General features: G+C 57.9%; 54 protein-coding genes and 1 pseudogene (2 of these 55 running past the window's edge). 26 read left to right on the top strand and 29 right to left on the bottom strand.

Going from position 1 to position 56,619, the window contains the following annotated elements:
• Positions 1-889 carry the 3' portion of a hypothetical protein gene (locus HAP40_RS34430; protein WP_166812904.1) on the top strand. It extends 209 nt beyond the left edge of the window, so the window shows 889 of its 1,098 coding nt (coding positions 210-1,098); its start codon lies beyond the left edge, outside the window; its stop codon occupies positions 887-889.
• Positions 886-2,382 carry a sugar ABC transporter ATP-binding protein gene (locus HAP40_RS34435; protein WP_166812902.1) on the top strand — a complete coding sequence of 499 codons (1,497 nt, stop codon included), beginning with the start codon at positions 886-888 and terminating at the stop codon, positions 2,380-2,382. The genes HAP40_RS34430 and HAP40_RS34435 overlap by 4 nt, the downstream gene beginning before the upstream one ends.
• Before the next feature lie 150 nt (positions 2,383-2,532).
• Here the strand turns inward: HAP40_RS34435 and HAP40_RS34440 are convergent, their stop codons facing one another.
• Positions 2,533-5,586, bottom strand: a complete 3,054-nt coding sequence (locus HAP40_RS34440) for an ATP-binding protein (RefSeq protein ID WP_166812900.1) — start codon at positions 5,584-5,586, stop codon at positions 2,533-2,535.
• Between the two features lie 290 nt (positions 5,587-5,876).
• Here HAP40_RS34440 and HAP40_RS34445 point away from each other — a divergent pair, with 290 nt between their 5' ends.
• A complete protein-coding gene (locus tag HAP40_RS34445) occupies positions 5,877-6,368 on the top strand; it encodes a hypothetical protein (protein WP_166812898.1) in 492 nt (163 codons plus the stop codon).
• A 299-nt stretch (positions 6,369-6,667) separates the two neighbouring features.
• Positions 6,668-7,705, top strand: coding sequence for a thermonuclease family protein (locus tag HAP40_RS34450; protein ID WP_166812896.1), 1,038 nt, complete (start codon positions 6,668-6,670; stop codon positions 7,703-7,705).
• A gap of 88 nt (positions 7,706-7,793) precedes the next feature.
• Here the strand turns inward: HAP40_RS34450 and HAP40_RS34455 are convergent, their stop codons facing one another.
• Complete coding sequence (locus HAP40_RS34455) at positions 7,794-8,546, bottom strand: SDR family NAD(P)-dependent oxidoreductase (RefSeq protein ID WP_166812894.1); 753 nt, start codon at positions 8,544-8,546, stop codon at positions 7,794-7,796.
• A 94-nt stretch (positions 8,547-8,640) separates the two neighbouring features.
• Between HAP40_RS34455 and HAP40_RS34460 the strand changes: the two genes are divergently transcribed.
• Positions 8,641-8,952 carry an ArsR/SmtB family transcription factor gene (locus HAP40_RS34460; RefSeq protein ID WP_057746303.1) on the top strand — a complete coding sequence of 104 codons (312 nt, stop codon included), beginning with the start codon at positions 8,641-8,643 and terminating at the stop codon, positions 8,950-8,952.
• Positions 8,953-9,177: 225 nt separating this feature from the next.
• On the opposite strand, the gene HAP40_RS34465 is transcribed toward HAP40_RS34460, so the two are convergent.
• Entirely contained in the window at positions 9,178-9,792 is a 615-nt protein-coding gene (locus HAP40_RS34465; RefSeq protein WP_166812892.1) for a hypothetical protein, read from the bottom strand.
• A gap of 514 nt (positions 9,793-10,306) precedes the next feature.
• On the opposite strand from HAP40_RS34465, the gene HAP40_RS34470 reads away from it, so the two are divergent.
• The 6 genes and pseudogenes from HAP40_RS34470 (at position 10,307) to HAP40_RS34490 (ending at position 13,643) form a co-directional block, all read left to right on the top strand.
• Entirely contained in the window at positions 10,307-11,545 is a 1,239-nt protein-coding gene (locus tag HAP40_RS34470; protein ID WP_166812890.1) for a tyrosine-type recombinase/integrase, read from the top strand.
• 48 nt (positions 11,546-11,593) lie between these two features.
• Complete coding sequence (locus HAP40_RS34475) at positions 11,594-12,283, top strand: hypothetical protein (protein ID WP_166812888.1); 690 nt, start codon at positions 11,594-11,596, stop codon at positions 12,281-12,283.
• A 101-nt stretch (positions 12,284-12,384) separates the two neighbouring features.
• On the top strand, positions 12,385-12,609 hold the full coding sequence (locus HAP40_RS34480) for a helix-turn-helix transcriptional regulator (RefSeq protein ID WP_166812886.1): 225 nt from the start codon (positions 12,385-12,387) through the stop codon (positions 12,607-12,609).
• 41 nt (positions 12,610-12,650) lie between these two features.
• Positions 12,651-12,788 (top strand): annotated as a pseudogene (locus tag HAP40_RS37430) (hypothetical protein); the annotation flags it as partial.
• 3 nt (positions 12,789-12,791) lie between these two features.
• On the top strand, positions 12,792-13,265 hold the full coding sequence (locus HAP40_RS34485) for a hypothetical protein (protein ID WP_246741223.1): 474 nt from the start codon (positions 12,792-12,794) through the stop codon (positions 13,263-13,265).
• 3 nt (positions 13,266-13,268) lie between these two features.
• The gene (locus HAP40_RS34490) at positions 13,269-13,643 is read left to right on the top strand and encodes a hypothetical protein (RefSeq protein ID WP_166812882.1); all 375 of its coding nucleotides are present in this window, start codon (positions 13,269-13,271) and stop codon (positions 13,641-13,643) included.
• A 335-nt stretch (positions 13,644-13,978) separates the two neighbouring features.
• On the opposite strand, the gene HAP40_RS34495 is transcribed toward HAP40_RS34490, so the two are convergent.
• Genes HAP40_RS34495 through HAP40_RS34505 form a run of 3 tightly spaced genes read right to left on the bottom strand, consistent with a single transcriptional unit; the run spans position 13,979 to position 17,261 of the window.
• Positions 13,979-14,890 (bottom strand): plasmid partitioning protein RepB C-terminal domain-containing protein, encoded by a 912-nt coding sequence (locus tag HAP40_RS34495; RefSeq protein WP_166812880.1) that lies wholly within the window; start codon positions 14,888-14,890, stop codon positions 13,979-13,981.
• On the bottom strand, positions 14,890-15,771 hold the full coding sequence (locus HAP40_RS34500) for a plasmid partitioning protein RepB C-terminal domain-containing protein (protein ID WP_166812878.1): 882 nt from the start codon (positions 15,769-15,771) through the stop codon (positions 14,890-14,892). The genes HAP40_RS34495 and HAP40_RS34500 overlap by 1 nt, the downstream gene beginning before the upstream one ends.
• Positions 15,768-17,261, bottom strand: coding sequence for a recombinase family protein (locus HAP40_RS34505; protein WP_166812876.1), 1,494 nt, complete (start codon positions 17,259-17,261; stop codon positions 15,768-15,770). Before HAP40_RS34505 ends, HAP40_RS34500 begins: the two co-directional genes overlap by 4 nt.
• A 151-nt stretch (positions 17,262-17,412) precedes the next feature.
• Here HAP40_RS34505 and HAP40_RS34510 point away from each other — a divergent pair, with 151 nt between their 5' ends.
• Complete coding sequence (locus tag HAP40_RS34510; protein ID WP_036044824.1) at positions 17,413-17,793, top strand: hypothetical protein; 381 nt, start codon at positions 17,413-17,415, stop codon at positions 17,791-17,793.
• Between the two features lie 205 nt (positions 17,794-17,998).
• On the opposite strand, the gene HAP40_RS34515 is transcribed toward HAP40_RS34510, so the two are convergent.
• The 3 genes from HAP40_RS34515 to HAP40_RS34525 all read right to left on the bottom strand — a co-directional run bounded on the left by HAP40_RS34515 (position 17,999) and on the right by HAP40_RS34525 (position 21,707).
• Positions 17,999-19,408: a DUF2130 domain-containing protein gene (locus tag HAP40_RS34515; protein WP_166812874.1), complete on the bottom strand. Its 1,410-nt coding sequence runs from the start codon at positions 19,406-19,408 to the stop codon at positions 17,999-18,001.
• Positions 19,409-20,096: 688 nt separating this feature from the next.
• The gene (locus HAP40_RS34520) at positions 20,097-21,284 is read right to left on the bottom strand and encodes an alpha/beta hydrolase family esterase (protein ID WP_166812872.1); all 1,188 of its coding nucleotides are present in this window, start codon (positions 21,282-21,284) and stop codon (positions 20,097-20,099) included.
• A gap of 3 nt (positions 21,285-21,287) precedes the next feature.
• Positions 21,288-21,707 carry a CopG family transcriptional regulator gene (locus tag HAP40_RS34525; RefSeq protein WP_166812870.1) on the bottom strand — a complete coding sequence of 140 codons (420 nt, stop codon included), beginning with the start codon at positions 21,705-21,707 and terminating at the stop codon, positions 21,288-21,290.
• A 492-nt stretch (positions 21,708-22,199) separates the two neighbouring features.
• Between HAP40_RS34525 and HAP40_RS37435 the strand changes: the two genes are divergently transcribed.
• The gene (locus HAP40_RS37435) at positions 22,200-22,331 is read left to right on the top strand and encodes a hypothetical protein (protein ID WP_370129168.1); all 132 of its coding nucleotides are present in this window, start codon (positions 22,200-22,202) and stop codon (positions 22,329-22,331) included.
• 220 nt (positions 22,332-22,551) lie between these two features.
• Entirely contained in the window at positions 22,552-22,842 is a 291-nt protein-coding gene (locus tag HAP40_RS34535; RefSeq protein WP_166812868.1) for a hypothetical protein, read from the top strand.
• Positions 22,843-23,177: 335 nt separating this feature from the next.
• On the opposite strand, the gene HAP40_RS34540 is transcribed toward HAP40_RS34535, so the two are convergent.
• Complete coding sequence (locus HAP40_RS34540; RefSeq protein WP_166812866.1) at positions 23,178-23,414, bottom strand: DUF6894 family protein; 237 nt, start codon at positions 23,412-23,414, stop codon at positions 23,178-23,180.
• Between the two features lie 191 nt (positions 23,415-23,605).
• A complete protein-coding gene (locus tag HAP40_RS34545) occupies positions 23,606-24,466 on the bottom strand; it encodes a transglutaminase family protein (protein WP_038959715.1) in 861 nt (286 codons plus the stop codon).
• A gap of 417 nt (positions 24,467-24,883) precedes the next feature.
• Between HAP40_RS34545 and HAP40_RS34550 the strand changes: the two genes are divergently transcribed.
• Positions 24,884-25,111 (top strand): hypothetical protein, encoded by a 228-nt coding sequence (locus HAP40_RS34550; RefSeq protein ID WP_080584243.1) that lies wholly within the window; start codon positions 24,884-24,886, stop codon positions 25,109-25,111.
• A gap of 595 nt (positions 25,112-25,706) precedes the next feature.
• Here HAP40_RS34550 and HAP40_RS34555 read toward each other — a convergent pair.
• The 4 genes from HAP40_RS34555 to HAP40_RS34570 all read right to left on the bottom strand — a co-directional run bounded on the left by HAP40_RS34555 (position 25,707) and on the right by HAP40_RS34570 (position 28,634).
• A complete protein-coding gene (locus HAP40_RS34555) occupies positions 25,707-25,907 on the bottom strand; it encodes a hypothetical protein (protein WP_157785247.1) in 201 nt (66 codons plus the stop codon).
• Positions 25,908-26,628: 721 nt separating this feature from the next.
• Complete coding sequence (locus HAP40_RS34560) at positions 26,629-26,814, bottom strand: hypothetical protein (protein WP_166812836.1); 186 nt, start codon at positions 26,812-26,814, stop codon at positions 26,629-26,631.
• A 485-nt stretch (positions 26,815-27,299) separates the two neighbouring features.
• The gene (locus HAP40_RS34565) at positions 27,300-27,491 is read right to left on the bottom strand and encodes a hypothetical protein (RefSeq protein WP_166812864.1); all 192 of its coding nucleotides are present in this window, start codon (positions 27,489-27,491) and stop codon (positions 27,300-27,302) included.
• 942 nt (positions 27,492-28,433) lie between these two features.
• On the bottom strand, positions 28,434-28,634 hold the full coding sequence (locus HAP40_RS34570; RefSeq protein WP_166812862.1) for a hypothetical protein: 201 nt from the start codon (positions 28,632-28,634) through the stop codon (positions 28,434-28,436).
• Positions 28,635-29,590: 956 nt separating this feature from the next.
• On the opposite strand from HAP40_RS34570, the gene HAP40_RS34575 reads away from it, so the two are divergent.
• The 5 genes from HAP40_RS34575 to HAP40_RS34595 all read left to right on the top strand — a co-directional run bounded on the left by HAP40_RS34575 (position 29,591) and on the right by HAP40_RS34595 (position 33,900).
• Entirely contained in the window at positions 29,591-29,800 is a 210-nt protein-coding gene (locus HAP40_RS34575) for a DUF1488 family protein (RefSeq protein ID WP_246741390.1), read from the top strand.
• A gap of 103 nt (positions 29,801-29,903) precedes the next feature.
• On the top strand, positions 29,904-30,221 hold the full coding sequence (locus tag HAP40_RS34580) for a co-chaperone GroES (RefSeq protein ID WP_166812858.1): 318 nt from the start codon (positions 29,904-29,906) through the stop codon (positions 30,219-30,221).
• Positions 30,222-30,361: 140 nt separating this feature from the next.
• Positions 30,362-32,011, top strand: coding sequence for a chaperonin GroEL (gene groL / locus HAP40_RS34585; protein ID WP_166812856.1), 1,650 nt, complete (start codon positions 30,362-30,364; stop codon positions 32,009-32,011).
• 501 nt (positions 32,012-32,512) lie between these two features.
• Positions 32,513-32,896, top strand: coding sequence for a hypothetical protein (locus HAP40_RS34590; RefSeq protein ID WP_166812854.1), 384 nt, complete (start codon positions 32,513-32,515; stop codon positions 32,894-32,896).
• Between the two features lie 326 nt (positions 32,897-33,222).
• Entirely contained in the window at positions 33,223-33,900 is a 678-nt protein-coding gene (locus HAP40_RS34595; protein WP_166812852.1) for a Crp/Fnr family transcriptional regulator, read from the top strand.
• A gap of 75 nt (positions 33,901-33,975) precedes the next feature.
• On the opposite strand, the gene HAP40_RS34600 is transcribed toward HAP40_RS34595, so the two are convergent.
• Together HAP40_RS34600 and HAP40_RS34605 are read right to left on the bottom strand one after the other, a co-directional pair.
• Positions 33,976-34,221 (bottom strand): DUF2061 domain-containing protein, encoded by a 246-nt coding sequence (locus HAP40_RS34600; protein ID WP_166812850.1) that lies wholly within the window; start codon positions 34,219-34,221, stop codon positions 33,976-33,978.
• 181 nt (positions 34,222-34,402) lie between these two features.
• On the bottom strand, positions 34,403-34,774 hold the full coding sequence (locus HAP40_RS34605; protein ID WP_166812848.1) for a signal transduction histidine kinase: 372 nt from the start codon (positions 34,772-34,774) through the stop codon (positions 34,403-34,405).
• An 852-nt stretch (positions 34,775-35,626) separates the two neighbouring features.
• Between HAP40_RS34605 and HAP40_RS34610 the strand changes: the two genes are divergently transcribed.
• On the top strand, positions 35,627-35,902 hold the full coding sequence (locus tag HAP40_RS34610; RefSeq protein WP_414645357.1) for a trehalose-6-phosphate synthase: 276 nt from the start codon (positions 35,627-35,629) through the stop codon (positions 35,900-35,902).
• 15 nt (positions 35,903-35,917) lie between these two features.
• On the opposite strand, the gene HAP40_RS34615 is transcribed toward HAP40_RS34610, so the two are convergent.
• Positions 35,918-36,265, bottom strand: coding sequence for a hypothetical protein (locus HAP40_RS34615; RefSeq protein ID WP_166812846.1), 348 nt, complete (start codon positions 36,263-36,265; stop codon positions 35,918-35,920).
• Positions 36,266-36,870: 605 nt separating this feature from the next.
• Between HAP40_RS34615 and HAP40_RS34620 the strand changes: the two genes are divergently transcribed.
• The 3 genes from HAP40_RS34620 to HAP40_RS34630 all read left to right on the top strand — a co-directional run bounded on the left by HAP40_RS34620 (position 36,871) and on the right by HAP40_RS34630 (position 37,898).
• Positions 36,871-37,038, top strand: coding sequence for a hypothetical protein (locus HAP40_RS34620; protein ID WP_246741222.1), 168 nt, complete (start codon positions 36,871-36,873; stop codon positions 37,036-37,038).
• Between the two features lie 459 nt (positions 37,039-37,497).
• On the top strand, positions 37,498-37,716 hold the full coding sequence (locus tag HAP40_RS34625) for a DUF1488 family protein (protein WP_166812842.1): 219 nt from the start codon (positions 37,498-37,500) through the stop codon (positions 37,714-37,716).
• 56 nt (positions 37,717-37,772) lie between these two features.
• Positions 37,773-37,898 (top strand): hypothetical protein, encoded by a 126-nt coding sequence (locus tag HAP40_RS34630; protein WP_256380454.1) that lies wholly within the window; start codon positions 37,773-37,775, stop codon positions 37,896-37,898.
• A gap of 1,014 nt (positions 37,899-38,912) precedes the next feature.
• Here HAP40_RS34630 and HAP40_RS34635 read toward each other — a convergent pair.
• From HAP40_RS34635 to HAP40_RS34655, 5 genes are all read right to left on the bottom strand, one after another.
• Entirely contained in the window at positions 38,913-39,092 is a 180-nt protein-coding gene (locus HAP40_RS34635; protein ID WP_166812840.1) for a hypothetical protein, read from the bottom strand.
• Between the two features lie 207 nt (positions 39,093-39,299).
• Complete coding sequence (locus HAP40_RS34640) at positions 39,300-39,479, bottom strand: hypothetical protein (RefSeq protein WP_166812838.1); 180 nt, start codon at positions 39,477-39,479, stop codon at positions 39,300-39,302.
• A gap of 1,368 nt (positions 39,480-40,847) precedes the next feature.
• Complete coding sequence (locus HAP40_RS34645) at positions 40,848-41,033, bottom strand: hypothetical protein (RefSeq protein ID WP_166812836.1); 186 nt, start codon at positions 41,031-41,033, stop codon at positions 40,848-40,850.
• A 1,097-nt stretch (positions 41,034-42,130) separates the two neighbouring features.
• Positions 42,131-42,451, bottom strand: coding sequence for a hypothetical protein (locus HAP40_RS34650; protein ID WP_157785244.1), 321 nt, complete (start codon positions 42,449-42,451; stop codon positions 42,131-42,133).
• A gap of 486 nt (positions 42,452-42,937) precedes the next feature.
• The gene (locus HAP40_RS34655; protein WP_208024853.1) at positions 42,938-43,687 is read right to left on the bottom strand and encodes a hypothetical protein; all 750 of its coding nucleotides are present in this window, start codon (positions 43,685-43,687) and stop codon (positions 42,938-42,940) included.
• 807 nt (positions 43,688-44,494) lie between these two features.
• Here HAP40_RS34655 and HAP40_RS34660 point away from each other — a divergent pair.
• Together HAP40_RS34660 and HAP40_RS34665 are read left to right on the top strand one after the other, a co-directional pair.
• Entirely contained in the window at positions 44,495-46,093 is a 1,599-nt protein-coding gene (locus HAP40_RS34660; RefSeq protein WP_166812834.1) for an OpgC domain-containing protein, read from the top strand.
• 441 nt (positions 46,094-46,534) lie between these two features.
• The gene (locus tag HAP40_RS34665) at positions 46,535-47,542 is read left to right on the top strand and encodes a DUF262 domain-containing protein (RefSeq protein WP_166812832.1); all 1,008 of its coding nucleotides are present in this window, start codon (positions 46,535-46,537) and stop codon (positions 47,540-47,542) included.
• Positions 47,543-47,672: 130 nt separating this feature from the next.
• Here HAP40_RS34665 and HAP40_RS34670 read toward each other — a convergent pair whose 3' ends face one another.
• The 6 genes from HAP40_RS34670 to HAP40_RS34695 all read right to left on the bottom strand — a co-directional run.
• On the bottom strand, positions 47,673-48,236 hold the full coding sequence (locus HAP40_RS34670) for a hypothetical protein (protein WP_166812830.1): 564 nt from the start codon (positions 48,234-48,236) through the stop codon (positions 47,673-47,675).
• 1,325 nt (positions 48,237-49,561) lie between these two features.
• Entirely contained in the window at positions 49,562-49,954 is a 393-nt protein-coding gene (locus HAP40_RS34675; protein WP_166812828.1) for a hypothetical protein, read from the bottom strand.
• 292 nt (positions 49,955-50,246) lie between these two features.
• Complete coding sequence (locus HAP40_RS34680; RefSeq protein WP_166812826.1) at positions 50,247-50,933, bottom strand: M48 family metallopeptidase; 687 nt, start codon at positions 50,931-50,933, stop codon at positions 50,247-50,249.
• Positions 50,930-54,061 carry a type I restriction endonuclease subunit R gene (locus HAP40_RS34685; protein WP_166812824.1) on the bottom strand — a complete coding sequence of 1,044 codons (3,132 nt, stop codon included), beginning with the start codon at positions 54,059-54,061 and terminating at the stop codon, positions 50,930-50,932. The genes HAP40_RS34680 and HAP40_RS34685 overlap by 4 nt, the downstream gene beginning before the upstream one ends.
• Positions 54,054-55,364: a restriction endonuclease subunit S gene (locus HAP40_RS34690; RefSeq protein ID WP_166812822.1), complete on the bottom strand. Its 1,311-nt coding sequence runs from the start codon at positions 55,362-55,364 to the stop codon at positions 54,054-54,056. The genes HAP40_RS34685 and HAP40_RS34690 overlap by 8 nt, the downstream gene beginning before the upstream one ends.
• Positions 55,357-56,619, bottom strand: the end of a protein-coding gene (locus tag HAP40_RS34695) for a type I restriction-modification system subunit M (RefSeq protein WP_166812820.1). It continues 1,407 nt past the right edge of the window; the window shows 1,263 of its 2,670 coding nt (coding positions 1,408-2,670); the start codon falls outside the window, past its right edge — the gene reads right to left on this strand; the stop codon is at positions 55,357-55,359. The genes HAP40_RS34690 and HAP40_RS34695 overlap by 8 nt, the downstream gene beginning before the upstream one ends.

Genomic DNA, 56,619 nt, shown 5'->3' on the forward strand with positions numbered 1-56,619 from the left:
CAACACGGCGTCGGAAGTCCGCAGCTTCGCGCAGCCGATCTCGGCGCTGTGTGCCCTCCCCGGCGGCGGCCTTGCCGTGGCGCTCGGAGGACGCGAGGTGCGTCTTTACGCAAACCCGTCTGCCGAACAGTCCAGCGTGACATTCGCGGATGCTGCCTTCAATGCAGTCAACGCACTGGCGCTCGCGAGTGACAACACGCTCATCGCGACGGACGGCTCTGCAACATGCGGCGTCGACGACTGGGCGCGTGACCTGATGGAGCTCAACCGGAGCGGCCGTGTGTTCAGGCTCGATCCCGCCAGCAAGAGTGTGACAGTTCTGGCCCAGGGATTCGGCCATGCCTTCGGTGCCTACGCACATGGCAATGGCGTGCTGGTCAGCGAGAGCTGGCGCCATCGTCTCACGCTGGTGGCGCCGGGCACGTCGCCGCGGACCGTGCTTGCTCACCTGCCGGTCTATCCGTCACGGCTGTCGAAGGCTTCCGGCGGCGGCTACTGGCTCACCGCCTTCACCGCGCGCACCCAGCTGATCGAATTCGTGCTGCGCGAGCCGGCTTACCGCCGCCGCATGATGGCCGAGATCGATCCCGCCTACTGGGTCGCACCGCGCCTGCGGTCGGGCTTCTCGTTCAAGGAACCGATGCAGGGCGCGCACATCAAGACCATGGGCGTGATCAAGCCGTGGGCGCCGCCGCGCTCTTACGGCCTCGTCATTCGCCTGAGCGCCGAAGGCCAGCCGCTGTATTCGCTGCATAGCCGGGTCGACGGCGTCAATCACGGCGTCGTTGCGGCGATTGAGATGGGCCGCGATCTCATTCTGATCGCGAAAGGACCTGGCCGCGTATTGCGACTGCCACTCGATGGCCTTGCCGAGGAGTTTTGCTCATGAGCGACGTCATGCTCTCGCTGCGCAAGGCGACAAAGCTCTACGCCGGTGTGCCCGCCATCGACGGGGTGGACTTCGACCTCCGCCGCGGTGAAATCCACGCGCTGGTCGGCGAGAACGGTGCGGGCAAGTCCACCCTGACCAAGGTGATGGCCGGCGTGGTGACGCTGACCTCGGGTACCATGACGATCGACGGCGCCGCCGTCGCACCAAGAACGCCGCTGGAGGCGCGCAACCTCGGCATCGCCATGGTGTTCCAGGAGAACAGCCTGGTGCCGACCATGACGGTGGCGCAGAATCTGTTTCTCGGGCAGGAAAAGTTCTACAACCGCCTGCGCGGCATCTACATCGCCGCGCAGCAGTTTTTGCAATCGCTCAATTTCGACGTCACGCCGACCGCCACCGTGAGCGGCCTCGGCGCGGCCAAGAAGCAGATGGTCGAGATCGCGCGCGCGGTCCTGCACCGCGCCAAGGTGATCATCTTCGACGAGCCGACCGCATCGCTGACGCCGGAGGAGAAGAAATACTTCTTCGACCTGGTCCGCGATCTCAGGAAGCGCGGCGTCTCGATCGTCTTCATCTCGCACGCCCTGGAAGAGGCCCTGCTGCTGGCCGACCGCATCACGGTGCTGCGCGACGGCAAGCACGTCGTGACGGACGACGCGGCCAAATTCGACCGTGCCGCCATCGTGCAGGCCATGGTCGGGCGCGACCTCTCCAACACGCTCTACGGCGCGCGGAAGAGCACCGTGCGGCCGGCCGGCGCGCGCGTACTCACGGTCCAAAATCTGAAGATGGCACCGATGGTGAAGAACAATTCGCTGTCGGTATTCGCCGGACAGATCACCGGCGTCTTCGGCCTCGTCGGCGCTGGCCGCACCGAGACGTTCAAGATTGTCTCCGGCGTGCTCAAGCGTGACTTCTTCCACGGCGGCGAGATCCTGCTGCACGACAAGCCTGTACGCTACCGGGTGCCGGCGCCGGCGGTGAAGGCCGGCATCGCCTACGTCACCGAGGACCGCAAGGTCGAGGGTTTCTTCGAGACGTCCTCGATCGCGCGCAACATCTATCTCGGCCTGCTGTCGAAGTTTCCGAGGGGACGTATGCTACTGTCGCGCCGGGAGACCGATACGGTGGGAAAGAGCTGGATCGAGAAACTCAGGGTTCGCGCCATCGGCGACCAGGCCAAGGTGGTCGAGCTTTCCGGCGGCAACCAGCAGAAGGTCGTGATCGCAAAGTCGCTGGTGCAAGAGCCGGACCTGATCATCTTCGACGAGCCGACCCGCGGCGTCGACGTCGGTGCCATCGTTGAAATCCACGAGCTGATCAACCAACTCGCCGACGAGGGCAAGGCGGTCGTGGTCATCTCGTCCTACTTGCCGGAGATCATGGCGCTCTCCGACCGCATCCTGGTCTCGCGTCAGGGCAAGGTCGTGGAGGAATTCTCTGCACTCGACGCGACGGAGGAGAGGATCATGTATGCCGCGATTCATTAGCTCGGCGGCGGCCCGCCCTATCAAAAATGGCAAAAACAACCCCATGCACAGTAGAGGCAGTCTCGTAAATCCCTGATCTGCCTACGAAATCCAAAAGTCGCGTCGGGCAACGGCCCGGCCGGAACGATCGCAGGACCATGAGGGACGCGGTCAGGTGAGCTCGCCGCCTTTCGCCAGCATCTCGTTCAGCATCGCCTCGGCCTTGTGCCGGAGCGGCCGGGCGCCGCTCTCGGAGGCGATCGCGATGACGGCACGCAAGGACGCGAATATGGCCGTCTTGCTTACGGCATCGGAGGGCGGTGTCACCACGGCTTCGCCGAACAGGGCCTCGGCCTCGAGGCCCGAAAACCCCTGCTGCCGCGCCGTATTGCGGGCCTCGCGCAGCATGTTCTGCGCGGCCCTGACGTCGCCGAGCCGGTGGGCGGCCAGCGCCAGGTAGATCGCGCTGCGCAACACCGCCGAGGTATAGCCGACCGCCCTGGCCTCCTCGCGCGCTTCCGTCAGCATGCCCCGCGCCCGGTCGAACAGGCCCTGCTCCAGGTAGGCTATGCCGAGATGGCAGGCGAGCACGGGTACGAACAGCCGGATGCCGTGCTTCTGCGCGAGGACGAACCCGTCCTCAAGCATGGAAGCGGCGGCCGCCGCATCGTTCTGCCCCAGCTTCAGCCACCCGCCGCTATAAGCGGCCGCGACGCGATCGTAGGGACGGCCCGTCTCCTCCGCAATCGCAGCGGCCTCGCGCTGGAGCTGCTCGGCGACATCGAGCTCGCCCATGACCGTGTGGGTGAAGCTTTTCATCATGCAGCAGAGCAGAAGCAGATATCTGGGCGTCGTCCCGATCGGAGCGCTGGCTGCCGGACCCGCCAACTGGGCGCGGGCCAGTGCCAGAGTCTGTTCGGCTTCCCGGTAGCGGCCGGCGAGGAAATAGGCCTGTCCGAGACCATATCGGGCGAGATTGAGCCAACCCGGATTGCCCCATTCTTGCGCGAGGCGGACCACCTCTTCCGAGACCGCGACGGCCTCGACCGGTGCTCCGTAGAAGTTCTGTGCACCGGCCCTGACCGTCATCGCGGCGACCTTTCGCCCGATGTCGTTGATCGCCTCCGCCCGCCGCTCGGCATCCTTTCCAAGATCCAGCCAATCGGAGACCTGGCCGGATGCGATGAAGGCCGCGCGTGCTTCCATCCGCAGATCGATGGCGTCGGCCTCCCGCAAAGGCGTCATCGGCGTCTTGTCGAGCGAGCCCATCGCGATCTCGAAATAGCTGGCCGCGTCCGAAAATGCCGACCGGCTCAAGCATTTTCGTCCCGCGCTCTTGCCGTAGCTGAACGCCTTGTACCAATCGCGGGCACGCACCGCGTGATAGCACAGCGTATCGGGCTCATCCGCGCCCACTCCGTCGCGGTCGAGCCGCGCAAGAATGCGCGCGTGAATGTCTTCGCGCACCTTCTCGACCATCGAATCATAGGTCACCTGGCGGACCATCTCGTGCCGAAACTCGAGCGCGTCGTCCAATTCGCTGTCGATCCTCACCAGAAGCTCGGCACGATCGAGCACCGCAAGGCAATCCTGAAGGGCGCTCTCGGGCAGCTCGACGAGATTTCGCAGCATGGCGATGCTCGATCGCGGACCAAGCGCTGCCGCGATCTGCAAGACGGAACGCTCCTGACGCGACACACGATCGAGGCGCGCCGCAATCACACCCTGGATGCTGGAGGGAATGCCAAGCTCGTCGATCGGACGCATCAGCGCCAGATCTCCCCACTGGCCGTGCAGCGTTCCGCTATCCCTCAAGCCCCGGCACACCTCCTCGATGAACAGAGGGACGTTTGCCGTGTGCGAAATGATCCGATTCTTCAGGTCGTCGTTGGCCGCGGAGGGGCCAAGCATGTCGGCCAGCATGGCCAGCCCCGAATCATCGTCGAGCGGCTGCATCGCGACGACCTCGGCGTGGCAGCGCGCAATCCAGACCGGCATGCCGTTGGGCCTGGAAGTGAGGAGGACGAGGAGACCCGGCGCCTGAAGCGAAGCAATCGCAGCCATCACCGCATCGCTCGCCCGGTCGATCCAATGCAGGTCCTCGAGCAGAAGGATGGTTCGTTGACGACGCGCGATGTCCTCGATGACGGCGCTGCTTGCATCGGAGATCGCGCGTCCTCGGGCGTGGGGCTCGAGCTGTGCCCAGTCAGGATTCGATGTCGGCAGATCGAGCACTGCGTCGAGGGCGCATTGCGCAATCTCCCCGAGATCCTTCCGCGGATCCGACGGGCTGTCGGGATCCTTTGCGGCGACCTCCAGGGCCGATAGCAGAACGCGCTTGAGCGTGCTGAACGGGGCCCCCTGGAGGTTCGGGCTGCACTCGGCATCGATCAGGCGCCAACCATGGGATCTGAGCGCCTGGACAAATTCGTGCGCGAGCCGCGATTTGCCGATGCCCGCGTCGCCGAGCAGCAGGACCGTCCGCCGGCTCGTTCTGGCGCTCTCGACGGCACGGGCCAGCAACGCCCGCTCGGTCGTACGATCGACGAATCGCGAGACGCTGCGCGCCCGCCGCACCCGCCAGCTGGACAGGTCGCTCGCCCCCACGATCCGGTAGACCGGCACGGACTGGTTGAAGCCCCGCAACGGCTTGCCGCCGAGATACTCGAATCGGACATGCCCTTCGGCAAGCTCCTGGCAGGCCTTCGAGACGTAGATCTGATTCGCCTCGGCCGCAGATTCCAGGCGGGCGGCCAGATGCTGGGCGGCACCGCCGATCTCGTAGACCTTGGAAAACTCGCTGGAGACCATGTAGGCGACGACATGGCCCGAGTGCAAACCAACCCGGACCTGAAGCCCGGGATCACCCAGGCCGACGACGCGCCGGACCAATTCGATCGCCGCATGACAGGCCAGCGGAGCATGATTGTCGTCCGCAATCGGGGCACCGAACACCGCAGAAAGCCCGTCGCCCAATTCCTTGCTGACGATGCCTCCAAACTGACGCACCGCGCCTCTCATCGCCGCCAATGCCGGCTCCAGGCGCGAGACCGCCTCCTCCGGATCGAGATCGGCGACAAGCCCCGTGGAATCGACGACGTCGGCGCGGAGAATCGTCACGAACCGGCGTTCGCTGTCCGGCTCGGAACGGCGCACGGCCACCCCGCATTTGGAGCACCAGCTATCGCCTGGGTCGATCGCCGACTGACACGCGACACAATGCATTTCCGTGCCTTCAAAAGCTGCAGCGCCGTCTTTTGCCGACCGGCGCTCGCAAGGAGCCTGACGCAAGATTACCCATCGGAAGATTCGTGGCAATCGAACTTGCGCGGCAACATGGCTGCATCACCAACCCGCAGCTCTCTGGACGAAGCACATTTTCGAGTGATAGCAATTGCGCGCGCGAATATGGGGGCCGCGCGTTCTAGGGGGCGCCGAGGCTTTCGTTCTGGCCAACGAGCTTTGCTGGGCTGCACGTCACCCTGATTGATTAGAACATATCGAAGGACAAGGCGATGGGTGGCAAGACATACAATGGCAGGGCGTTCAGGGACTTGATGAATGCCAACTACTATCCCTTGGCGAACATGAAGAGGAGCGTGGCCAAGCTCAAGGCATCGGACGACATCGATCTGCCGACTCTGGAATACGGCCAGTACCATCTGATCCTGACGCCAGCCTCGAAGTGGCCGCAGGGGAGCGCGAAATACTGGCACAAGGAGAAGGGCCGGGCTCGTCTCGACCTCAGCACCCAGCCGAACACGGTCCCCCTCTCCCGGGACGAGCCGGGCGTCATTCCCTTGACCCGGTGCGATCTGCTCGATGCCTGCGTGCGTAAGTGCTTCAATTCCGAGCCGCCGATCCCGATGAAGACCAATATCATCGTCCATGCGCCGAACGACGCCTACGCCCACCGGCACGAGATCCGGCTGGAATGGGAATATAAAAAAGGCTCGGACAAGCCGACGCTGCTCCACCTGACGATGGTCTGTCCGTACAGGGACTGATCCTTCGAGCGCATCTGGCTCGATCGAGGACATCGCGGTCCTCACCTCTCGCGCGCCCACCGGCGCGCGGGAGAGCAATGATCAGCGGATCGCGTCCGCTCGATCGTCTCTGCGATCCTGTCGCGCCATCCTCGGCGGCAACGCGGCTGTCAGCTTCGCGTCAGCCGCGAGCCGTCGCCGCGGCCTGTCCCGCCTGCCGTCATGGGTCTGTCGCACGAAGATGATCCGTTGCTCCACATCGTGTACGCGAGTCGCCTTCCCGGTCAGCGACCGTCGCGTCCGTTGGACAGGAGCGGCCGATGCCCGTTGGACTGCTGGAGGTCGAAGGCACCGCTGACGTCGGCCAGTTCTGGCCGGAGGGACGGTCGGATGCCGACACCACCAAGGTAGTGGTGAATGTCGCGCCGGACGCGATCCGCTTCCGCGAGAACGACTCGGCGCCGTTCCGGCCGACCCACGTCTTCGACGACGCCCAGGTCAAGGGTCGCACCGCGACGGCGCCGATCAAGAACGGCAAGCTCACCGTCCGCCTCCAGGGCATCGACGCGCCCGAGCTGCACTACCAGCCCTCGCCGCTGTCGGCGGCGGAGAAGAAGGGTCTCCCGGATGCCAAGAGGCAGGCCTATCGCGAGGTCACGCATTCCTACCGGCAATTCCTCGGCGCGACCTCCACCAAGGCGCTGCATGATTTCCTCGCTGGCAGCGGCGAAGCGACGATTCCCTGCCGCGTCTTCACCCATGTCGACGCGCCGAACGAGGTGTTCGACACCTATGGACGGCTGGTCGGCGACATCGAGCTGACGGTCGGCGACGAGACCATCGACATCAACAACTGGCTGGTCGAACGGGGCTTTGCCTATCCGACGTTCTACTCGTCGATGAACGAGGACGAGATCAGGACCTTTCTCGCGCTCGCCAAGACGGCGCGCACCAGGAAGTTGCCGGTCTGGAAGCATCTCGCCAAGACGATTCCCGCCTTCGACTTCGGCCTGCGCGAGCCCAAGGCCGGCGAGACCGCCGTGCTCGCGACCGACAAGGGGCCGGTGATCCTGCCAAAGCTCTACCGCCGCTACTCCAACTGGTCGGCGCGCAAGAAGGCCAGGATCACGAGCCAGACGTTCCAGAAATTCTTGGGCGAAGGCTCCGGCGGCAAGCCCGACACCTGCTACGAGATCGACGACTTTCTCGCCAACGGCGTGCACTCGGCGACGCCGCGGAATTTCGCGGATTTCGTGGAAGGCGGGAAGACGATCAGGTTTCAGCCGGAGGGGCTAGTGTTCGGCGAAGCGCCGTCAACGCTGGTTGGGGCGGACGGGAAGGTGATTAAGGAGTTCTGAGAGCTCGCGAGTCGCCAAGCAACAATGGCCCGCGCAAGGCGGGCCATTGCCTCATCGTCGCGCTGAGTTCTGCCCGAGCGGGCCCTCGTCAGCGCAGGCCTCCGGTAACGTGAAGCGTCTCGCCCGTGATGTAGGACGCCTCGTCCGACGCGAAGAAGGCCACCGCGGCAGCGATCTCCTCAACCTTGCCGATCCGGCCAAGCGGGGTCGTGGATTCGATCCAGTTGCGCATGTCGCCCTCGTGCAGGCCGGCGGACACTACCCCTTCGGTGGCGATCATGCCGGGATTGACGGCGTTGACGCGGATCTTGCGCGGCGCCAGCTCCTTCGACAGCACGGCGGAGATCGCATCCACCGATGCTTTCGTCGCAGTGTAGACGGCGGTGTTCGCCGGCGCGATGGTCGATACGCCGGAGCTGATGTTGATGATGCTCCCGCCTTTGGCGTTGAAGTGTCGCACCGCCTCCCCCGAGATCAGGAGAAGGCCGAGCACATTGAGGTCGAAGTGCTTGTGGAAATGCTCAGGCGTGATGGTCTCGAGCGGCGCGAACTCGTAGATGCCCGCGTTGTTGACCAGGATGTCGATCGCACCGAACGCCTTCACGGTCTCCGCGACCACGCCTTTCACGTCCTTGGCATCGGCGAGGTTGCCGCGGACTGCGACGGCCTTGCCACCCTTGGCGATGATGGCGGCAGCCACGCGGTCGGCGGCCTCCTTGCTTGCACTGTAGTTCACGGCGACCGCCGCACCCTCGGCCGCGAGCCGAGCGGAGATTTCGGCACCGATGCCTTTGGATGCGCCGGTCACGAGCGCAACTTTTCCTTCGAGTCTCCTAGTCATCGCCTGTCTCCGTTTTTCCGGCAGGGGCCGATATTCGATAGTTCAATACTAGTGAACTATTGGACGAATTCAAGGGACATGCTACATTTTGGGCATGGCACAGTTCGTTCACCCGGCGCGGGAGGAGATTACGCTGGCTGGGGTGCTCGGCGCCCTCGCGGATCCCATGCGCCTGCGCATCGTCAAGAGTCTGGCAGCGCAGAAGGACTGCATGTCGTGCACCGAGGCGGCGCCTTGCCCTGATATGGCGAAGTCGACCCTGTCGAACCATTTTCGCATTCTGCGGGAGGCCGGCCTGGTCCGGACGTCGAAGCAAGGTGTCCAGCACCGCAATGTCCTGCGCGAGGAGGACATCAATGCGCGATTTCCAAAACTGCTCAAAATGATCCTGAGCTTTCCGGACTGAGGCATTCGCTCACGCCGCGCAGATTTTGCGGGTGACAAGGTCAGGCGGACGCTCCCGCCCCGAGCAGTGTCCCCAAAACAAAAATGGCCCGCATGATGCGGGCCATTTTCGTATCGGATCCGGTCGATCCGAATTTGGTTGCGGGGATGCGCAACAGCCGCCCCCTGAGACCGCCAGCACTTCGATTTGTGGCCTAAGCGTTCCCTTCGATCGAAACCATCACCGTTACCTCGGGCACCAAGTTGACTTCGCGATAGGACTGTCGTTGGGGTACACGAAGTCGGTGAAGATCAGAGTTTTCGGCTTGCCGCGATTGCTCGACCGGTTCAGCGAGAAGTAGATTTGCTTGCCACAATTGCCTTTCGACTTCTCGGCAGCAAAAAACCAGCTCTTTTGATCCGTAAATCTTCCGGACATGTCCTCTGCTACGGCTGATCCGAACTGACGATCGATGGATCGAGCCAAGTCGTCACTATCCAGGTCGATGTCCGGCTGAATGAGGCAGACTGTATATCTGAAGTCGGACGGCTCGGGACGCAAAACCGAAATATACAAGTGAGCTCGCGACCCCCCAGGCAAATTGAAATCCCAAGCAGTGACGAAAGAGTTTTTCACACCGTTTTCATTGTGCATGAAAGGCATCGGAGCGGCTTCCGATCGGACCAGTTTCCAATTTTCCTTGGCCGCATGCCTTTCAGCAGCGGCCACCTTCCCCTCCGAAGAGGACGGGGCAATGCAAACCTCATTGAGCATTGATACGGCTTTCTCGGATAGGGTCTGAGCATTCGCAACCGTGGCCAGTATCTGCGCTGAAATGACGATTGCGGCCTCGATGCGCATATTGAAGCATCCTATCAACGTGAAGGTCAGCGCTCGCCAACGAAGCGTTTTCGACGGCGCGATTGGCGCTTTAGTTTGTTCTTGTAATCTGCGATTGCATCGGTGCGTGCAAGCGCGCGAACAAACTCGCGGAGCGACCGCTGCACGTCAGCCGGCAACTCCGGAAAAGTTCTCTTGAGAGGTATGGTCGAACGCAATCGAGGCAACGGAACGACTTTCGGTGTCGTCCATTCGTCGTCTCTGCTGGTTGCGGGTTCAGTGGTATTAGAATACAAAAAGCCCTTGAAATCAAAATGATTTCAAGGGCTTATTGCATCCTTGGTTGCGGGGATAGGATTTGAACCTATGACCTTCAGGTTATGAGTATGAATTTCACAGTTTTCTGGACTTATCCCAAGACTTCCAGCTTTACCTAAGCCACTCGAAATACTAGTGAACTCCGGTCTCGCAATTTCCCGAGATATCCTGCCATTCCCGTCACGGTGGCGACTCGGTGGCGATTCTGGAGGTCCTGGTGCCGGTACTGAAGCTGACGCGGAGAACGATTGACGCAATAGAACCGGTCGACAAGCCGACCATCTTTTACGACAGCGAACTGACCGGTTTTTGCCTCAAGGTCCTTCCCTCCGGCATCCAGAGATGGTGCGTCGAGTACCGCAGTGGCGCCGGCGGACGGAGCGTCGGCAAGACGCGGATGGTGCTCGGATCCACCACAAGCATGACGCCGGACCAGGCGCGCGCTACGGCGAAATCGACGCTTGCCGCTGTGGCCCTCGGACAGGATCCCGCCCGCAAGCGCTCGACCGAGCGCGCCATGCCAACATTCGCCGACTTCGGTGAACGCTATCTCAGCGAGGAGGCCGAGACAAAGCTCAAGCCGCGCACGGTCATGAACTACCGCATCTATCTCCGTAAGCACGCCGCTCCCCTCCTCGGCACCCGCAAGCTCGATGCGATCGACAGCGCCGACGTTTCGAAGATGCACCGGAAGATCGGCAAGGAGACGCCGATGACTGCGAATCGGGTCGTCGAGTTCGTCGGATCCGTCTTTCGGTACGCTGCCGTCTGCGGCCTCGTCGCCAAGGGGCACAACCCCGCCAGTCACGTCCAAGCCTTCCGCGAGCAGCGCCGCGAACGGTTCCTGAGCTCAGCGGAACTCGGCCGCCTCGGGGACGCCATTCGCGAGGCTGAAACGGTGGGCATTCCGTGGGCTGTGGACAAAGACCAGCCCAACGCGAAGCACATCCCGAAAAACGGTCGCACGAAAATCGGGCCGCATGTCGCCGCCGCCCTGCGGCTTTTGATCCTCACCGGCGCTCGGCTTCGGGAAATTCTTGAACTCAAGTGGGAGTATGTCGACCTCCAGCGCGGACTGCTCCTGTTGCCGGATAGCAAGACGGGGCAGAAGGCGATCATTCTCAACGCTCCGGCCGTCGCTCTTCTTGAAAAGCTTCCGCGGGTTGATGACTACGTGATTGCCAGCGATATTCCCGGCCAACCGCGCCATGATCTCAACAAGCCATGGAAGCTCGTGAGCACGCGATCGGGTTTGGCGGGGGTGAGAATTCATGACCTAAGGCATACGCACGCCAGCTATGGGGCGGGCGCGGGCTTTGGGCTGCCCATTATCGGCAAGTTGCTTGGACATTCTCAGCCCGCTACTACCGCCCGGTATGCGCATCTGGACAATGATCCATTGCGTCGAGCATCCGACCACATCGCAAAAGCACTGGCGGAAGCCATGGGCGATTGATGCCCTATCGGCGTAACCCGAGATAACGAAGCGAGCGAGTTCACTGAGATGGATGAATCCGATTTTCACCTGGTCCAACCCCCTTTCGCCCAATTGGACGAGGCCCTTTGGTGGATTGAATTTAGGCATATGGATGGGTCGAAGAGCGATGGATGGTCATCAACACTAGAAAGCGCGGATCGGCTTGAAGCAGCTCTGCTCGACGGAACACTTCAGGGATATGGCTCTCTGGATGCAGGGCCTGTGCAGCTCATCGAACGTTGGACGTGGACGGAGTTCGAGTTTCTCCCCGCTGATAGCGAGGGCCGGCGCATCGAGAAAAAGGTGGATTACATTCCCGAGTTCATTGTTTGCTCGCTCAACGCCTACCGTGCAGAAATACTTAAAAACCTGAGCCAGCGGGCCTCCAAACTCGTGGCCGGCATGAAGGAAAACGAACTTGGGTTCCACAGGGTGATCGACCAAATCGTCTTTCTTGAAAGTGACCTGCGGCGGGCATTTCCGACAGGGGCAGTCCGAGCGAAGGCAAGTCCACCGTTGGACAAGAAATACCCCAAGTTCCTGAAGGAAATCGAAGGCGGAAAGTATCTCCACAGCCCCGAGCCGCTCGGGTTCGACAAGGTCTTCAACCTTCTGATCGAATATTTGAAGAGGACGCGGCAGCTCAACTCTGCCTACAGTTCGATCCGAAAGGGCCTTCAACGCCATTACAAAGAATTCAACATGCTCGGACAATAAGACAAAGCGAGACATGTCCATCGTTGTCTGAACAGCTCTCAGCTTTCCCCGTGTAGGACTGGCGTGCCGATAATGAATTGGCATCCAAAACGGGGAACCAAATGACTATCAACGCTTCGAACGAACGATCAAATTGGCTGACCAGGAGGGAAGCCGCAGCCTATTTGCGGCTTGGCGAGAGCACACTCGCGAAGCTCTTTGTTTCTGGGGACGGTCCCCCTGCGATTAAGGTGGGCCGTTCAGTTAGGTATGCATCGGCGGATCTCGATGTCTGGATGGGGTCTCGCCGGCGCCGGTCGACATCGGACGCTGGTTTCGGCAAGTGAGACCGATGCCCATGGACGAAAGGGCTTTTAGGCGTAACAAAATGCAGTGGATCAACGCCCTCAGCCATGAGTGCGAGATCAGACCAACAACATTCCGAGTAGCCTATCTCATCGCTGATCACCAAAACCGGACCGTGGGGTTCGCTTGGCCGTCCCTTGCGAGCTTGGCCAATAAGATCTGCATGACCACGAAATCGGTCCATAGGGCGGTTGATCAGCTCGAAGAAACGGGGTGGCTGGAAGTTGAGCGAAAGGCGAATTGTTCGAACCGATATCGCTTGCGCTGGCCGCCGGGACGCAAGCCTGTACCTGCGTTGGCAGGACGAAAGGTAGACAGGAATGTCCCGACTGAGCGACAACCAAGTCCTTCGCGTAGGGACGCCAGTGTCGGCCGAACCTACTTATCTAACCAACCTAAAACCTTCTTAATCGGGCTCGGCGGGGAAGGTCTTGGGGAACGTTTCAAGGATCGCGGCAAATACGAGGCGCAGATTGTTAGCGATTACGGACCTGACATGGTCGGGGTGTTCGAAGAGCTGGACAGGATTGATGCAACCGCCGTCGAACAACTTTGCAGGAAGGCAAAGAGCGGATCCCTGACACCCCTCGACATAAACGCCGCTCGGTTGAGCGTTGCGAAAAATCAGGGGAGCTAGCGAATGACGGAATTCGACGAGATATTGTCGAAAGCGCTTGAAGCGGTCCGTTTCTATCATCCGCGGCTGAATGCTGAAACCTACGCCTTCCCAAAACCGGCAAATAGCAGCGGAACCGGCGGACTAGCCACACCTTCAATTCGCGAGATGTATTGCCGCACTGCGTTACTATGGCTGGACCGATTGTCGAAGAGCGGCAAATTCGACACGGGCGCAATCGCGATTGCTCAGTTGCGCTCTCGGATTTTCTGCGCCGAGCGCATCTTCATTCCACGCGAGATCATTCTTGCGATGGCTGTGTACCGATGCGTTGAGATTTCCGTGGCCGGGGACGACGTCTGGCTCGGAAAACTGTGGGACGGGCCTGTACCAATCTAATTGTTCTGGCTTGCTGCGCGGGGTAAGCGCCTCGCGCAGCCGCACCGTTACCGCACGGCGCGATGCCTTTCCACCCAACAATCCTCACGCCGCATCATGCATCGCATCCTAAATGACCTTTTTGCTTCGGCACCCTCGAAAGCACCGCCTACCACGACGGGTCCCTCTTGGCCCCACCCCCACACGGCTCAAGCGCGCCCCAAGAACTCTCCAGCGGCAAAGTCCCGAAACTGGGTTGACACGGTTGACAAGTTGACAGGTTGGAGACAGCGAACCCTGATTAGTCTCCCGTACCCCTAAGTACGCGGCCATTGCCGAACGCATTTCGCCCGCCACTACCGCGCGGTGGACTCGGGCACGGTGTGATCGAGGGACGTGACCGAAACGATCGCCTTGAACTCTTCGAGTATCTCTGGGTGATTTTGATCAAGGTAGCGCTCGACTTTCCGGTTGGCGATCAATTTCGATATGTAACCCGAGACAATCACCAGATGCAGCACATCCGCGCCATAGGATGCTTCGACAGCCTTGAAGTCCTGCTGAAGCGTACTCATTTCGCGTTCCATGCGTGCCAGTTGCTCAGGCGTCATGCCATCTATCCGTTTTGCCCTCTCGGGCTTCGCCAGATCAGCCTGCTTCGTCGCCGCGAGAAGCGCCCGCGCATAGCCGACGGTGAAGTTTGAGGCCGACAACATTAATTCCGCGACTTCGACCTGGCGCATTGGACCCATCTTTCGCATTACATCGAACGTCACCGTGCTGACCATCTTGTCCTTCAGCATCTCGATGACTTCTGGGCCTATGCCATCCAGCATGGCCCGCCGCCGTTTGATGTGGCCAATGTTGACGTCGAGGGCCTTCGCCAGCTTCTCTTCCGAAACGCCTCGCGCAAGCGCCCGCACGATCATGAAGTATTCCTGGATCGTCGCGAGGTGATTGATGCGCTTGTTATAGGTGAAGGTCTCATCGTCATGCGACAGAATGCAGCGCGCGCTGGTTTCGTCGCGATCCAGCAGTGCTGCGCGGCGCCAGTGACCATCGAGCAGGAGATATTTCCCGTTCTCGTCAGGGTGCTTCGACAGGACCAGCGGCTCGATCAATCCGACTTCGGCAATCGACTGGGCCACGCGCTTGTACCGGACCAGCCTTTTCGTCTCGTCGGATATTTGTTTGAGCGGCAGGATCGAATCAAAGGGAACGACAATGATATTTTGCTCGAAAGCTATCCGGACAGCGGCCGTGTTCATTACTGTCCTCCCGCGCCGTGGAGTCGCTCGGCAATGGGCCTCGGTAGCGTATGCAACTCCTCCGCCTGCAGCAGTTTGACGAACGAGACCTCTGCCATCAGCATCCGCAGGGCGTTAACGGTGAAGAGCAGGCGGCTTTGGGCGAGGCCAGCCTTTTTCACAAGTAGTTTCTGCCGATCAGCCTCTTTCTTGTAGGCGCGCACAAGGGCGCCGGATGTTACGCGCTTTGCCTGTCGCCGCGGCCCTGTCGGCGTCTTTGCCTTGCCCAGCAGATTACGTTGTTCAATAATCTTGCGGATTGCGAGGACCTGATTGCCGGGAATCGCATTGCCTTCATAGGCTTCCGCAAGCGCCTTCTGGACATCACCGTCCTTGGCCTTCGCAATTTCCATGGCAATGCTGTGCGGAATGAGCCCCCTTTCGACCGCGGTCAATAGCCGTTGCTCTCCGTTCTCGAGGAGCGAGCAGATTGCATAGACATACTCGGTGCTGAAGTCGATTTTCGCCGCGATCTGCCCAATCGAATAGCCTCGCTTCTTGAGGCTGCCGATCTCGGCGACCAGTTCCAGGGGAGAGTGATGCCGCCGCGCGAGGTTCTCGACGAGGCTCATCACGAAGCAATCCTCTTCGGAGGCTTCAATAACAATCGCGGGGATCTCCGCCTGACCAAGCGCTATGAAGGCTTCCAGCCGGCCCTGACCACAGACGAGATCAAATCCGTGGCCATTGCGGCGGCTAACCGTAATCGGCTTCTTGAGGCCAAGATGGGCGATGCTTGTTACAAGTTCGTTGAAGATCCGCTTGTTGCGTGACCGGGGGTTGATGACCCTGATGTCCGTTACAGGAACCTTGACAATTTCCGGAGCCGTTTCGTCGTTCATGCGGCAACTCCCAGTCCCTTGCGCGCGCTCAGTCCAAAGAATGCGTCGAGATCGTCGAAGCGATAGGCATCCAGGTAGATGCCATTCTCTTCCGCGAGTCTCAGTAGGTCGGTCGACATGTCGATGCTGGGTAGGAGATAGTAGTCGAGTATCTCCTTGTTCTCTGCAGCCATGCGGATCGCGATCGTGATATCGGGGCGCAGGCCGGTGTCGAGTCTGAGCTTCCAGCGAAGAAAGCCGGCCGGCGTGTGCAGGCAGCGGGCAATGATGATCGAGGCGGTAAACTCGCCGTTGATCCTCAAAATGTCAGTTAGCTTGTCAAACTCGACCGTTCCTCCCGCTTCGCGTATCCCCGCCCTCACTTTATCAAGCAATTCCGGAAACATCGTCCGGAGTGCGCGGTTGGTTTCGATATACTGGTAGTCGCGCCCCGGATCGTATCCGACGAGTTGGTACGCCCGGATAAGGCTGCCAAATCTAGTTCGATATACAGAGCTTGAGGGCATCTCATCCATTTCGTCGATGACCAGCCCGGAAAGGTGTCCCTTCTGCTTCAGAAGGGTTGTTAGCCGCTCAAGCATTTCGGCGTCCGTGAGCCGCTTGCTGCGTTCCTCAATGATGCGCCTGGCGGCAAGGAAGAAGTCGCTGTCGATGACGGCGTTGAACGCGTGATCAGCGCGTATCCACATATCCGGCGGATTGATCACACGCGTCTGCTTCAGTTTGAAGGAAACGCGATTGTAGACGTTGTTGCCGACATACTTTTCGTTGGTGAGGATCTGATGGATTGTCCCGCGGGTCCACGGCCGACCAAATTCGTTCGGAATGCCCTCAAGGTTTAACATGGCGGCAATCTCGGCTTCCGATTTGAGCTGGAGGACGAAGCATCTGTAGATGCGCCGCACCAGCTCGACCTCGTGCGGCGGTCCCGGCTTCAGGATGACCCGGTCGGTTTGCAGGCTCTTGTACTCGCCGCGACCAAGATCGGCCTTCGGCGTCCGATCTTCGTCGATCAGTTGACGCCTGAGACCATATCCGGGCGTGCCGCCCTGCCGGAAGCCGAGAGCGATCAGCCGGCACTGCCCGGCAAAGACCTTTGCGGATAGTTCCCGGCTATACTCGCCGGCCATCGCCCGCTTCATGCTCTTTATAATGGTAGATGACAGGCTGCCGTCGTTTTCGAACTGCTCGGCGCAATATTGGACCCGGATGCCTGCTTCCTTGCAGGTGTATTCGTAGTAGGCACTCTCATCGGCGTCCGGAAACCGGCCCCAGCGGCTCACGTCATAGACCAGCACGACGCTGAAGTCAGTCCGGCGGTTTCGAACGTCGTCGATGAGTTGTTTAAGGGCATCACGGCCCTCCATGCGCAGTCCGCTGCGCCCCTCGTCAGCATAGGTGCGGACAATCGTGAGGTTATGCCGCGCCGCGTAGGCTGCGATCGCATCTTTCTGGTTCTCTGTCGAATATTTCTGGTGGTCAGTGGACATGCGCACATATTGCGCCGCCTGTGCCGCGCCTTTCGCTGGCTCTTCGGCAGTTGCTTGTCTTGCGTGTCGCACGGAAAGCTACTCGGTCATTGATCAACCTGAATTCAGGTCGAGCCTCGCGATAGTTCAGCGTACCCAAGGGAGAGCTGGAATGTCGCTTCCGAAAAAGGACCGAAAGATTCAGTCCATTTCAGGAAACTCTCATCCTGATGGAGCGACAGACCTCGGAAGCGCCGAGTTCGCACGCGAGATTGCAGAGGCTCTCCACAAGGAGTTTGGTGAGACCCACGCTGCCATCAAGACCGTCGTTGCCCTGACAAAAGCCAACGAGCGCGCTGTAAAGAACTGGTTCTCGGCCAAGAATGGACCAACGGGTCGACACCTGGTTGATCTTGTACGCATCTCCGATGAAGTCCTGGAAGCGGTATTGCGCATGTCCGGCAGGAGTGACTTGATTCTCGCGAAAAAGCTCGGTGATTCCAAACAGACGCTGATCAAGATGCTCAACCTTATCGGTGAACTCCAAGGCTAGTTGGTCAAGTCACTCTGTCCCTATTAAGCCAGGAAAGCGATACTGCTACAGAGGATCATGCGATACTGCAGAATATTCCCAAACAGACCGATCTCCACAGCCGACGAAGTTCGCTAGCCGGACTTGGTTCTTCGGGCGTTAAACCTTGAAACTCGTGAATGCGATTACACGAGTTCACGCGCACCGAGGCACTACTTTGGCTGTCTCACTCGGCGGCTTCAGCAGGCGGGCTCTTAAGCTCGGCAAATTTCGCCGCCATCGTCGGATTGCCCCGGGTCAGCTTTTTGATCGTCACGTCCTGCGCCTTGTCATTCGCAAGGCGGAGGTTCCGATCGGCGCCTATCAACGCATCCTTGGTCTTCTGCAGGTGATCGATGGACTTATCGATCTCAGCGATCGCCGTCTGGAAGTGTCTAGAAGCAAGATCGTAGTTCTTCGAGAATGCAGTCTTGAACGTTTCGAGCTGGCTCTCAAACTGCGTGATGTCGATGTTCTGAGTCCTCACGAGCGCGAGCTCGGTCTTGTACTTGAGCGAGTTAATGGCCGCATTCCGCAGAAGCGTAATCATCGGCAGGAAGAACTGCGGCCGGATGACATACATTTTCGGATAACGGTGGAAGACATCGACGATGCCGGTGTTGTAGAGCTCGCTGTCGGGTTCGAGCAGTGAGACCAGGATGGCATATTCGCAACCCTTCTCGGTGCGATCCCGGTCAAGTTCCTTGAGGAAGTCCTCGTTCTTGCTCTTCGTCGCGGTTCTATCGCTCTCGTTCTTCATCTCGAACATGATCGAGACGATCTCGGTGCCAGCCTCGTCCGAGTCCCGGAAGATGTAATCGCCCTTGCTGCCGGTCCGCGCGTCGTTGTCTTTCTCGAAATAGGCCCGCGGAAAGGCCATCGAGCGCACCCGGTTGAATTCGGTCTCACAGTGCTGTTCGAGGGTCTCGCCGACCATCTTGGTCGAGAGGCGTGCCTTCATATCCTTAAGGCGCTCGATCGCGTCATCACGATCCTTGATCTGCGTTTCGTACTTGTCCTTGAGCGACTGCTCGCAGAGCTGCTTTTCAAGCTGGACCTGCTTGATGCCGTTTTTCAGCTCATCGCGCTCTTTCTCAAGCGCGCCCACCGCTTCGGTCACCGCAAGCTTTCTCTCAAGCTCGACACCCTGGAGCTTGCCTTTCAGCTCCTGGATTTCTTCGTCTTTGGCGGCGGAGATTTTATGCAGCTCGCTGGCCAAAAGCGCCTCTGCAAGCTCCGAGGCAGCCTTCTTCTCGCGCTCCGCTTGGGCCAGAGCAGTCGCGAGCGTGTCACGCTCTTTTTCTACTGCACTAAGGGCTTCGGTGACGGCGAGCTTCTGGATAACCTCAGTCGCCTCAAGTTTGGACTTCAACTCCTGGATTTCGGCATCCTTGGCGGCCGCGGTCTTCTGCAGATCGCTGCTGACCTGCGCCTTGGCCAGTTCCACCGCACTTTGCTTGTCGCGCTCGGCCAATTCCAGCCGTTCGTGCAGTTGGTTTGCGAAATCGGCGTCACGGACCTGCTTCAGTATCTCGGCATAGCCGGATTCGTCGACTTTGAAGGCCTTGTCACAGTGGGGACAGATGATCTCGTGCATTTTCCCTGTCCGAGTCGGGGCAGCTGCTGTTGTCATTAAAAAATTGGCTACGGACCGGCGGAATCGGCCTCCGCCCCGTGAGAACAAAATTAGAACGAATCCATTTAGGGGGTCAAGCCAGAAGCAGCGGCTATGCGCATTTTGCGTTGGCAATCCCCGCCTTTTCGAGCCCGAAGCAACGGCTCAAGTCGCTGGGGATCGAAACCGACAAGCGGGCATGGACGTGCACGCGTATGGTGCACTTTGGTGGAGGGAGAGAAACCGGGGTCGAACCTTCTCCACTGCGCCCACGACGCAAGCACTAGAATAGAAACTCGTGCTAGCGGAAGCGGTTAGCTAGCCGCTTAGAGGACCGAGGCGGACATCCAATGCAATGGGCCGGACCCGCTCCTTTGCGCAGGGTCGGGGTGTCAGCAGTGAGCCTGATGGCGGCGCAAAAGCGACTTCACGCAGCCCCAGCTGCAAGTTCCCGTGGCACTCGGAGCCGACATGCAGTGACACCGCACCAACGCAAGCTATGGACGAACTGCGGACATTCGCGAAGCGGGCTCCGTATCAGGTCCTGGGTCCCGGGACGCAGATGGTGGATATGCCGCCTGCGCATCAGATTGCAGTTACTCCTCAGCCCGATGCCAAAATTCTTCCTCGACAACGTGCTCCAGGACAGCCCGAGCGCCGGTGAAGGACACTATCCACCGAGCGAGTGCTCAAGGAAGAAGCGCAGCATTTCTCTCGTCGCATCCGGCCCATGAGGATCGGTGTAGGAGCCGGCGGGACTGCCGCCTGACCACGCATGTCCGCCGCCATCGATGGTCCAGTGTTCGGAGATCACCCGACCTGCCCCGTCGGTAAGGACCGCTCGGGTATAGGCATGGCCGTCGGGTACGCGTCCGCGAAGTACCTTCGTCGTCGGTCTCATTGCCCTGGCGGACTGCTCGATAATCTGATCGCCATTCTTGGGATGCACCGTCGTGTCGCGATTTCCATGGAAAACGATGGTCGGCACCGAATTTTTGCCATTCGGAATTGCCCTGGAGCCCCCACCCTGCCGCATCGCGACGAACGCGGAGGGAAGATCACTCGCGGCTCCGCACGCGAGGCCTGAATGAATACCGACGGCCGCGTAAAGGTCGCCATATGTTGCGCCCATGATGGCGGCGGCGGCCCCACCGGCCGAGAGACCCGCGACGTATACGCGTTTCGGATCGATCGCATGGTCGCGCATGATCTGGCGGGTAATGCCGGCGATCATCGAAGGCTCGCCCCCGCCGCGGCGCTGGTCGCCGGTGCGAAACCAGTTCCAGCACTTCGACTGGTTGGCGCCACTCGGCTGCTCGGGATACACAACGAAGCAATTCTGCTCTTCCGCCAGGAAGTTCATCCGGGTACCGGTCGCGAAATCGTCCGGCGATTGGGTGCAGCCATGAAGCATGACGATCAGCGGCAGCCATCGTCCGTGACAGCGGCTTGGGATGAACAGCTTGTACGTCCGGCTTCCCGCGGCGTTACTGAAGGTACCGGCGATAAACCGTGTGCCCTCGGGCGCGATGTCCGGCGTGGATGGCGGCGTGCGTCCGATCGGACCTCGCAGCCCGAGCCCGGAAAAATCCTGCATGACGTCAAGCGGCGACGAGCGTCTACGTCCTTGAGCAGAGCTCGGCGAGATCTGCGAAGCTTCCGGCTCTTCGACGACGTCCGCCGTGGCCTCAATCGTAAGCGGATCGAGCCGCGGATGTCGAGCTTGAGGGGCGTGGCGAGACTCCGGTGTTGGCGCGCTACCGTCCCGAAGCATGCGCTGCAGGAGCATGGTAGCCTCGGCCAGTCGGCCGGCACGCGTGAGCCGGGTTGCTTCCCGGACTATGTCTTGACTCAGCATCGTTCACCTCATTCGGTCGGCGAGAGCGGCCTTGACCGCGGGTGTTGCGTGAAGCGCCCCCAGTACAGAGACAGACGCGATGGTGGCGCGAGCCAACTCGGGAGTGACGTCCTGGGCGATGGTGGCCAAGCCAAGCACATTGATCTGCACCATCTCGCCGGCGCGCCGCGTTGCTTCGAGATCCTCGCGGGTGTAGTTGCGCAAGCCTAGGTCCAGGCTCTTCCGAGCCGTAGATTGCCTGACGACATCTGCATGGCGTTCGAGCTGGTTCCGGATTGCTGTCCGGATGAAATCGGACCGGTTTGAATAGAACCCTTCCTGCACCATGAGATCGACATGTCCCAGGTCGACATAGCCAAGGTTGATCGTGATCTTCTCGGTATCGGGGACCTTGGGTCGGAACTCGTGCACATTGTCGCCCATAGCTGACACCCATTTATTGCCATCCCACTGGATGGCGGATGGATGTTAGCTAGATCCTCTCGGGTGCGATTTAAGGGGTGCTACACAGATAGTCCCTCGGCAAGACCGCCTGCCAATCGCTGTCAGGCGTCTTAATCAGAGGAACGAAATTACATGTCGCTGTTTAACGTGCTGATCTCCACAGCCTTTGGCGACAGATCTCGGCAGCGCATATCAAGGCGGCACGAATGGCACGCGTAACATCTGTCTCTTGGACAGCTGAAAAACTTGATCGCCTGCAAGAGCTCGTCAGCGGGGATGCTTCCGTCGCACGAGCGGCGGTGGTGATGAAACGATCCATGTTTTCCGTCCGGCAAAAAGCGCGCGAAATTGGCTCGCCGTTTCCCACTAAGAGAACTTTGCGCGAGCGAGCGTTCGCGAAAGGCTCCGGCGGATGACGATCCGCTCCCGACGCGAAGTCATCACTTCAATCATCCGTTCAGAATAAGAGGCATGGACCGACAGTTGCCGGCTGGCGTCTACGAAGTCATCACAGACGAGGAGATGATCGAGAGCCTTTGGTTCGCAGCATTCCGTCGCTTTGCCACCGTTATCAAGGTGCCGGCTAACCGCTCGGGGGCTTGACGGTGCAGGACATCTCGATCAGCCCTGCCGACGTGTCGGACGCGCAGCATACCGACGCAAGCCCATCCAACAGCTGACAGAACCTCTCTCAGCGATCCGAACCAGATCTGGACGCTCGTCATTTTTCCAAACGGGTCTGAGAGATGTCACCTTTAGGTGCAGGCCTTGGCGAGCACTGCACATCTGGACGCATGGGACAGAAATCGATAAGGGAAGCGAGATGATAGGCAATTTCACAGTGAGGGTCGCGCGCATTGAGATGATCGAAAGCAACGAACGAGGTGAAGACATTCGTTTGACGTTTCACATCGAAGGGCATCAGACCAGTTTTAACTTGCCGATCTTCCTGAACTCTCGCGAGTTCGACGACACTGAAGTCGTCAAGATCGGTCGCAGCAAGTTACATGATGTTTTCCGTCAGCTTTGCTGTCAGTGCCAGGATTGGCAGCTATCGGAAGACGAGCGCCGCCAGCTGGCGGAGATTAACGTGCGGCCAGCGACGCTGATTTAGATATCCACCAACAACGTCAGCTCCGTGGAACGCGTTCGCGACCTCTCCTTGTGTAGGAACAATAGCCCACCGCATATGTTAGCGCGGCTTATGGACCGCCAACGGGAAAAAAGCCGGCTGGAAGGCGAGCTCGCAAAGTACGCAGCGCTGTCGGAAGCTTTCCCTGTAGGGGCAGTGAACGAGACCATGCTTGACCTGATTGGCGAGTTAAAGGATCAGCTCCGAAAGCTCGCTCGCGAAGAGTAAGGCCGTCCCACCATGCCATCGTCGTCTCATGCATGCTTCATTAAGGCAATGAACCGCGCTGTTCAGCGCCTGGCCGCGCTTAGGCGTCCTCAATGCTGCGTAGTCGCATTTCGATGGATTATAGAAACGCAGAACAAGCGTTCACTCGTCGAGCGCACTTCGACTGCTAAATCGGGCCGCTCGCCCCCAGAAATCGATTCTTTCGCGATGCCGGCCAATGTTTGCAACGCTTCCAATTGTGCTGCTTTTTGGTTGGGCAGGCGTAAACCTTCTTCATCCGCGAAGAAATCTCGGCTGCTTTGGATGTCGAAGAAAAAGCGTTCCATGAAGACGCATTCAGGCAGGATCAAACTCCACTCTCTCGGACAGAGACGCCAAAGAGAGGACGCCTCGCCCGACGATAAAGGACAATAAACTTGCGGTCAGATCGTCGCTGGAAATTACTCGCGCTGCTGCTGCCCGGCTGGAGGTAAGGCCCATTTGTCGACTAGCGCTCAAATGCCTTCTTGGTGAGCACTTATTTTGCGGAAACAGTGACTTCCACAGTCATTTTGGAGAAGGTCGCTCCCAAGTAGCTTCCTGACACCGGCATCACTTGGCGAATATCCCGCGCAACAGCGGCAGGGATCAGGTTGTGGCCTCCTACACTACGATTAGTCGGGTCGAATGTAATCCAGCCTGCGCCCGGAACGTAGATCTCGGCCCAAGCGTGGGTCGAACCCGAACCCGCTGAACCCACGCGGCTCATGTCCGGGTCGTAGAGGTACCCGGAAACAATTCTACTCCCGAACCCGAGGAAACGGGCGGCTTCCACGAAAAGCATCGCCATATCTCTGCACGACCCGATGCCGAGCTGCAGTGTCTCATTCGGAGAATGCGTGCCCTCAGCGTCCCGGGCTTCATAACGTATCCACTGAGTGACCCCCTGGTTCAGGTCCTTGAGCAAAGACAAAGTGTCTGTCGTGCTGCCAAGCACAAATGATTGGGCCCAGTTGCGGACCGCATCGCCGCCATCACGGTATTGAGGCGCGGCGAGCGCTCCCAGGTCCGTCCACTCTTCGTCACTGTACCGGAATGGATAGGATACGGCCGAGGCAGCAACCGGAAACACGGGCCACGCGCTGGAGCTCAGCTCAACCTCTGACAAACTCTCTATAACGAGCTTGTCCGTCATGGCCATGAAATTTACCATGGCCACAGCATTGCCGAAGACGTCCTGCGCCCATGTTACCTCATTCGCGGGCGCTATTGTAATTAGATGAGAAAGAAGCCGCAACTCCCGGCCTTCGCGAGGGCGTAGCAGTAATCGATGCGGGTTCAGACTAACTCCGCTTTCAAAGCTATATATTGTCTGATGTTTTATTCTTAGGACTGTCACTGGTCCTCCAAATTGAGTGTGCACGTCCTTTCGGCTGCCATATGGCGCGCGCTGTCGAGCAGCCAATGTACCACCCGTGCGATTAAGTTGGCTTCCAGCATCAGATTGGTTCGATGCGCGGTGGAGGCCGTCGAAATAGACCCCGATGACTTTCCGAGTCTTCGGGACCTGCTCTGGCGCCCCGTTAGGGCGAGTCTGGTGTACGCGGAAAGACCTGCTCTGGGCGCGTTACCAGCAGTTCTACTTCACGCTCCTCCTCTCGCGACTACTGCCGGCTCTCCCGGATGCAGCTGGGGCCGAGCTGTGCGCCCACCGGCGTTACTCGGCCGAGCAGGGACAGTTCCGCTTCAAGTCGTTATATCCTATCGAAACTACCATTCGCGTCCCACATTGAAGGGGGCAGTTCGGAGAAAAGACATGTCAGACCGCCGGGAGCTTTATCGCAGTCCAAATGGCGATGCATGGTTCATCGCTCGTGAGCCGACGAATGGTTATGCTTTCATTATTCACCAGCCTAATCCGCCATCGGGCGGGCGCCTCTCTCATATCGAGTTGGGCGACTTCTTGCGCGACGGAAAGGGCCCCGAACAGCAAGCTTTGTTGCGCCTAATCGGAACACTGGTCGAGGTACCGCCGTTTGCCTAAGCGGGCACGCGACCTGCTACTCGCATGTGCTTGGCGGGCCGCCATTTAGCCTGCGAGAGGGAGCTGTTTGAAACTATGACCACCGAGGGAGCGCATCAAAGGGAACAAAGTGTGGGACGGCGGTTTGAATCTGGCGGCAGAACTAGGAGACTGGGAGCCGCGAAGAAAAGCCGTTCGGTGTAACGCCCGGCGGCTTTTTGTTTGAGGGGCATATCTTGAGACTGTGCTCGATCACTTCAACGCACAGACAAACCAGATCGAATATGCCTACCTTTCGCGGCTCCCCGTTGAACCTATCGACGGCATCCCCGATCGACACTTTCATCCCGCAGAGCCGAGCGCCGTACCGCTGACGGTGGCAACGCAGTTCTGATCTGTCGTGTACTGCTCTGGAGTCGGCCTTGAAGACACAAGCCGAAGTCGTGATCGGCAGCGCTTTCGGTCTACTTTAATCCTGAAAGCAGACCATCCGAACAGCCTGACGATGGTCAGCTATGGGCCAACAGGCGTCTTGATCCAAATGGCCTCGAAAGCCTGCTACCGTATGATAACGGCAGTGGTGGGCTACTGTTCTCTCCCTTCAGGAGAGGGGCTACTACGCCAGCAGCCGTGCGACAGCCTGGGCAAGCAGAAAGAGCACGTACAGCCAGCCGGACATCGCGATGGCTATGGTAGCAAAGAAGAGTGAGCCGAGGACTAAGTCAACCAATCTCCCGCTCGCGGCCTTGAGAGGTGTTGTCGGCGGGATCGAGGCGGGTGCGATCGGGAAGTGTTCGACGCCGAACGGGTGGGCCATCTTTGCCCCTCTCATGGCTGGCAGGGGAGCGCAAAAGCGGTCTCCCGGCCACCGACGCCTGCAGGAAGAGCCCTGATCGGTGACGCGTCTTCAATGCGCGATGATAGGCAGGGTTCAATTCGTCCCTGACAAGTGCCATTCTGCTCCATTCAGGGATACCGGTTCGCTCCTCAGGGCTGCCCACGGAGAAGCACCGCGAGAAGCGTGGCAGAAAGCAACGCCAGCCAGCATCAGCGAAACAACAATAGAGGCGAAGTGCCAATCTATGTCGCCGCGTCCGGCCCGCATTGTGTCTCTACCATGCCAGTCGTGCGCCTCAAAAGATTACAAGCCCCGCCTTCTTATCTCGTCCTCGATTTCTTTAAGAGCCTTGAGGATTTTGGGACCATCCATGTCCTCAAGCGCGGCGCGCTTAAGGCGCTCCACGATCGTCAGCTCAGCCTTCGAAGAAGGTCCAGCCCCGCTTTCCATCGCCGTCTCCCCTTCCTAGGTTCGTGGCGTCAATCGGTGACCGAGAGCCGAGATGCTCCCGCTTTCATGCCTGGGGGCTAGTGACGGAGCCTGTCCTTGTTCTTCTGGATGGGAGGCGTGCTGGGATTTAGCTTGCTCCAGAAGTGGTTCAGGACGGCGTTGATGGCCCAGTCGCTCTTGTTCGCCACTCTCGTTCGAAAGTCGATTATTCTCTTCACGCGATTGCGCGCACGGGATTGAAGGTGTCCCATCATGTCGGAGCCTGCAGGCCCCGCGATGAAACCCACTGGTTGATTTGAATAGCCACTTCGGCCTGACGAACCTTCTGCAGCAAGTCGTCCCGGTCCTTGCCAGGCCGCAGTCCTTCGGCCTGATCGCGCCCGCGTTGCGCAAATTGGGAAAGCCGTTCTGACAGTTTTAAAATCCGAGATTGCATAGCGCTGCTCCCTGTCCGGTTGGGCGGGAGCACAATACTCTCAGTCACCGATAGAAGCCGTGGGCCGAGCGGTGATGAAGCGACTAGACGCCCTATTCGGCAGGGAGTCGACCTAATTCGGTTAGGGCGCTTCGAATTGTCAATTCGGTGTACGAAGTAGGTAAAACAGGGCGCTATTCCCTTCTATCTGAGCCGTTTCCCGCGAAGTCTCATGGCCGCTCATCAGCAGGGCGTCGTCTTCCCAAACCTGCCACTCCCACTTCTGCGGGAGAAGAGCGTCCAGCCTCACCTCAAGCATGCGCCTCGCGGGAATTCTGTGGGCCACACAGCGTATATCCGCTCTCAGTCACCGATATATGCTACTGGCCTTGCGGTGATGCCGAAACGCTAGCACGGCACCAATGACATTGTCTGTATAGATCTTGTCCGCTTTCGAGTGGCAACAGCACCACAGGGGCTCGGGCTATTGCTATCGCCCACTCCCTTCAAGGAAGTTCATCGCTCTTCGGGTCGTGTGCGTCCAAAAGACGAGGCTTGAGCGGCGGCTGTTGCAGCAAAGCGGTCGACCGAGCAAGAAGCTCGCGTGACACAGCGATCGCTTCTGCGAGCTCAGAGGCTTGCGTTAATCGGCGCTCGATCAGCTCATTGTAGCGTTCGAGAAGAAGATAGAAACACATCGGGCCCTCCCTGACCGCCGCGGGGCACGAATGTCTCCGCCGCGAAGCCTGCGAGCCTTAACTGCCCGATTTTGGATTAGGTTAGAGGGTGGGTGGCAATCACAGGTTAGTGCGCGCATTCCTCGTTTTCTGCGCAAATCCGGTATTCCTCGGCGATCTCTAGGAGCGCCTCCCGCGCACGCGGATCGGAGGCCAACGCCGCCTGTGTGCGTGCGGATGCTTCTAGCTGTCGGAGAACGCTTGGCATGCGCGTAGTATTCCGACCTGGGCGACGGCGGCATTTAACTAGGTTACCGCGACGGGCCGGTGAGCCCAGTCCTTTCAGGGTCGCGCGCGCGGCGGTGGCTCGAACCGCTCTATCTTCTCGTATAGCTCGACAGCGTGTCCGTCCACAAACTGCTGGGCGCTCTTGCGCGCGCTGTCCTCGTCTTCACAAACGAAGTCGATCCGGCTGGTCTGCTGGGAACTCCTGCGCCGACCACAGCACAGTATGCTTGCTCCGCATCGTTGCGGGAGTTGTATACTGCTACTACGCATTGTCCTTGCATGATTGCCTCCTCTATGGGACGTGCCTCAACGCGAGCTCCGGCGCATCGTTCTTAGATTTCTGGCACAGTAGTCGCGCACGAAGCCTTACATTGCACTCGGGCATAAGTGGCAGCACGCGAAACATGGAGTTGGCGCTGAGGATGATCGACGGTGAAGAGATTGGCAAAGTCATGCTGAGCACAACGATGGATACGGCTTCGCATAAGGTGCGATCAAAGGTGGCGTGTGCAGCACTGGTTTGCACTCGTGTTGCTCGGGCGGCACTTCTGTCACAGTTTGCTGGAAGTGATTGAGCGCCGCTTTGATTGTCGTGTCGGACTTATTCGACCTTCGCTTACGGAAGCCGGCTATCTTCCTAATGCCAACAAAGCACATGAGAGCGGTAATGGCCTGTCATGTCGGTGCTCGCAAGCCGGGAGATGAAAGCCACTCGTCGATGTCAGAGGCATTCTCGGCCTGTCGTGCCTTGCGAAGGAATCGTTCGCGCTCGATGCCGGGATGAGCGCTTTTTGCCATCTTGCGACGACGTTGCGCTTCTTCGTTTAGGCGTTGATAAAGCGAGGTAGATTGCTTGAAGCGATTTCGTGCCTGCATAGCGCGCTTCCTTATTTGACGGAAAGCGGGAGCGTAAGGCTCTCAGTCACCGATAAATGCCATGGGCCGGGCGGCGATAGCTTTAATATAGATACTCCTCCGCGACCAAAACAGGGGGCGGCGGACAAATAAGCGTTGGAGGCGATCAGCTATACTCTGTAGATCAACTGTCCCCTAAATGAGAAGAGCGTGTGAGGTTGCTGGTCAATTTGGCTCACCTCGGAAAAGTTAAGAAATCAAAACAGACCGCTGCCAGTTTTCAAAACCGGCCATTAGGATCGGAAACAGGCCGGCACCTCCTAGCGCCTCAGGACAGATTGGCAACTCCAGGACTCTCCCGAACTCGACGGTCCGATCCGAGGTCTGTTGTGGGTCACGATCCGACCCGGGAAGGTCAGTTGTGGGCAAGCCTGCGCGCTGCCCACCTGTTTGGATTGAGCGCAGTACGCGTGACGGTAATACCTAATCGCACCAACTGCCACGGCCCTGACATTCGGCTCGTTAGTCATTTCATCGGAGCCAACTAGCTGTTTGCTTGAGCCGATGGCGCGGGTCCGCCGAGGGTGACTACCACTGAATAGCTATTGCAGCGACGATCAACAGCCCGAAAAAGATCGGCAGCAATACCGGAGGTACGAGCCACTCACGAACATTGAATCTATCGGTATTCGACATTTGGGACCGCCTTTTTAAAACGGCGGGAGCGCAACACTCTCAGTCACCGACAATAGCCAGGGGACGCGCTGATATGAGGAACATGGTGACGCCCCCGCCGAATAACGAGGCCGGTCGCAACTTTATTGTCGTGAGCAGGTTGTAATCCGATTCTAGAGTAGCCATTTACGGGTTAGCGCGGCGGACCACTTTCAGCTCTTCCCGTTGCGCAAACTTGATCGGATCCAACCGTGATCGAGTTTCCAAACTATAGTCGTTCATATGACCGAACGCGCCATGCCGTGCGTTTTTGGGGATACGATAGCGCGCTAGAGGCATCGTTTTTCATAGAGGAAGACGCGCTGAGGCGACTTGAACCCAACGCTCACCGCAATGAATCGGGTTTCCTGAACGCATTCGATTCCAATCGTGATGTGATATGTGCCGCCGCTGCCAGTGTGTACGTCCGCGGCAGCAGGGGTTCTTACGATCTGGTCGCCGCTAATTTTTGAAATGAAGACTCACGTCTTAATGGACGCGGAGGACTTTGTTTACGGCACGTAGTTCATTACGACTTCCAATCCAGAAATATTTACAAAAGCCAGGGAGAATTGCATGAAATTCCGTCCGCTCCATGACCGCGTCGTGGTCAAGCGCATAGAGGCCGAAGTCAAGACCACTGGTGGCATCATCATTCCGGACACTGCCAAGGAGAAGCCCTCCCAGGGCGAAGTCATCGCCGTCGGCCCCGGTGGCCACGACGAAGCCGGCAAGCTGATGCCGATCGACGTGCAGGTCGGCGATCGCGTGCTGTTCGGCAAGTGGTCGGGAACCGAGGTCACGATCGACGGCCGGGAGCTGTTGATCATGAAGGAGAGCGACATTATGGGCGTTCTCACGGATCTGCCGGCCGCCAAGAAGAAGGTCGCGTAAGCGCCAGCCAGTTTTCCTTACCCTGGGGATTCGGCGTGGCCGGGTTCTCGAAGGATGAGGCCCGCAATTCAAATCTCATCCCTCAAGAGCTCGCCAGTTGCGCGGTCTTTGGGATCTGACCAGTTGAAACGGAGATCACTATGTCAGCCAAAGAAGTCAAATTCGGCGTCGATGCCCGCGACCGCATGTTGCGCGGTGTCGAAATTCTCAACAACGCGGTAAAGGTGACGCTCGGTCCTAAGGGCCGCAACGTCGTGCTCGACAAGTCGTTCGGCGCTCCCCGCATCACCAAGGACGGCGTCACCGTCGCCAAGGAAATCGAGCTCGACGACAAGTTCGAGAACATGGGCGCGCAGATGGTGCGCGAAGTCGCATCGAAGGCGGCCGACGCAGCGGGCGACGGTACCACCACCGCGACCGTGCTGGCCGCAGCCATCGTGCGCGAAGGCGCCAAGGCGGTTGCCGCGGGCATGAATCCGATGGACCTCAAGCGCGGTATCGACTTGGCAGTGGACTCCGTGGTCGCCGACCTCGTCAAGAACTCCAAGAAGATCACCTCGAACGACGAGATCGCCCAGGTCGGCACCATCTCGGCCAACGGCGACCAGGAGATCGGCAAGTTCCTCTCCGACGCCATGAAGAAGGTCGGCAACGAGGGCGTCATCACCGTCGAGGAAGCCAAGTCGCTCGAGACGGAACTCGAGGTCGTCGAGGGCATGCAGTTCGACCGCGGCTACATCTCGCCCTACTTCGTCACCAACTCCGACAAGATGCGCGTTGAAATGGACGACGCCTATATCCTGATCTACGAGAGAAAGCTCTCCAGCCTGAACGAACTGCTTCCGCTCCTGGAAGCAATCGTACAGAGCGGCAAGCCGCTGATCATCATCGCCGAGGACGTCGAGGGCGAAGCGCTCGCGACCCTGGTCGTGAACCGGCTCCGTGGCGGCCTGAAGGTCGCCGCCGTCAAGGCTCCGGGCTTCGGCGATCGCCGCAAGGCCATGCTGCAGGACATCGCGATCCTGACCGGCGGCCAGGCGATCTCGGAAGACCTCGGCATCAAGCTCGAGAACGTCACGCTCAACATGCTCGGTCGCGCCAAGAAGGTGATGATCGACAAGGAGAACACCACGATCGTCAACGGCGCCGGCAAGAAGGCCGACATCGAGGCGCGCGTGGCCCAGATCAAGGCGCAGATCGAGGAAACCACCTCGGACTACGACCGTGAGAAGCTCCAGGAGCGTCTCGCCAAGCTCGCGGGCGGCGTCGCGGTGATCCGCGTTGGCGGCGCGACCGAGGTCGAAGTGAAGGAGCGCAAGGATCGCGTTGATGACGCGATGCATGCGACCCGCGCCGCGGTCGAGGAAGGCATCGTGCCGGGCGGCGGCGTCGCCCTGCTCCGTGCCTCCGAGCAGCTCAAGGGTCTGCGCACCAAGAACGACGACCAGAAGACCGGCGTCGAGATCGTGCGCAAGGCGCTGTCGGCTCCCGCTCGCCAGATCGCGATCAACGCCGGTGAAGACGGCTCGGTGATCGTCGGCAAGATCCTGGAGAACAAGGCCTACGCTTACGGCTTCGACTCCCAGACCGGCGAATATGCCGACCTTGTCAAGAAGGGCATCATCGATCCGACCAAGGTGGTTCGCGTGGCGATCCAGAACGCGGCCTCGGTCGCGGCTCTCTTGATCACCACTGAAGCCATGGTGGCCGAGGTGCCGAAGAGGAACGCAGGCGGCGGCGTGCCTGCAGGTGGCGGCGGCATGGGAGGCATGGGTGGTATGGATTTCTAAGTCAACCCGCTCATGGCCGAACTGCAGACAAGAGAAAGGATGGACCGATTTTCGGGAGGCAGAATGAAGCTCAAAAGGAAGGGCACGTAAGTTGAGACTCGCCTGCGTAGCTCGCAGTCCGGCGAACTCTTCCGAGGAAGCTTTTTATCTCTTGCCGAGGCGCCCAAGCGAAAAGCCCGGCCACGAGGGCCGGGCTAATCTGTAGTATATTTCAAGTCAGACAATGCATGGAATAAATCCGGAAGAGACGTCGCAGTCTGGTCCAAAAGGAACACCTGAAACGATATTGCGCCGCCCGCGCTCAACTGCGAAAGGCAGAGGATCTCATGTATCTCCAGGAGCATCGCGGCGCAGATGCTGGCTGGAGGGCCCTGGCGCCAGACTGCAGCGAACGGCGTATCAGGCGATCCGAAGGTGAGCAATTTGGTACAGACGCCGATCACTCGACGTGTCTACCCTCCTTAACGGGTGAAGCACGTACCTCCAAGCAAGGTGAAAATCATGGAAATCTCTAGGGAGACAAAAGCTGCCGTGCGGCCGGCACTGTGGGGAGCCTTGGCCGGAGCAATTGCTCTGGCAATCGTGGGTTTCAGCTGGGGCGGCTGGGTGACAGGTGGGACCGCCGAGACGCTCGCGAAGAATAGTGCTGCGACGGCTGTCGTGGCAGCTCTCACACCGATCTGCGTTGAGAAATTTCGACAAGCCGCCGATGCATCGGCGAATCTGGTCGAAATGAAGAAGGCGACCTATTCATGGGACCAGAGCAAATTCGTCGAAAAAGGCGGTTGGGCTACGATGCCGGGAAGCACTGAGCCAAACTCAGCCGTTGCAAAAGCTTGTGCCGAATCGCTTGGTAGCAACAAGGCTGTGGAACTGCGCGGATAATCAAGCAAGTCCGCGCGCGGCGGAAATCTGCGCATAGACGCGCCAGCCCCTCGAATATGTCTGCATCTCGCGCAGTGGAAGGGAGTCTTGCAAGGCTGACCAGACAGTTGTCGCTAGATGGTCAATCCCTAAAACTCTCGCATCGACTTTGAACAAACAGCTCGAGGACGCCGAAATCCGTGAAGTGCACGTCGAGTCGAACGCTTCCTCTTGTCATTTCAGTTCCCAAATTGTCGCACGCCACGCGCCTTCCTCCAGGTTAACATCCTTTTCTAATTGTGGTAGTGTGACAGCGTGTTAACGGTCCAACGAACGAAAGTCCTGCCTTGGTGAAAACGGCGAAGGACTTGTTTGAACCCAAAGCCTTCCTTGCCAAGGTCGGGGCCGGAAAATCGATCTTGAAATTTGGCAAAGGTCGGAACGTGTTCGCGCAGGGAGATGTCGCGGACGCGGTATTCTACATTCAAGAGGGAAAGATCAAGCTAACGGTCGTTTCGGACCAAGGGAAGGAAGCCGTCGTCGGGATTCTGGAGCCGGGACAATTCTTTGGCGAGGGCTGCCTCAATGGTCATCCATTGCGTATTGCCACTACTACGGCAATGGATGCCTGTGTCATAACGAGAATATCAAAGACGGCAATGATTGCAGCGCTCGAAGGCAAGCCGAAGTTCTCTCAATTGTTCATGGCGTATTTGCTCGCGCGCAACAGCCGGATTGAAGAAGACTTGATTGACCAACTCTTCAATTCGAGCGAGAAGCGCTTGGCGCGCCTGTTGCTTCTGCTGGCAAATTTCGGCAAGGAATCCAGCTCGCAGCCAATTGGCGTCAATATCAGCCAGGAAACGCTGGCCGAAATGATCGGTGCAACCCGATCACGGGTTAGCTTCTTCATGAACAAGTTCCGTAAGCTCGGCTTCATCAGCTACAATGGAAAGATCGAGGTTCATAGCTCGCTTCTGAACGCGGTTCTGCGCGACAAATCCGAGATAGACCGGAAGGATTGACCGCCGCGCGACGAAGTCGAGCGTATGACCGATCGCCGGGCCAAACGCGTGATATCCGCCCACTTGAATAGCGGATCAGGGCGAACCGGACCCGCCGCCCGTTTGTCCTTGTTGGTCCCAGCGGATGACGGACCAGGCTCTTTCGTGCAGATAGTAGAGGATCATTTTAGTAACGGCCTCAGCACCGGCGATCGAACCTGCAACCTTGACGCTACCGGTGAAGATGAAACTCAGTACGAAGGTGTCGATACTACCGGTGATCCTCCAGCTGACAGCTTTGACCATGGAGCGAAAATGGGAATCTCGCATCCGAATGAACATCCGTCCCTCCCGTCCCTCCTGCGCTCGATCATGTCGGCTATCCCCGCAAAGGCAGGCTGTAGCTGATGCTGCTTCGGGGGCGGGAATCGAATCGTAGGCGCGCTATCCTCCTTGAGGGCCTGGCTATCACGACCGAGTCTTGTCCGGCGACTTTTTTCGCGGCATTATCGTGATGCATATCTCAAGTCAGCCTATGAAATGCCGGCGGCAAAACCTCTCGCACGAGCTCACTTAGATCTAAGGCCTCGCCGCTTTCCGTAATGTCCGAGAATAGAACCTCGATAAAAGGATGTTGCCGATTGAACGCGGCTCCTCGCTGGTATTTCGCGCTCACAATCTGTTGGATCGCCGCAAGATTCAGCTTGCCAAGCGCATTGTATTGATCGCGGAACAGACTTTGCCGTCCGCCATGGTGCTCGATGGATTCGGCCCAGACGTCCATCACTTTGCGGCCTACGAACGCCTCGACGCGTTCAGTTCCATCCTGAGCAAAAAGCCGTAGCCCATCCATGCTATGGGGGCCGTCATCGACGCTAAATTGTGTAAGTGACATCACGATTCCTCCTGTTTCTCTGCGTTTACTAGCATCGGCGTTTCGTCGCGGACTGAGCCTCCCTCGTTCTCCCATCGCGACAGAGCGACAGCGCCCGATCTCGCAACGCTGGGCGTATCCTTTGTCAAAGGCAGCTTGTTGCGACCGACTTCATTGTTGCGCCTGTGCTCCGTCAATAAGATGAAGTCGGCCCGCCAGGTCTTGAATTTACGGCTTTCCTCAGCGCGGGACGAACCCTTGACGAGTTCGCCAGACGCGGTTGCTCTTGCGCGATGTTGCTGAGATTTGAACATATGCAGAGCCCTTTCGTTGGAAGTCTCCGCGCACTCCGGCCAATCTCGATGGTTGACCAGGTTAGATCTGGATATGGGGATCGAAGGGTTGAATAACGACCCCCAGGCATAAATAAGATTGCCAAGAAAGTGCGCATCTGTTGGCGTGCGTTCGATCGCTCCCGCTTGGCAAAAGAGCCGCCGAGCGGAGCGCAACCATCTTCAACCGTACCCTAATTGCGAGCAATGGGTCGGATCGCGTTGTTGTGTACCGCCAAACTCGATGGATGGCATTGGCGAACTGAGAGACTTGTGTGCCTCCTAAGGTAGAGCATGTGCGAAAATTCATCGCGTTTAACAAGAAGATTGCGCATATCGCCGAATTACGGCGTTTCCGTTTAACGCCTCTACGGCCGATCGTATTGCAGTCGAGCTCAGAAACCTTGAACAAGGAGTTTTTCTCGGCGCTCGCTCGCTGGTTTCTTTCGGCTCAGTCGCTTCGCTTTCCTCACTACGTTGCGCGACGGAATGAACCTGGTTGCCAAGGAGTATGTCGCCGCACAGGACCCGATGACCCCGCGTGATCGTTCTCTCGAACTTCGCCGGCGCGGCCTACGAGCTCAACACTGCCGAGATCGTCAATCCGTATGACCCCGACGCAGTCGCCGAAGCATTGCAGACAGCGCTGGGAATGCCACTAGGAGAACGACTGCGTTGGGAGGCCACGATGACATCACTGCGTGGCGAGAGTTCCTCGAGGCGACAGCCGCTAACTGGCGGTCGCTTAGAACGCGGCATCAGTGCAGCAGGTCTCGATATTCTCGTTCTTCAACAATTTGCTCCCGTCCATCGGTAAGGTGTTATTTCGAAATCATCTCCGGGGCGGAAATGATCCACGCGTGACGGGATTACTTGCATCCGCTTCCTTGTCGCGCCGAACCAGATAGACCAGGTCGCCCGCAGCATTCTCCTTTTTCGCATCAACGTAATACACCTCTTCTTCTGGCTCGGCGCGGCGCACCCTGATCGGCGACTTCCCATCCCAAAGCGGTCTGTGTCCAATCATCATTCGCTTCAAACCCTCCTGCAGCCGGTCCTCCTTGCCGAATTCTCTTGCCTGACGACTCGTCGCGGCTCTGAACGCCAGAATCGGCTGACCGTCGATCTCCAGAACGAAGACGGTCGGATATGACGTCTCAGTTTTAGCTGGCATAATCATCCGAATCACTCCTTTCACGGCCAGTCGAACCTCCTGGCGAGATGCGGGCCTGTTGTCAGTCGGCACTCGCGCTGCTCGGTACGTTCCCCCTCCCGAAGCGGGGCGCACCGAGGTTCTGATTGCGTTTGCCCCGCGGCTCGCAGACTAAGCATTGTAGTGTGGTCTGTCGTGCAATCAGTCGATAGACGGGGTATATAAGTGCTCTGGCGGCGAGGACGGCTTGTTGTCCAACCAAAGCGCACCTCGATTAAGGCAACGGCCTCGGTGCGAGGGGCATCCGAGGCCGCTAAGCCTTCCGCCGGGCATTGGGGCAAAATGTCGACCGGTCAGTGGGCCTGGCTCTCGGAGATAAATCTTCGATCGCTGAGGACTAAGGATTCCCAAGATCAATCGTTCCATTAATAAGCGAGGCTTGGGTGACAATCGACGATGCATCACCTGACACCGGTGCCGGCGGAGGGCTCGCACGGGTTGATGATGGAGACGATCTCGATTGGCTCAGGCGAGCTGGCAGACGCGCGGCGCACCGACGCAAGCATCCCCTTGGCTAAGGAGCCGCTCGGTCAGCAGCCGGTCTCGTTATGAAGGATCTCACGAAGGAAACAATGGACGTCGCCGCCGCGCGGCACCTTGCGGGCGGCTTCGACTTCCGTGCCTACACTCCGCATAAGATTGCCCACGAGCTGATGTGCTGGGATCAGATGTTCGAGGACGCCGATTACACGCAGCTTGTTGTGGCTGTGACGAATTGGCAAAGCTGCCGTCGCGACTAGGGAGCTATGGAGCCGATCGGCAGTTTGGTCGAACTATGGCGCGGGTCCCGGACTACCGCTGCATCACCATTGCTCCGACGATCAGTAGCGCAAAAAAGATCGGCAGCAATACCGGAGGTACGAGCCACTCGCGAAGGCTTGCTTTATTGATGTTCGTCATTTCGGACCGCCCTTCAGACGGCGGGAGCGCAACGATCTCTCAGTCACCGATAACAGCCGGGTGGACGCGCGATGATATGGGACACATGGTGACGCTGGACTGAATTAGAAAGGTCAGCAGCAACTTATTTGTCGCTAGCTGCTTGTAATCCGGTCCAGGGTCGCCAGTTACTCGTCGGCCGCCGGATCTCTTCGGAGTGTTTGTCCACCCGGCGAGGTTTTCGCCGCTGAACTTGATCGGACTGGCCGTGTGATTGATTTCCAAATCATAGTCGATCATATGACAAAACGCGGCGTGCCGTGCATTTTGGGGGATACGACAGCGCGATCGAAGCATCATTCTTCATAGAGGAAGACGCATTGAGACGGCTTCGCCCGGGTTGCCATGATGAACGTGGTTTCCTGGACGTGTTTGATTGCAATCGCGATGTGATATGTGCCGCGGCCGCTAAGGTTTACGTTAGAGGCAGCAGGGGCTCCTATGATATGGTCGCCGGTTATTTTTCGAAAAGCGCTTGAATCAGCCTTGCCGCGACATCGCGCTCGTCCGATGGTCGATCTAAGGAGGGGAGGCAATGAGCAACTTCAAGGTAAATGTCGCGCGTATCGAAATGATCAAGCCGAACGAACGAGGCGAGGACATTCGTTTGACATTCCATTTCGAAGGCGATGAAACCAGGTTTAGTTGCCCATCTTCTTGAACTCTCGCGAGTTCGACGACACTGAGATCGTCAAGGTTGCGCGAAGCAAGTTGCATGACCTTTTCCGGCATCTTTCCAGTCAGTGCGAGGATTGGCAGTTGTCGGACAACGAGCGTCGCGAGCTTGCAAAGATCAACGTGCGGCCAAGTGCCTATCTAAAGTCCACGCTGTCGAAATGAATTATTGCGGCTGCGGCGCCATAAGCGGGGAATAGCGGGACTGCATCCACACCGTTCAAGCTGCGCATGCGGCTTTTCAAATGGGGCCCGGACTTCACGTGGTGGGTGCTCTAAGACCTGGCGACCGTAGCCAATCGTTGATGTCCGAGGCGGTCTCAGTCAGCTGGGCTTTCCTTTCGACGGCATCGCGCAGAGGGCCGGGCGGAAGCATCCTGGCTTGCTCATGCAGACTTATAGCCTTCTCGGTTAGACGCTCTTCGAGGGATTTGGTCTGCTTGAAACGCTGGCGCATCATGGTGCGGCTCCTGTCCATTGAGGAAGGCGGGAGCGCGACCGGCGTTCTCAGTCACAGAAAACAGCCAAGGTCCGATCTGTGATGAGGGAGAGTGTGCGCCTCAAAACTGATAGAAGCGAGTCATATTAACTATTCAGGGTTCGGCTCCTCCGTTCAGATTGCTCCGGACCTCTGTCAAATCGGCTCCGGCACCTCTCGGCTTCTTGGGCAAGCCTGATCCAATCTCCCGCCAGCCGGAGCCACGCTTCCTGGCTGACGGCCTTCTCCGCCTCGTGGCGGCACTCGCCCGCCTTCCCTCTTCTTGGCTCATAGGTCGAAAATGGCCGCAACGTCGCTTGGGCATCACTCCTTCCAAGACGTCGAAAGGAGAGCCTTAAAGTCAGCTAAGGGTCAAAAGCTGCCCTTGGTAGCTCGAGTTGCCCGCTTCAGCTTGCCTCCCAAAAGCAGACCTCGCGGCACGCTGAGCTAAGGTCAGCTACGGGCCAATAGGCGACCTGGACCACATCGACAACATGAAAGCGGGCGCCAAGTGAGGCAGCCTTACTCTCCTCGCTTGCTTTCCCGTTCATGGTCATCGAGCATTTCTAACTGGCTCGCGAGACCGCTTAAGCTGTGGGCGATGTTGGTGAGCAGGGCGACTTTCTTTGGGGAAATACCGATGACGCCAGCTTCAATCTTGAGGGCTTTGGCGGCGTTCCGACACTCAATGGCACTCATCATTACAGGCTCCCCGGTCGGTTGTGCACAATCGCCGCCCACGGTTGCGCGGACAAGGTCCGGGAAAAAACGCCACCCGCTTAATCTGTGTCGCGGGCAGCGGCTTCCCAGCCCCGGGTGGGTTTGCAAAACCCCGGTGCCCAACAGATTGCATATCCGCATCGTGTGATCTGAGCAAAATTGCTCATGCTCTTGCCAACTGAGGCAGCCTTACTGTCGGGTATGGCGCTTCAAAACCGCAACGCGCCGTTCACGCTGCCACACCTCTAAGTCGTGCCCGTCGAGCATCTGGGCGGCCTTGGCCTTGGCCTCCTCGTCGTCAGCGCATTCGAACTCGTGAACCCCGCTGATATGCCCGTCCTCGCTCATGATGTAAGCGCGGTAGTCCATCGTAGTCGTTCCTTTATTGGAACGATTATACCCGGCGCCAACCGGGTGAAAAGTCAAATTGGGCCACACCCGTTTTCATCTTAGGCCACTACCGTCGGAAACAGGCCAGCGCCCCCTGAGGGCATGAGAACACTTAAGCAACGCAGAACTGATCAGGAACCGCCGGCCGCACATCAAGAGTCTGTTTAGGGTCAAAATGCGAAGAACTCAACCTGAGCAGATCTTGTCCGCCACGCCCAATAAGCGGACCTCGTGGAGCGACGCCGCCACTTCGCCGAAGGGCCATCAGCAGACGTGTCCGAACGAAACGATACGGTCGAGTAAGCAGCCGCCTACCTGATTGCCAATGAACAGCGGGAAATGCGAGAGAGGGCTTCGGCAATCGGACGCGCTCGTAGAGCACATGCGTCCTATGCGCGCGGGCCAAGACCCGAAACTGCAAGTCGCCGCGATGCCCAGCTTCTCGCTTCATTACCCAGGGGCAAACACCGGTGACAGTCTAAGGTCGCCTCTCGGGCGGCCTTCTGCTCTCAGCGATAGTTACTAGGCATACACCACGCCGGCCGTCGGAGCTGGCAATTGAGGTGCCACTAAGTGAGGTCGAAAGCAACGCTGTAATTTTCGGAGGTGTTACGGAGGCAAATCTGCCGCAGGATCTTAAAAATTCGCGCCGATCGTCTTCTTCTGGAGAGGACATTGCGGCTCCTAAGATTTCTCGAAATAATTATGAGTCGGTTAGAGAGTTACGCAATTCATTCACGAAATGTGTATCGGAGATCGGCGCCTTGCGGGTCAACGGCTGCCAACGGCTGCTCCGGGCAGCCAATCCCGCTCAGCGCTCGCAAGCGGACGGTGCGAGGCCAACAGTGGATGTCCGCCACGGGCCAATAGGCGACTTGATCCAAATGGCCTCGAAAGCCTGCTACCGTCTGGTAACGGCAGTGGTGGCGTACTGTTCACTCCCTTCAGGACTTCAGAAGTCCCGTCTTCTGATCTCGTCCTCGATTTCTTTAAGAGCCTTGAGGATTTCGGGACCATCCATGTCCTCAAGCGGCGAGCTTAAGGCGCTCCACGATCGTCAGCTCAGCCTTCGAAGAAGGTCCAGCCCCGCTTTCCATCGCCGTCTCCCCTTCCTAGGTTCGTGGCGTCAATCGGGGACCGAGAGCCGAGATGCTCCCGCTTTCATGCCTGGGGGTTAGTGACGGGGCCTGTCCTTGTTCTTCTGGATGGGAGGCGTGCTGGGATTTAGCTTGCTCCAGAAGTGGTTCAGGACGGCGTTGATGGCCCAGTCGCTCTTGTTCGCCACTCTCGTTCGAAAGTCGATTATTCTCTTCACGCGATTGCGCGCACGGGATTGAAGGTGTCCCATCATGTCGGAGCCTGCAGGCCCCGCGATGAAACCCACTGGTTGATTTGAATAGCCACTTCGGCCTGACGAACCTTCTGCAGCAAGTCGTCCCGGTCCTTGCCAGGCCGCAGTCCTTCGGCCTGATCGCGCCCGCGTTGCGCAAATTGGGAAAGCCGTTCTGACAGTTTTAAAATCCGAGATTGCATAGCGCTGCTCCCTGTCCGGTTGGGCGGGAGCACAATACTCTCAGTCACCGATAGAAGCCGTGGGCCGAGCGGTGATGAAGCGACTAGACGCCCTATTCGGCAGGGAGTCGACCTAATTCGGTTAGGGCGCTTCGAATTGTCAATTCGGTGTACGAAGTAGGTAAAACAGGGCGCTATTCCCTTCTATCTGAGCCGTTTCCCGCGAAGTCTCATGGCCGCTCATCAGCAGGGCGTCGTCTTCCCAAACCTGCCACTCCCACTTCTGCGGGAGAAGAGCGTCCAGCCTCACCTCAAGCATGCGCCTCGCGGGAATTCTGTGGGCCACACAGCGTATATCCGCTCTCAGTCACCGATATATGCTACTGGCCTTGCGGTGATGCCGAAACGCTAGCACGGCACCAATGACATTGTCTGTATAGATCTTGTCCGCTTTCGAGTGGCAACAGCACCACAGGGGCTCGGGCTATTGCTATCGCCCACTCCCTTCCGGACAGCGCCCAAAACGCCAACTCAGCTACTTCTATCTCTCGAGGCTCGCTTGGCGACAAAGCGGGCCTCTTGTCGCTCTAGCATCGCTCTACATTCCTCTTGGACTGCGAGTCGCTGTTCTGCCAATTGCCGGCTGCGCGCGATCGTCCGGTCAGCGCGATCCAATAGTTCTTGTCTTCTAAAAGGGGTTTGCCCACGGCGATCGCTCCCTGTTAGTAGGCGGGAGCACGCGCGTCTCTCAGCCACCGACGCCTACGGCGGAGCCTCAGCCGTGATGTCGAGTAAACGAACTCCAGAGCCGAAAGGAATGAAACGGCGATGGCAGCGTTTCTTGAGCTGGAACCATCCAGGAAGCTAAAGCGGCCTTTTGGACGAGGGTCGCTTCGCCGGCTTCGTCATCGGAGTAGATCGTAAGATCGGCACATCGGGTTCGTCCACTCCCTTCAAGGAAGTGCAAGTGGAGCCTCAAAGTCAGCTAAGGCTCACGAGCGTCGCTTGGAAGATCGGCCGGTTGCTTCCGGTCTAGCCCGATGAGCCGACAACTCCAGGCTCCGCCTAACTTCGCATTCGGGCCAATAGCAGACAATCGTTCTGTCCCTTCAGGGTCGCTAGTTCGGCCCCGCTTTGGACTCGTTGTCATCTGGGAAAGTGCGCGATTGCCGCGCGCGTCCTAGTACTTCACCAGCAATCGATTTAACCGTCACCTCATATTGGTAGACACCGGGGTTGCAAGGGCCGAACGTGCGAAGAGCGCCAGCCGGAAGGATGCCATTCTTTGGCAGGCGCACTTCCTGGCCGCCGTATTCGCGATTGGCTTGGGTAAGCTGCACAAGGATTGAAGCTGCTCCTTGCGGAACGTCCTTTAGCCGAATTTCTGGATTATCGAAGAGGCTAACACAGGGCCTTGAGCCGAGAAACGAGAAGCTCATTGTCATTCCTGCAATAACCTGCCGTGTGACCAGCTCGTCCCGGACCTGTTGTCGCGCCGCGGTTTGAGCCGCTGCCGACGTGGCCCAGATCAGGACAAAACCCGTAACTGAAATTGCTCTCATTGGCTTCGATAGCACAGCCCGAGAGACGAGTCTGTTCTATTCCCGATCGGTCGCTCCCTCGGGGGCGCCCCGTCGTCTGATCTCGTCCTCGATTCCTTCAAGCAAGTTGAGGATCGTGGGACCGTCCACGTTCTCAAGCGCGTCGCGCTCATAGCGCTCGACGATCGTCAGCTCAGCCTCCGAAAAAGCTCCGGCCCCGTTTGCATCACCGTCTCAGACAAGCAGGCAGACGAGATCGACTGATCACGGTCTCATCACCGATAAATGCCCAGGGCTTTGCGGTGACAGGGTTTTTGTAACGCCTATGGCGGTACCGAATCTGAGCAAATTCGACCATCTCGCCAGAACGCGAATTGGGACAGCCTAGCACTCGTCCTTGTCGCTGTGATGAAGATTAAAAGTTTTGTCGTACTTGTCGCGGGCTTCGGTACCAACGCTGTATCGGCCGGGCCACCATGAATGTGGCGGATTGTAGTTGTCGTTCTCAGCGTCTGCCTTGGCTTTCTCGCCTAGCTTCTCGGGCGTCCAAAGCGACATTGATTTATCTTTACCCCACACTTGCTCCTCACTGACCCCATCCTCGACGATGACTTTGCTGCGGCCGATGGCGCCGGCAGCAATTTGAAACGAAGTGCCTATCGCCCAACAGCATGCCACCATCACGCTGAATCCATCGCGCATGATGTAGTCAAAGACAATGATGCCAACGGACAGAAACACCGCATTCGAGGCAAAGAAAGTTCCGGCCCCGCTAGCTATCGCCGCCGCGTCGGTGCCAAAGCTCCATTCTCCCGATCTGGTGGATTCTACTGTCTGCGCAAGACGGCTAGGCAGATCGATGCCCACGTAGAAGCCAAAGCCCCCGTAAAGCATCATCACCAAGACGATCCATTCGTTTCGAAAAAAATCATTTTCCATGCGCATCATTCCTACCGCCACGTACAGACCGCCCGCGGCCCCAACCATGGCGAGTCCAATTCTTTCGAGAATGTGCGCCAATTCGATCAGCACGGAGCGGCCGAGCCACGTGGTAGTGGCGACGCGGGCGTACTTCGTCAACTTTCTCTCCCCAAACGACAAAGCGCTAAGAACAACTGCAATGCTCATTTTCATGATATTCTCCTTTCTTGTTTTCCAATTGCTCGCCCAACGCAACGCAGGCGCCACCCGAGCGCATCGTGATGCGATTTGAATATCAATGTTCAGGATGACGTGTGCCTACCGACGGCACTGGGCTGCCATTTGGTGGAAGCGGCGACTTCGGTGCATCGCCGTTTTTGGGGCAGCTCTCTCGGACAAGCAATCCGCTCGGCCGAGCCAACAAGCTACGCCGTTTCCGTTCGATCACCTAATGAATAACTTCCGCATCGGGGGGCCATTCATCGCGATACCCACCGAGGTCGTATTCTAACTTCAAGACGTCAGTTTGCGCCAACCTCTCGCCGATCAGGGTGATCTTCAGGCGGAAGGCTCTGAATGGAGACCCTGCTTCGTCGTGCAGTGCGACCCAGCCGTTGAGCTCTGCGTGATGAACTGCCTGAGGTCGGCATGATGCTCACGAGCCCAACAGCATACGCCTTGGAGAGCCAGAGCCGATTGGAATCAGTAATGGGCCCTGCCAGTTCACGACTGGGTTCGGTCGATGACCAAAATAAAACAGAAAGAGATAGCTATTCGGGAACGAAGAGTGCACTGTTGCGAGGTGCCGATTGTAACGCTGGCGCGGAGTTTTACTCCAGCGCGACGAAGCGTAGAAAAAGAAAAATAGCTTCAGCGCTCTCCACTCACTGTGGAGGCCAGTTGAGATTTCAATTGGAACGCATTCGCCCGAAGAGCTGAATGGCGTCGCTTGCACCCGGCGACATCGCCCCTGTGCTAGTGGTTACGGCGGCACCTCGCGGCCAATCTGCGAGAATGATCATGGTGATGACCCGATCGCGAAGCGAAACGGTAGTGTTCAAACACCCATTCCGGATCGCAAGCGCTGAACGACTATTACCTGCCGGCTCATATGAGGTTATCACCGAAGAAGAGTCGACCGAAGGCTTGTCATTTCCGTCTTTTCGGCCCGTCGCCACCATGATGAAGGTGCCTGCGCCGCCACCCCGTGGCGCTTCAGTCGAGATGGTGACGATCAGTTCGGTCGATCTTTCGGATGCCCGGGAGCCGATGCGATGGCGTGAAGCGCCTGTCGACCTCGGCAAGCATCGCGATAGCGCCGCGCCGAACACGGACTTTCGCCCAACGCCGGCGGAGATTGGACCCAGTGCCGAGGTGTTGCTCGGTCGGCTTCTGCACCTCGAACGTGAGTTGCTCGCGACACCCGCGAAGCCAAGGACGAGCGTGCTTCCGGAGCTAAAAATGCCCGGCCGCGACCTACGAATCGATGCTTGCCGCGGCATCGCGCTCTGGTGCATCTTTCTGAACCATATTCCCAACAACATCGGAAGCTGGCTGACGTTGCGGAATTACGGCTTCAGCGATAGCGCGGAAGTGTTCATGTTCGCCTCGGGCGTGACCTGCGCGATCGCCTACGGTAAGGCGCACGAGCGGGGTGGATGGATGGGCGTGCTCGGCCGTACACTGCAACGTAGCTGGGACATTTACGCCGCTTTTCTGCTGCTCATTCTTGCTTGCGCCGTGGTGGTTTACCTCGCAGGCGGCGGCGGGCTTGCCGACGAGACCAATACGCGTATTCTCTTGGAACATCCGGGAGCGACGCTCGCGCAAGCGGCAATCCTGCAATACCGTCCTGTCAACACCGACGTCTTGCCTCTCTTCGTAATTTTCCATCTTTTGTTCGCGCCATTGCTGTGGCTGATGCTCCGAGTGCCGAACGTGGCGCTCGGCGCCTCGCTCTTGCTTTATGCGTCGGTGCATCTTTTCGGCTGGACCGTTCCGGCGTGGCCGAACAACGATTGGTTCTTCAATCCGCTCGCTTGGCAGTTGCTGGTTGTGCTTGGTGCGTGGTGTGTCACGGAGGGCAAGAAGTTCTGGCCGCGGTTGAGTTCACGCTTGGCGCTTGGACTTGCCGTTCTCTATCTGGGTTTCAGCCTGACTATCGCATTGGGTTGGAGCATCAGACCACCGGAGGTTCTTGTCCCACAGATCCTGACGAAGTTGCCTTACCTGGCGGGCAAATCGGACCTCGATCCTTTGCGATTGCTGCATTTTATTGCCCTTGCGATCTTGGTGGTATGGCTCGTGCCTCGCAATTGGCGAGGGCTGTCGACGCCGGCGATGCGCGGGGCGATCCGCTGCGGCGAGAACCCCTTGGCAATCTATTGCCTCGGCGTTCTGCTCGCGCTTGCCGGCCACATAGCGCTGGTCAAAATCTCAGATGAGCTTGCAATGCAGATCGCACTCAGTTTCGTCGGCATCCTGGTGATGATTGCGACTGCAACCCTGCTCAGCTCGATCAGGACCAAACCCAGGCAGCGACAACCGCTCATGACATCCGATTTCATTGCAGAGGATGCACGCCGTAACGCGTCTCCGGTCAGGCCAACAAACCGCTGATGTCGCGCCAGATGGTTCACGGGCGGACGATGCAACGGACTCGGCGGCGCGTCCGCTTTCTCACCAGCACCTGACGGCATTCGGATATGAGATGTTATGGAAGAAGTCGGCCTTAAGCCGACTTCCCAAACCCTTGCGGCGCTCCGATCATTCGATCCATATAAGACACGGAGCAAGTCCCGTTCAGCGCAGAAGGCTAATGGCGGGTAGTCACAATCGAATCATCCTTCAGAATGCTGAAGGCCATCCGTGTACGCATTGCAGAGACAAACGTCGCGAGCAGTTGCACCCAGCCAAAGCCTCTCTGGGGCGCCGCGTATCTACGAGTCCTCTCGAAAGAATTGGGCATCGGTTTAGTGCGACCGCAATCAGCAGTTGCCAGGGAAGTCCAGCCTCCAGTACCCTCTTCCTTTGAGGCCAATAGCACGTGGAACTTAGGGTATGGAGACGCAGGTTCGTACGCCGCAAATGGTGTTCATGCAGCCGCAAAGGCTGATTGTTCCCCTGTTTCAAAGACCATACGTTTGGAATGAGGAGACTCAGTGGGAGCCGCTGTGGGAGGACGTCAGACGCGTCGCCGAGCGGGTGATTGCCGAGCCCAACGGCAAACACCAACCACATTTCCTTGGCGCTGTGGTGCTGCAACAGATGCCGAACCAGTCTGGTTTGATGCAGCAACGGACCATCATCGACGGGCAACAACGGCTCACCACTCTTCAGCTCTTGCTCGATGCACTGAGCGCCCAGCTAACTGAGGTCAATGCATTGGCTTGCGCGGCACGTATCGAGCCGCTGGTCACCAATGCCGAGCCGTTCTGCTCAAAGGCGGAAGATCGATTTAAAGTCTGGCCCACCAATCGAGATCGGCCCGCCTTCAACGAGGTGATGGCTGCCAGCGCCCCCGTCGACCATGCTTCACTCAGATATCGCAATGAGCGGATGGTGCAGGCTCATCGCTATTTCAGCGAACAAGTTCGCGAATGGCTCAATGCGGGCGGCTCGGATTTGGTGCAAATCCGGGCAACGTCAATCGAACGCGCCGCGCGTGAATTGGTCCAGTTGGTGGTTATCGACCTCTCTGTCGACGAAAACGCCCAAGAAATTTTTGAAACGCTGAACGCGCGTGGCGCACAACTAACCGCAGCGGACTTGATCAAGAACTTTATCTTCCAACGCCTTTTGGAATCCGGAGCAGACGTCGAAGATTCCTACGAAAAGTACTGGAAGGACTTCGAGACGGGATTCTGGGAGGTCGAAATCAGCGTCGGCCGTTTCCGGCACCCGCGATCGTCGGTGTTCTTAAATCATTGGCTCATAGCACAAACCGGCGAAGAGGTTGTTGCGAGGGAGGTGTTCGATCGATTCAAGCGCTTCGCCGACCACGATGCAGGTTTGCCAATGGAACGCCTACTGAAGCAAATTCACGCTGCGGCTGGCCGTGGATTCTGATGATGACGAACAGGGCGATGATGAGGACGACGACGAGACCTAAGTCGTCATAGGGCCAGCTGCATCGTGTACTGACGGGGCACAGCAAGAGTCATAGGCCGCAGGAATTGATTGCCCCGCGCTATCGAGTTCAGAAGCGAGGGCACTCGATCGCGTCAGGCTCACAGAGGAAGGTCTGGCCCGTTAGGAGGTGAACAATCTCAATACCGGGCGTGCGCTTCGCAAATACTGGCTTACAAAGTGTTGTGAACGCATCTAAATCGGTGACAAACATAAAACGGTAATCTGCGGTGGCCGTCGCCAACCGTACGAGGTCCTTCAATATGGCGGTTTTCTGCGCCGCTCCAAACCCAGGCTGATATGGTTTTGTGGTCTTCAACTCACCCACGATCCTTCTTCCGTCGTTGGTTCTAGCGACGATGTCTTCTCCAGCAGCGCCCTGCGGTTTGCCTGCCGCATCGAAATCAGTAATCCCGAACCGCTGTACCAGGTAATCTTTTACGATGAGGGTCGCCACGAAGGCGACATCGTTACTCAGGTTTCCTAGCGCGGACTTAATCCCAATCAGATGCTCAAGCCAAACGCTCGGTTCGATCAGCCGAGGCAAGGCGCTCGTCATCAGAAAGCTTCTCAATGCGTAATCTTTTGCCCGGATGGCCTCGCAATATCTGATCTCACCGCTCGATAGGGACATCTGGAGCTCCAAGATGATGGTTGGGGAATGTCAGGGAAACAAGGGCGACTTATATGTGGTTCGCCCCCTTTGCGTCTGAATAGGGGGAGATCGGTCCTGAGAAAGGCCCTCCTTAGACTTCTTGCACCCCCTCCCTTGTCAACCAGCTGTCAACCGCGTCAACCTTGTCAACCTAACTTTTCAGCTCCCTCAGCTACCGCGGTCCCGAGGTGCGAATTACCCACGATGCGCTTAGCCTCCAGAAGGACCCGTAAGCATGGCGAAGCAGGGCGGTGTTTTCATCGGATCAAGCGCGGGTCAATGCACCTAGTGGTGCAATTTTTCACCCTTCATCCAAGACAAGCGCCTCTCGCGTCGGTCTATTCGCGCTTGGGACACTGGTCGAGGCCGAAGGCGGTGGATGGGTTCATGCTCCCAATCCCCTTCTGTACGAGCCTCCGAGTTGGACGGTCGTTTTTTTGATGACAGTCGCCGCGAATTACTCGGAGAGCCTCTTCCTTCCTTCTTTCTGTGTTCTTCGTGGTGCTCGCCATTTTCACGGAATTGGACCCTCTCGGGCGGTGCGCTGAGGGCGCGCGCGAAATCCACGCTCGCCATTCCGTCGATACAATTTCCACCAAGTTGGTGAGGCTCTGGCGGCTTCGCATCGGACGCTCGATGACCTTGAGATGGAACAACCGCCGGGCTTCATGCAAAGTGGTTTGAACGGTGGTTCGACAGACGCCGGCAAGAGCGGCAATCTTGCCTATCGGCAAATCGCATACTCCGTGATGTTTGATCTCGCCTGCGATGATGCAGAGAACGGACCGCTGTCCCTCGGTGTAATAATGACGAAGCGTATCGGGCAGAGCACTGGACCCACCGAGTCGCCGGCGCCTATCTCGTGAAGCCTGGCGATTAGGCGACCGCGGCCGTTGCCGCGCAAGTAAACGAGAAACCTTTAGTGGCTTCGCTAGAGCCGCAGGCGGAGCCCTGGCGTCGTGGCTATCAAACCCTGCTCAAATGCCTGGACGATGGGCTCATTCCACGGCCGAGCCTTTAGCCGCTCAATGCTTCGCGCGAAATCGGGCGCGCGTGGAATATAGGAGGTCATTGCGCGCAGCCGCTCGTCGTGGACAGCGCACCATTGCCGCGATGAGCATCAGAGCATCGCGAGGGCGGATGCCGCGAACTCTCCGCGGATAGCGGAGACGAGAGGTTGTCTGATATGAAACGGCGATCTTGCTCCGCCGCGTGCAGTGCATTTCGATCGCTTCCAGGCATCAGCCGCTCCTTGAGGACAACGGCTTGCAGCATGAGCTAGGTCGACGATTTGAGCTTGCTGTCTACCTCCCCCTTTTCTTTCGAGGTTGCGGTTTGGCTACCCGGCCCAAGGCAGGGGTGAATACTGGTTCAAGCGCCTGTTTTTTCTTGTCAAATTGGCGCTGTCGCTCGCGAAGTTTCGCGAACTCCGCGTCATCCGTTGCAAGGCTGCTGATTTTCATTTCGATTGCCCAGTATCCCTCATCAGCCCTCTTATATTGATGCAGCGGCGTTATAAGAGAACGGATCTTGTGAGATAGCGCCGCGCAATCCTCGTCATGCTCGCCGGTCGCGTATTCATAAACCCTATGAGCGAACGTATGGAAGGTCGCACCTTCAGTCGAGCTTGCGCTACGCGGATGATACGAATCAAATAGATCGAAAGCTTCACCGAATCCATCTTGAATGGATTGCAACCGGAAGGTCTCGAGCTGGCGCAGCTCTTGAGAACCATCCCCGCCGCCTGGGACGAGCAGCAGGTTCTGATCGGCTCCCTGGCCCGCAAAGCCTGAAACCGCCTAACGCCCCCTTACAGCACCGGGTGGAAGCGGATTCGCACATCGAGTGTTATGGAACGTCGGTGCGACCAGCGTCCCTATGCAAACAATAGGAGGCTTGGTTAGCCAATCGCGTTATAAAGAAATTACGATCAACGAGAATACGCGTTCGGAGCCAGTCGGGCACCAATGTGGCCGGCAACACGGCCGGTCACACCTCTTCTTCAAGCACCTGACCGTGTTCTTTCAACCATGCTCTCGCCTTTTCCATTGACGGTAGCTGCGTGCGGATTATCGACCAAAACCGCGACGAATGGTTGGCCTCGATTAGGTGCGCAAGCTCGTGGACGACAACATAGTCGATTACAAACACCGGCGCCTTGATGAGACGCCAATTGAAATTGACGTTGTCATTCACCGTGCAGGAGCCCCAACGGTAGCGATTGTTCACAATCTTTGCAGCGACAAAAGCAACGCCGAGCGCACGCGCATGACCTTCAACGCGCGCGAGAATGTTCTCTTTCGCCCGCGCGATATACCAATCGCGCAGGACCCTGCGCCGCCTCGCAAGCCGCGCGGGCGGAACTATAAATCGATGCGCAAATTCGATGTTTCCACTGGCGGTCTCCGCAATTTCGATTTGATATTCGCGCCCGAGGTAAGGCGCAGACTCTCCATTGACAACTTCTTTACCGGGAGGATGCGCTCGGCTTTGATACTTTTGCGGGTGCTGTAGCTTCTTGAGAATCCACTGCCGCTTAGAATTCACCGCCTGATGCAAGCTCTCTTCAGACACATTTTGCGGTGCGTGAACGATAACGGCCCGGTCCCGCTCAACCGATATGGTCAGCTTCTTTCGCCTTGGTGAGCGTACAATCTGGTAATCAATCTTCGTCATGGCGCATAGAGAATTGCATCATTGTTCTTCTCCGCGACTTCCATGATGCGGCTGATGATGTGCGCGCGATTCTTCACCAGACCCGGAAGCGCTGAAAATTCAGATTGAAGGAGCGTCTTCTGGATGTCGGCCTTGAGCTTGTTGCGGGCGGGAATGCTTTCCCAGAAGCCCGTCAGCTTAAGCTCACGCTCGATCTCGGCAAAGAGTTGCTGTGTGAGCGACACCAGCAGGGCTATGTTGTCATCATCGACCTCGGTTTCTGCAAACACCTCCTTTTTCAGGACCCGGAAGAAGGGCATTTGCTTCTTGCGGTGCAATCCGTAGGTCGGCTCCTTGTCGGCGTTTATGATGCGCTGGCGGAGCTTCTCCAGTTCTTCGTAAATCCTGTTCCAGTTGTCCCTGAAGTCTTCCAGAATCTTTCTTAGGGCCTCAGCAAAGGACGCTTGAAGATCAGGATCATCATCGAGGTCAACATCCAAATGATGGCGGATAGCATGTTCGATCTCCGCCGCCTTTGTCTTTGTGCGTTTTCGACTCTGAACATCCTTTTGGAAATCCTCGTCCAGAATCGAGATGGGTTGGACTTTCACCTGGATGCCGCTCGACTGAAGAAACGCATCGGCGATGTTCCGCAGCTTTGGCGGAATCCCCTTCATGCTGAAACGAGCATCGCGGAAATGCTTCTCGGCGAGAACATTGATTTCCACAAGCCGCTGATACTGGCCCATATAGCCAAGCGCTTCCTTGGCAGGAAAAACCAGGTTCAAGCATTTCGTAAAGCTCTTGAAGAGCGTAATGAACTCGAAGCGAAGGTCCTCATCGTAAAACAGATCGAAAAAGGCATCATGATCTGTGAGGTCGGTAAGACCACGCGCCTGCAGGAACTCAAGGATAGCTGCGTGGGTTGCCTGAAGCTCGCGAAGTTCTTCCTCGGGAAAGCTTAAGGCAGTGAGTATCTCGTTCTGTTCGCGTTCGTCGTAGTTGTCGAGCGCCCTCTTTAAGTGATGGCCGACGCCGACATAATCAACGACGAAGCCTTTATCTTTCCCCGCACCGCCGACTCGATTGACGCGGGCGATGGCCTGTAGAAGGCCATGCTCCACTATGATTTTGTCGAGATACATGACTTGCTCCACCGGAGCGTCGAACCCGGTCAGCAACATGTTGTTTACGATTAGAATGCCGATGTCGCCGTTGATCCCTTCATCTTCCACGCCGAAGGGCAGTTTGAAGCTTTTGATACTGGCCTTGTGCTTCGAGACGTCGGTGTAGGCCTTGAGGTGGAGCTCGTCATTGTGGCCACCGGAAATGATGACGTCGGTCTTCATCTTTCCGAGGCGGTGGAGATCGATATTTTCGGGATTGTTATTCTTCAGGCTATTGATGGCCTCGACGTGCGCCGCATCGATGTATTCCTTGTAGCGGACCGCCGCTTCCCGGGACGTGGCGACGATCTGCGCCTTGAATCCGTTAGGAAATACATGCGTTAGGTAGTGCGCCACCATGTCCTTGGCTTTTGCCTCGATGGTAGGTTTGGCTTCGAGATAGGCGTCTCGGGACCCATAGCCAAGGATGTCGAGCCGTTCCTGAAGATTATAGTCGCTAAAAATGTCTTCGAAAGAGGCGTCCATGGTTGCCGTGTCCGACACCTCGGCGTTGTGCGTCCGACCTTCGTAAACAATTTCCAGCGTAACCCCGTCTTCGATCGATTGGCGCATCGTGTATTTATCGATGTAGTCACCGAAGACGCGCTCGGTCTTGTCGATGGGCGTTCCAGTGTAACCAATGCGCGCGGAATTTGGGATTGCCTTGTCGAGATTTGCACCCAGCATCGAGTATTGCGACCGATGGGCTTCGTCCGTCATCACGAGGATGTTGGGGCTGGCATTCAGCTCCGGGAAAGTCTCTTGCAAGTCTGTCTCACGGAACTTGTGGATCATGGCCATCACAAGATCGGAGGAATTGGAGGCCAGCAGCTCCTTCAGCTTCTTGATGCTGTCGGCGGCTTTCACAGAAAAACCAATGTTGTGGCTGGTTTCGGAGAGCTGCGTCTCAAGCTGCGTCCGGTCGGTGACAAAGACCACCTTCCACTTCGACAGGGTAGGGTGCCGGTACATCTCCCGAACCATGAACATCATGGTCAGCGACTTACCGGAGCCCTGTGTATGCCAGATGATACCGCTGCGTTCGCGCGGCGTCTTTCCTTCCAAGAGCCGCTTGACGGCCAGCTTCACCGCGCGAAACTGCTGATAGCGTCCAACGACTTTGATGATTTCGCCCTTTTCGCTGGTCGAGAACAGCGTGAAGGTGCGGATGATGTCGAGCAGGTTGTCACGGTCCAGCATCCCGGCGACCAGCCGCTGCTGATCGTTGGGGCTGCTGCTGCCGTGCTCCAGGTCGTTGAGGGAACGCGGAAATGGATCCGCCCAGCGATAGAAATACTTCTCGCCGTGGGTGGTGATGGTGCCGAACTTGGCATCCTGCCGACAGGTGGTGACGACGAACTGGTTGAAATAGAAGAGGGGAGCGCTGCCTTCGCCTTTAGCTCCACGTTGTTCACTGTACCGGAGGATCTGATCGATGGCCTCCGGTATCGGCTCCTTCACCTTTGGTGATTTGCATTCAATGACAACGACTGGGAGGCCATTCAGGAACAGAACGATGTCAGGGACAATGTGGTGCTCCGTGCCGAGAATACGAACTTTGAACTGGCAGACGGCAATATAGCGATTGTTGTCGCGGTGCTTGAAGTCGATGTAGCGAACGGTTGGGCTCTTTTCGCCGGTCTTGCGGTTCTCGCTTACACTGGTGTTCTCCAGGAGCAGATTGAACACGTGCCGATTGTTCTGAATGAGATTCGTCGAAGCGAAGCTGGCTGTCAGCTGCTTGATGACCTCTTCTACTTGATCGTCCTCAAGCCATGGGTTGACAACCTTCAACTGCTGGCCCAGCACCGGCAGCATCACCACTTCGGTAAAACTGTCACGGAACGTATCGCGGGGCTGCTGCTTGCTATCGAGGTCAAGAACCGTCCAACCTAAACCCGACAGTTGGTCGAGCAGCGGCTTTTCGACATGATTGCGTTCGTCGAGCTTGATCTCCTTCGCTGTCTTGTCGCCGCTAGGCATACAACCTCTCGCGCTTGGGTTCAGACTCCAGCAGGGCGCTCACCCGTCGCTTGCCTGTCAGCAGGTCTTGCATCAGGGCGGCTTTGAGGGAACGGAGCTTCTGAAGGCCGGCTATAAATTGCTGAATGTTGCCATCTGCGTGACTCAATACGCTCGAGATTTGTTGCTGTTCCTCCACTAGCTGAGGGATAGCAATTTGGTACTCGCGAAAGAACTGCAAACCTATTGTGAGGATTGTGCTCCCCGCGGCAATGCCCTCAAACCTTGGCTTGTCTCTCTGTAGCCAATAGTAAAGATAGTAGTTGTCCAACTTATGGGGCTTACACCGCCAAGCCATAAAATGTTGACTTACAGCCATTGTGTCCCCGAGTATTGCGCTCTTACCCACGCCTGCGTCTCTAGAAAGAATGACGGTGCCTTTTGGATGTAAAACCGCAGAGGAGTTCTTTAGCCCCAGCGAACTAATTTCTTTATCCGTTTCGCTAATCAAAACATTGTCTAGCGCACTGGAATCTGCGAGCGAAACCCACTTTATCCCGCCGTTCCAGTAATCAGGTCTTGACTTATTCGGCGTGTGGCCGCTTCCACGAATCGCCAAACCATCGAGCAGGTGAACGCCCCACTCGGCCGGAATTCTTCCTAATGCGGAGTCTTTAAATCGGTGGGATTGCTCAGAGCGGATACGCCCGTGTTCATCTATGCCCCGGGTTAGGAGGTCCTGCATCAGCCCAGTCTTAATGCGCTGCTCTTTGGCAATCAGCGCTTCAGTCCGTTCGATCGCGCGGTCTAATGTTGCGAGAATTTCGGCTATCTTGGTTTGCTCGGGCAATGGCGGCAATGGAACTGGCACCTGCTCGATAAGCGTCTTCGTTAACCCAGCACGACCATCACCGGCTGACCGAGATCGCAATTCGTCATAGCGAAATTCAAGATTGTAAAAAAGATACTCAACGTCTAGTACAGTGGGGTCCGTTTTAACTAGCGCTACAGACTGATTAGTGCACAGTCTGGAAAGGACGAGGGCGACAGTACCCCGCGTTTTCCCTTGACCGGCGAGGCCAATGGCAACCGCTGGAGGATCTACCATAGTCGCGTTCGAATGACGCAAACCGAGTTCGGTGATTCTTGTCGGTACGTCTGTTATCCGTTTTTCATGAATGTCCCCAGACGCCATCCACGGCACATCGCCGCCCCAATATTTTTCAATTGAGGTTCGCGGCGTGCCGCCAACGGTCACGATCCCGATATTGCCGATAACATCCTCTACCCAAGGATGGCTCAACTTCACTACGTCATCAGACATAGCTTAGTCCCTTCAGAAATCTATCTAACGCCTTGAGGCTTTCGTCCCTCTGGCTCTCCAGACTACGAGAAGAGAGGGCGTATTTGTCCCAAAAAATCTCTGCAACTTGGATCAGCCGCCGCTTTTCGGCGTTGAGGTATCTCCGAAGCTCCTCGTTTGCTATATCGTGGAGCTTCTTAAGTATCAGGGCTTTGGCTTCTTCCTCTGTGAGGCGGCCACCGATGCTAGCCATAATGGCGTCAGTCTTCTCCAGCCGCGCCTGCAACGCGGCTTTGTCCTTTTCCAGAGCGGTAATCTTTTTCTTCTCGTCTTTGTTGTCGCTGAAAAGCTGCGCGATCTGAGCGCTCACTTGAGCGAGCAGCCGCTCGCTTTCCGCTTTGAATTCGCCGCTCCCAAGGCGCTTGAGTTGAAGTTTGTGATCGAGCCCATCGGCAAGTGTCTTCAGCTCCGATTTTGCGGCTTTGATCCGCTTTTCGACTGCGCTGATTGCAGCCTCCTGCGCCTGTAGCTTCTTCAATTCCTTCTTAGCAGAATCCCCCGTCGTATCTTTGAGATCGTCGATAAGTTCCTTAAGCGCTTTCTTGATGACACTGGCAGTGACGGTTTCGTCTTCCTCCGATTCGTAAGCGGCGACTTCCTGAGCGGCTTCGACCGCTTCGCTAAGCTCGCCCTGCGCCTCGGCAATTCTCACTTCTAGGCTCTCGATTGCATCCGCTTCTTTTTGGAAGAAGGTAGAGAGGAGATAGCTCTCAGGGATCAAGGAATGATGCCAGCCGGTCGAGACGATGGTCTTGAGATCGTAGCGAATGTTCTGCCACCAATTGACGAAAACAGCAGCGCTCTGGAATTCATCCAGTACACCGAGCGGAATTAGCTTGCCCTTCAGAGTCGTGAGCAACTCCTGACGCACTTCCGGCAGCTTCTTGCCGTCGCGGAGCTGCGCGAAATCATCGCGCGCCACATTCCACCAAGCCTCCAGCACGGCGTGGTGGGTCGCGTACGCCTTGTTCAACTCGGCATCAGATTCTAGTGCCGCCTTGATACTGGGTCTCTGCTTAATGGCCTCGCGAAACTCGAAATACCCAGGGCGCTCAGGCTGAAAGAGAATCCCCGGATCGACGCCAAATTTGTCAAAGTGATATTCTCGGGCCTGCACCTCGGCAATCGGCACTCCTCCGATGAGGTGAGCTTGCACGTCCTCCGGTTCAGGGTCAGGTGTGTTGTCAACATAACGGCGAATATTGAGATTGTAGTC

Origin of the sequence: Bradyrhizobium sp. 1(2017) (assembly GCF_011602485.2) — a bacterium.
GTDB lineage: Bacteria > Pseudomonadota > Alphaproteobacteria > Rhizobiales > Xanthobacteraceae > Bradyrhizobium.

Excerpts from the sequence above, each read along its gene's own strand:
- HAP40_RS34505 (WP_166812876.1), bottom strand. The coding sequence starts at position 17,261 with ATGTCCACTGACCACCAGAAATATTCGACAGAGAACCAGAAAGATGCG.
- HAP40_RS34655 (WP_208024853.1), bottom strand. The coding sequence starts at position 43,687 with ATGAAAATGAGCATTGCAGTTGTTCTTAGCGCTTTGTCGTTTGGGGAG.
- HAP40_RS34630 (WP_256380454.1), top strand. The coding sequence starts at position 37,773 with ATGAGCAACTTCAAGGTAAATGTCGCGCGTATCGAAATGATCAAGCCG.
- HAP40_RS34435 (WP_166812902.1), top strand. The coding sequence starts at position 886 with ATGAGCGACGTCATGCTCTCGCTGCGCAAGGCGACAAAGCTCTACGCC.
- groL (WP_166812856.1), top strand. The coding sequence starts at position 30,362 with ATGTCAGCCAAAGAAGTCAAATTCGGCGTCGATGCCCGCGACCGCATG.
- HAP40_RS34620 (WP_246741222.1), top strand. The coding sequence starts at position 36,871 with ATGGACGTCGCCGCCGCGCGGCACCTTGCGGGCGGCTTCGACTTCCGT.
- HAP40_RS34520 (WP_166812872.1), bottom strand. The coding sequence starts at position 21,284 with ATGCTGAGTCAAGACATAGTCCGGGAAGCAACCCGGCTCACGCGTGCC.
- HAP40_RS34615 (WP_166812846.1), bottom strand. The coding sequence starts at position 36,265 with ATGATTATGCCAGCTAAAACTGAGACGTCATATCCGACCGTCTTCGTT.
- HAP40_RS34570 (WP_166812862.1), bottom strand. The coding sequence starts at position 28,634 with ATGCAGGCACGAAATCGCTTCAAGCAATCTACCTCGCTTTATCAACGC.
- HAP40_RS34690 (WP_166812822.1), bottom strand. The coding sequence starts at position 55,364 with ATGTCTGATGACGTAGTGAAGTTGAGCCATCCTTGGGTAGAGGATGTT.
- HAP40_RS34485 (WP_246741223.1), top strand. The coding sequence starts at position 12,792 with ATGACCACGAAATCGGTCCATAGGGCGGTTGATCAGCTCGAAGAAACG.
- HAP40_RS34555 (WP_157785247.1), bottom strand. The coding sequence starts at position 25,907 with ATGGCCCACCCGTTCGGCGTCGAACACTTCCCGATCGCACCCGCCTCG.
- HAP40_RS34640 (WP_166812838.1), bottom strand. The coding sequence starts at position 39,479 with ATGGACTACCGCGCTTACATCATGAGCGAGGACGGGCATATCAGCGGG.
- HAP40_RS34480 (WP_166812886.1), top strand. The coding sequence starts at position 12,385 with ATGACTATCAACGCTTCGAACGAACGATCAAATTGGCTGACCAGGAGG.
- HAP40_RS34550 (WP_080584243.1), top strand. The coding sequence starts at position 24,884 with ATGTCAGACCGCCGGGAGCTTTATCGCAGTCCAAATGGCGATGCATGG.
- HAP40_RS34680 (WP_166812826.1), bottom strand. The coding sequence starts at position 50,933 with ATGACGAAGATTGATTACCAGATTGTACGCTCACCAAGGCGAAAGAAG.
- HAP40_RS34650 (WP_157785244.1), bottom strand. The coding sequence starts at position 42,451 with ATGAGCTTCTCGTTTCTCGGCTCAAGGCCCTGTGTTAGCCTCTTCGAT.
- HAP40_RS34525 (WP_166812870.1), bottom strand. The coding sequence starts at position 21,707 with ATGGGCGACAATGTGCACGAGTTCCGACCCAAGGTCCCCGATACCGAG.
- HAP40_RS34465 (WP_166812892.1), bottom strand. The coding sequence starts at position 9,792 with ATGCGCATCGAGGCCGCAATCGTCATTTCAGCGCAGATACTGGCCACG.
- HAP40_RS34455 (WP_166812894.1), bottom strand. The coding sequence starts at position 8,546 with ATGACTAGGAGACTCGAAGGAAAAGTTGCGCTCGTGACCGGCGCATCC.
- HAP40_RS34645 (WP_166812836.1), bottom strand. The coding sequence starts at position 41,033 with ATGCAATCTCGGATTTTAAAACTGTCAGAACGGCTTTCCCAATTTGCG.
- HAP40_RS34475 (WP_166812888.1), top strand. The coding sequence starts at position 11,594 with ATGGATGAATCCGATTTTCACCTGGTCCAACCCCCTTTCGCCCAATTG.
- HAP40_RS34670 (WP_166812830.1), bottom strand. The coding sequence starts at position 48,236 with ATGTCCCTATCGAGCGGTGAGATCAGATATTGCGAGGCCATCCGGGCA.
- HAP40_RS34495 (WP_166812880.1), bottom strand. The coding sequence starts at position 14,890 with ATGAACACGGCCGCTGTCCGGATAGCTTTCGAGCAAAATATCATTGTC.
- HAP40_RS34560 (WP_166812836.1), bottom strand. The coding sequence starts at position 26,814 with ATGCAATCTCGGATTTTAAAACTGTCAGAACGGCTTTCCCAATTTGCG.
- HAP40_RS34515 (WP_166812874.1), bottom strand. The coding sequence starts at position 19,408 with ATGCACGAGATCATCTGTCCCCACTGTGACAAGGCCTTCAAAGTCGAC.
- HAP40_RS34445 (WP_166812898.1), top strand. The coding sequence starts at position 5,877 with ATGGGTGGCAAGACATACAATGGCAGGGCGTTCAGGGACTTGATGAAT.
- HAP40_RS34605 (WP_166812848.1), bottom strand. The coding sequence starts at position 34,774 with ATGTCACTTACACAATTTAGCGTCGATGACGGCCCCCATAGCATGGAT.
- HAP40_RS34500 (WP_166812878.1), bottom strand. The coding sequence starts at position 15,771 with ATGAACGACGAAACGGCTCCGGAAATTGTCAAGGTTCCTGTAACGGAC.
- HAP40_RS34450 (WP_166812896.1), top strand. The coding sequence starts at position 6,668 with ATGCCCGTTGGACTGCTGGAGGTCGAAGGCACCGCTGACGTCGGCCAG.
- HAP40_RS34580 (WP_166812858.1), top strand. The coding sequence starts at position 29,904 with ATGAAATTCCGTCCGCTCCATGACCGCGTCGTGGTCAAGCGCATAGAG.
- HAP40_RS34490 (WP_166812882.1), top strand. The coding sequence starts at position 13,269 with ATGACGGAATTCGACGAGATATTGTCGAAAGCGCTTGAAGCGGTCCGT.
- HAP40_RS37435 (WP_370129168.1), top strand. The coding sequence starts at position 22,200 with ATGGACCGACAGTTGCCGGCTGGCGTCTACGAAGTCATCACAGACGAG.
- HAP40_RS34440 (WP_166812900.1), bottom strand. The coding sequence starts at position 5,586 with ATGCATTGTGTCGCGTGTCAGTCGGCGATCGACCCAGGCGATAGCTGG.
- HAP40_RS34635 (WP_166812840.1), bottom strand. The coding sequence starts at position 39,092 with ATGATGAGTGCCATTGAGTGTCGGAACGCCGCCAAAGCCCTCAAGATT.
- HAP40_RS34535 (WP_166812868.1), top strand. The coding sequence starts at position 22,552 with ATGATAGGCAATTTCACAGTGAGGGTCGCGCGCATTGAGATGATCGAA.
- HAP40_RS34510 (WP_036044824.1), top strand. The coding sequence starts at position 17,413 with ATGTCGCTTCCGAAAAAGGACCGAAAGATTCAGTCCATTTCAGGAAAC.
- HAP40_RS34665 (WP_166812832.1), top strand. The coding sequence starts at position 46,535 with ATGGAGACGCAGGTTCGTACGCCGCAAATGGTGTTCATGCAGCCGCAA.
- HAP40_RS34540 (WP_166812866.1), bottom strand. The coding sequence starts at position 23,414 with ATGGAACGCTTTTTCTTCGACATCCAAAGCAGCCGAGATTTCTTCGCG.
- HAP40_RS34600 (WP_166812850.1), bottom strand. The coding sequence starts at position 34,221 with ATGTTCATTCGGATGCGAGATTCCCATTTTCGCTCCATGGTCAAAGCT.
- HAP40_RS34460 (WP_057746303.1), top strand. The coding sequence starts at position 8,641 with ATGGCACAGTTCGTTCACCCGGCGCGGGAGGAGATTACGCTGGCTGGG.
- HAP40_RS34590 (WP_166812854.1), top strand. The coding sequence starts at position 32,513 with ATGGAAATCTCTAGGGAGACAAAAGCTGCCGTGCGGCCGGCACTGTGG.
- HAP40_RS34565 (WP_166812864.1), bottom strand. The coding sequence starts at position 27,491 with ATGTGTTTCTATCTTCTTCTCGAACGCTACAATGAGCTGATCGAGCGC.
- HAP40_RS34660 (WP_166812834.1), top strand. The coding sequence starts at position 44,495 with ATGGTGATGACCCGATCGCGAAGCGAAACGGTAGTGTTCAAACACCCA.
- HAP40_RS34685 (WP_166812824.1), bottom strand. The coding sequence starts at position 54,061 with ATGCCTAGCGGCGACAAGACAGCGAAGGAGATCAAGCTCGACGAACGC.